A 57671-nucleotide genomic window follows, 5' to 3' on the forward strand; every position below is an offset into this window, starting at 1 on the left:
CAAGGCCCTCGAGGTCCAGGGCGCCTCCACCGCCGACGGCGGCAAGATCGTCCAGTACGCCGACTGGGGCGGCAGCAACCAGCAGTGGCAGCTCGTCCCCGTCGCCGACGTCGGCACCGGCGCGTGCGCTCTTCCGTCGACCTACCGGTGGACCTCGTCGGGTCCGCTGGCGCAGCCGGCGAACGGGCAGCTCGCGCTGAAGGACTTCAGCACCGTGAAGTACAACGGCAAGAACCTGGTCTACGCGACCACCTCCAACGGAACGTCGTGGGGCGGGACGGCGTTCACTCCCTTCACGAACTGGTCGGACATGGGGACGGCCACCCAGACCCAGATGACCGACGGCGCGGTGGCGCCCGAACTGTTCTACTTCGCGCCCAAGAACATCTGGGTGATGGTGTCCCAGTGGGGCCAGTGGCCGCTCTACTACCGCACGTCCAGCGACCCGACCAACCCGAACGGCTGGTCCGCCCGGCAGCCGCTGTTCACCGGCACCCTCCCCGAGGGCCCCGGGGACCGGCGGGACAAGCCGATCGACCCGACCATGATCGGCGATGACCAGAACATGTACCTGTTCTTCGCCGCTGACAACGGCAAGATCTACCGGGCGAGCATGCCGATCGGGAACTTCCCCGGCAACTTCGGCTCCTCGTACACGACGGTCATGAGTGACACGGAGCAGCTTCTCTTCGAGGCGCCGGAGGTCTACAAGGTCAAGGGCCAGAACCAGTACCTCATGATCGTTGAGGCGGAGGGGACGAACCGCTACTTCCGCTCGTTCACCGCCTCCAGCCTGAACGGTCCGTGGACCGTCCAGGCCGGCAGCGAGAGCAGCCCCTTCGCGGGCACTGCCAACAGCGGTTCCACCTGGGCCCAGGGCGTCAGCCACGGTGACCTGGTCCGCGACAGCGCCGACCAGACCATGACCATCGATCCCTGCAACCTGCAGTTCCTCTACCAGGGCCTCCCCACCAACACGCCGCAGAACACCCCCTACCTGAGCCTGCCGTACCGGCCGGGCCTGCTCACCCTGCAGCGCTGACCCGCCTGATCCACGGTGATCGCGATGTGGTGCGGTCCGCCGACGCGTAGACGAGCTGTCTACGGCGTAGGGGACTCCACCTGCTGACCGATACTCACCGCACCGAGGCACCCCAGCCGCACGTCGGCTGGGGTGCCTCATCCTGTGTGCAGGCGGTTTCAGGGCCCCCGACGACAACGGCCAGGGCATGGACCCCGCTACCCCATGGACCACCCCGTACATCGAACTCCCGTACCGGATAGGCCTGTTGACGCAGACCAACAGCACCTGCTGATCCGTCCTGCACCCGCCGCGCCGCCGACCGTTCTCCACGGTCGGCGGCGTCGTGGTGTCAGTCGAGGGTGCCGCGACGGATCACGTCGGCGTACCAGCGGGCGCTGCTCTTCGGCGTGCGCACCAGCGTGTCGTAGTCGACGTGGACGATGCCGAAGCGCTTCTCGTAGCCGTAGGCCCACTCGAAGTTGTCCATCAGCGACCAGAGGAAGTAGCCCCGGACGTCCGCGCCGCCGGCGATCGCCTCGGAGATCGCGGCCAGGTGGTCGCGGAGGTAGGCGGTCCGCTCGGGGTCGTGGACGCTTCCGTCGGGACCGGCCTCGTCCTCGAAGGCGGCGCCGTTCTCGGTGACCAGGAGCGGCACGCCGAACTCGTGGTGCAGGGCGAACAGCGAGTCGGACAGCCCGGTTGGGTCGATCGGCCAGCCCATGGCGGTGACGTTGTCGTTGGCGAGGTGGAAGGCGACGTCCTCGGAGCCCGGCCACGGTGAGTGCGCACTCGCGCCGTGCCCGTCCTGGCGCGGGAGGTCCTTCGCGTTGGCGGCGGAGGAGACCACGGTCGGGTTGTAGTAGTTGAGACCGAGCAGGTCGATCGGGCGGGAGATCTCGGCGAGGTCGCCGTCCTGGACCAGCTCGTCCCACTTGACCAGGTGGGCGGTGTCGGCGAGCAGGTCGTCGTCGTACCGGCCCTTGAACATCGGGCTGGTGAAGATCCGGTTGCCGACGGCCTCGATCCGGCGGGCCGCCTCCAGGTCGTCGGGGTGCGCGCTGTGCGGCCGGACGGCGTGCAGGTTGAGCGAGACGGCCAGTTGGGCGTCGGCGGGCAGGTTGGCGCGCAGGGCGCCGATCGCCAGGCCGTGGCCCAGGTTGAGGTGGTGGGCGGCCTTGAGTGCGTCGGCCGGGTCGGTACGGCCGGGGGCGTGCACGCCGGAGCCGTAGCCGAGGAAGGCGCTGCACCAGGGTTCGTTGAGGGTGGTCCAGGTGGTCACGCGGTCGCCGAGTGCTTCGGCGGCGAGTGCGGCGTAGTCGGCGAACCGGTATGCGGTGTCGCGGTGGGGCCAGCCGCCGAGGTCCTCCAGGTGCTGGGGCAGGTCCCAGTGGTAGAGGGTGGCGACCGGGGTGATGCCGTGGGCGAGCAGCTCGTCGGTCAGGGCGCGGTAGAAGTCCAGTCCGCTCTCGACGGCCGGGCCGCGCCCGGTGGGCTGGACGCGGGGCCAGGAGATGGAGAAGCGGTAGGCGGTGAGGCCGATCTCGGCCATCTGCCGGACGTCGTCGCGGAACCGGTGGAAGTGGTCGATCGCGATGTCCCCGTGGTCACCGTTGGCGACCTTGCCGGGGGTGTGGCTGAAGGTGTCCCAGATCGACGGGGTGCGCCCGTTCTCGGCGGCGGCACCCTCGATCTGGTAGGCGGCGGTGGCCGCGCCCCAGACGAAGCCCTGGGGGAAGGTGTGGTGGACGGGGCTGACGGTCATTTGGGTGTACTCCAAGAGGTGTCGTGCGGTCGGGTGCCGGCCTGACGGCCGGTCACCCCTTGAGTGCGCCCTGGGTGATGCCGCCGACGATCTGTCGGCCGAAGACGGTGAAGACCAGGAGCAGCGGCAGGGTGCCGACGAGCGCTCCGGCGGTGATGACGGACCAGTCGGTGGACCAGCCGGTGCCGAGCCCGGCGAGGGCGACCTGGACGGTGGGGTTGGTGGCGCCGTTCATCGCGATGATCGGCCACAGGAAGTCGTTCCAGGACTGGACGAAGGCGAGCATCCCGAGCACGGCCATCGCGGGCCGGGCGATCGGTACGACGACGTGCCAGACGACCCGCAGCGAGTTCGCGCCGTCGACCAGGGCCGCTTCCAGGAGTTCGGTGGGCAGGGCCTGGCTGAGGTACTGACGCATGAAGAACACGCCGAACGCGGTCACCAGGGTCGGCAGGATGAGGGCGCCGAGCTGGTTGCCGAGCCCCAGGTGCTTCATCAGGATGAACAGCGGGACGATGCTGACCTGGGCGGGCACGGCCATGGTGGCGACGACGAGGGAGAGCAGAGCGCCGCGGCCGCGGAACCGGAGCTTGGCGAACGCGAACCCGGCCAGCACCGAGAACGCCACGGTACTGACCGCGACGGTGCCCGCGACCAGGGTCGAGTTGAGCAGCGCGACGCCCATGCCGCGTGCCCCGGCGTTGTTCCAGACGTAGCCGATGTTGTCGAACAGGTTCCCGCCGGGCAGCAGGGGCGGCGGCGTGGAGATCACCCGGTGGCTGTCGGTGGAGGCCGCCACGACCGTCCAGTAGAGCGGGAACAGCGAAGCGAGGGTGACCAGGACCAGCATCGTCAGGGCGAGCGGTCCGGCGCGGTGTTGGCCGCCCGCGCCGAGGGAGCGTGGCCGGCGTCGACGCGCGGCTCTGTAGCGGGCGGTCGGCCCGATTGTGGGGGAGTCGTGGGCAGCGATGGTGGTCATGTCGTCCTTCCCGCTCATTGGGCGGAGCGCAGGCGGCGGGCGATCAGCGTGTTGGCCAGGCCGACCAGCAGGAGCAGGCCGAACATCGTCCAGGCGATGGCGGAGGCGCGGCCGAGCATGCTGTGGTGGAAGCCCGTGTCGTACATGAGGATGCCGAGGGTCTCGTACTGGTGGTCCGCACCGCCCTGGTGACCGCTCTGGCCGCCGAACAGGTAGGGCTCGCCGAAGAGTTGGGTGGCGCCGATCGAGGAGACCACGACGGTGAACAGGATGGTGGGACGCAGCTCGGGGATCGTGACGTGGAGGAACTGCCGCCAGCGGGAGGCGCCGTCGATGGCGGCGGCCTCGTACAGATCGCGCGGGATCGCCTGCATCGCGGCCAGGTAGATCAGCGCGTTGTAGCCGGTCCACCGCCAGATGACGATCACCGACACGGCGAACTGGGAGCTCCAGGGACCGGCCTCCCACCGGACCGGGCCGGCCCCGACCAGGCCCAGCAGCCAGTTGGCCATACCGCCCTCGGGGCTGAAGATCAGCGCGAAGACCAGGGTCGCGGCGGCCACCGAGGTCGCGTACGGGGCGAGCAGTGCCGTGCGGAAGAACCCCCGGGCCGGGAGATGGTAGTTGAGCAGGTGGGCGAGGCCGAGCGCGGCCAGCAGCTGCGGGACGGTGGACAGCACGCCGAGGGTGATCGTGTTGCGCAGGGCGTTCCAGAAGAAGTGGCTCGGTGGGCCGAACAGCAGGTCCCAGTAGTTCTGGAGACCCACCCAGTCGGCCTGGTCCACGTTGTAGAGGCTGACCCGGTGCAGGGACAGCCAGCCGGTGTAGAGCAACGGGAAGAGGCCGAAGGCGGCGAACACCAGGAAGAAGGGCGCGACGAACAGGTAGGGCGAGGCAGTGCGGTCCCAGCGGTGCAGGCGGCTGCGCCGGCTCGTCCTGCGAGGGTCGGGCGGGCCCGTTCGGTGGGTGCGGGTAGGGGTGGCCACAGGGGTTCCTCCGTGCCGGGCCGACGGCCGGGTGGGTCCGTCGGGTCGTTCTGGTCTTGGCAGTTGGTGGACGAGGTCGTACGGACCGCGGGCGGGTCGCCGCGCGGCCGTACGGTGCGGCGTCCGGCTACTGGACGGTGCTCGCGATCTGCTGGAGGGTGGCGGCCCAGGCTTCGTCGGCGCTCTTGTTGTTCTGCTCCATCAGCAGCACGCCGTTGCTGAACGCCCCGTGCAGGTCGCCGTGGTGCGGGCCGGTCTCGGCCGGCGTGATCGCCTTCGCGGCGGTGGAGAAGATCTGCCCGGTGGGGGCCTTCGGGCCGATGTAGGGGTTGGTGAAGTCGGTGACGCCGGGCAGCGCGTACGCCTTCTGGTTGGCGGGGATGTTGCCGACCTTCTGGAAGACCTTGGCCTGCTGCTCGGGTGCGGTGAGCCAGACGACCAGCGCCTGGGCCTGCGCGACGTGCTTGCCGGAGGCCGGTACGGCGAGGAAGGACCCGCCCCAGTTGCCGGCGGCGGGTGCCTGCGCGATGTTCCACTTTCCGGCGTTGCCGGGGCCGGAGTACTTCTCGATGTTGGCCTGCTGCCAGGACGGGCAGACCGTGGTGGCGAAGGTGGAGTTGGAGAACGCGGTCTGCCAGGGGGTGTCGAACTCCTTGAGCCCCTGGGTGACCCCGGCCTTGACCGCCTCGGCGGCCAGCTGCCAGCCCTTCAGGACACCGGCGGAGTCCTGGTACACCATCTTGCCCTTCCGGTAGTACTGCTCCGCGTTGGAGGAGACCACGCCGTTGTAGAGGCCGGAGGCGGTGTCCATGAAGAAACTGCCCTTGGGTGCCTTGGCCTGGTACTGGCGGCCGACCTCGACGTACTTCGCCCAGTCACCCGCCCACAGGGCGCTGACCGCGGCGGGGTCGGAGGGCAGGCCGGCCGCCTGGAACAGGTCCTGGCGGTAGCAGATCGCCATCGGGCCGACGTCCGTTCCGAGGCCGATGGTCTTGCCCTGGGCGGTGGTCGCCTGCTGCCACTTCCACGGCAGGTAGGCCTCCTTCTCGACGCCCTGAGCCTTCGACAGGTCGGTGAAGGCTCCGGAGAGTTGCTCGGAGGTGGCCAGCGCGATCCGGCTCAGCTCCAGCGCCTGGATGTCGTCGAGCCCGCCGCCCGACAGGCGGGTCTGCAGGGCGGTCCAGTAGTCGCCCTCCTGGGTGGTGCTGTTCTCCGTGATGGTGATGTTCGGGTGGGCCTTCGTGTACTCGTCGAAGAGCCCGGCCTCCTTGTAGCCGAAGGTGCCGAAGTCGCCCACGCTGAGCGTGATCTTCGCGTTCGGGTCGTCGGAGCCCGTTCCGGCGGAGGAACATCCCGTGACCAGGAGCGCGGCGGTGACGGCGGCGGACACGAGGGCGGCGGTTCTGCGGGTACGGCGGTGCGGGGACATGGATTCTCCAGGAAGGGTGGGTGGGGAGGTGCGAGGTACTGCGCGGGGCGCACATCGTGGGAGCGCTCCCAGAAGCAGCGGAGCGAAACCCTGCTCCCCGGGGTGGGGAGCTGTCAAGAGGTGATCTTGTCCGTTCGCCGGTACGCGCGCCCGGCTGCGGGCATAGCGGAGCACCGCACCGCGAACGAGGCTGTGTGGTAGCTGAACTGACGGCAGATCAGGCGGATTCGCGCCGGACCAGCGTGGTGGGCAGGATCAGCGGACTCGGCTTCTCGCCTGCGATCAGCGCCAGCAGCATGCGGGTCATCTCCCGGCCGAGATCCCGTATCGGCTGATGGACCGTGGTGAGGGGAGGCTCGGCGATCTCGGAGGCCGTCAGGCCGTCGAAGCCGACCACGGCGACGTCCGTGGGAATGGTTCGGCCCGCGCGGTGGAGTACCCGCAGTGCGCCCGCCGCCATGTTGTCGTTGGCGGCGAACACCGCATCCAGATCCGGGTGTCGGGCGAGCAGCGCCTCCATCGCGGCCATGCCGCTCCGCTCGGTGAAGTCACCGCCCTCCTCCGCGCGGAAGGGGACGCCCGCCAGGGTCAGCGCCTCGTGGTAACCGCGCCTGCGGGCCAGGCCGACGTCCGTGTCCAGCGGTCCGGTGATGGCCGCGATCCGGGTGCGGCCGAGGGAGGCCAGGTGTTCGGTCGCCTCCCGGGCGCCGCGCACGTTGTCCACGTCGACGTAGAACGGGACCTCCCCGTGCAGCGGCTTTCCGCCGAACACGGCGGGGACGCCGGCCTCCAGGGCCAGCCGGGACAGCGGATCGTCCCCGCGCAGGGACATCAGCATCACCCCGTCCACCGCCCGGGTCTGCAGCAACTGCTTCACGCGGATCTGGCCCCGGGTGGAGGTGGCCAGACACAGCATCAGGTGCAGGTCGGTCTCCTCCAGTACGGTCGAGGCGCCCGCGATGACCTGGCCGTAGAACGGGTCGGCCAGGACCGCCGGGTCCTCCCCGGCGATGATCAGGGCCACCGCTCCCGCCTGCTGGGTCGCGAGCGCGCGGGCGGTCGGGTTCGGGACGAAGCCGAGCTCCTTGATCGCGCGCAGCACGGCCTCACGTTTGCCGTGGCTCACGTTCGGGGCGTTGTTCAACACCCTCGACGCGGCGGTCCGGGACACGCCGGCGTGCTCGGCGACCTCGTCCAGGGTCGGCCTTCGGCGCGTCGGTTCGTCCGTCATCGTGCTCCACCTCGGTCTTTGGTGCCGTTGCACAGCGTACCGCGCCTCCGGTCGGAGGACTGGAAGCGCTTCCAGTTCGGAACTGTAGAGCGGGCAGCCGTTCATGGGAAGGGAATCCACATCTCTTGACATCCGCCTGGGAAGGGCCAATCATCTGGCAACTGGAAGCGCTTCCACCTCCCCCACCCCACCCACAGCGGAGGAAGCCCGATGCGCCGCACGCGCCGCAGCACGGCCCTGCTCATCGCACCAGCGCTGACCGTCCTTCTGGTCGCGGTCCAGCCCGGGACGGCGTACGCCGCCGACCCGACCAGCATGACCAACGGCTTCTACGCCGATCCGAACTCCAGTGCCCAGCAGTGGGTCAACGGCCACCGCGGGGACGGTCGCGCCGCCGCGATCCAGACGTCGATCGCCAACGTGCCGATGGCACGCTGGTTCGGCAACTGGAGCGGCACCATCGGGACGGCGACCGGCGCCTACGCCGGCGCGGCAGCGGCCGGCGGGAAGCTGCCGATCCTGGTGGCGTACAACATCCCCAACCGCGACGTCTGCGCCGGTCAGTCCGGTGGCGGAGCCGGTTCAGCCGCCGAGTACAACTCCTGGATCGCCGCCTTCGCCAGCGGCATCGGCAACCGGCCGGCCCTGGTCGTCCTCGAACCCGACGCACTCGGGCACGAGAGCTGCATGACGCCGGCTCAGGTCTCCGAGCGCAACGGACTGCTGCGCAACGCCGTCGCCCAGTTCAACGCCAAGGCCCCCAACACCTGGGTCTACCTGGACATCGGCAACCCCGGCTGGTTGAACGCCTCCACCGCGGCCAAGCTGCTGTCCGACGCCGGGGTGAGCGGAGCCCACGGGTTCTCGCTGAACGTCTCGAACTTCTACACCACCGGGCAGAACACCACGTACGGCAACAACGTCAACGCGGCGCTGAAGTCCTCGTACGGGCTCAGCAAGCCGTACGTCGTCGACACCAGCCGCAACGGCAACGGCTCCGACGGCAACTGGTGCAACCCGGCCGGACGGCGGATCGGCACGCCCACCCAGAAGGGCGGCGGCGCCGAGATGCTGCTGTGGGTCAAGGCCCCCGGCGAGTCCGACGGCAACTGCGGCACCGGAGCCGGATCGACGGCCGGACAGTTCCTGCCCGAGGTCGCCTACAAGATGATCTACGGCTACTGACCGGGGATCGACACCAACTCCGCTCGGGGCGGCTCCACCCGGCCGCCCCGAGCGGCCCAGAAGAGGAAAACCCATGAGACCGCGCATCCCACGCTCCCTGGCCCCCGCCGCGCTGGCCGCCCTGCTGACGGTCCTCGCCGTGCCGGTTCAGGCACAGGCCCAGCAGGCCACCGGCCACACCCTGCCCGCAGGCACCCGCTTCTACGTCGACCCGGAGAGCGACGCCGCCGAGCAGGCCGTCCGTTACCTGCGGGGCCACGACTTCGCGGGCGCCGCCGCCATGGCCAAGCTCGCGAGCTGGCCCGAGGCCGACTGGTTCACCGACGGCACACCCGCCGAGGTGGAGACCCGGGCGCGCACCCTGGCCCGCCGCGCGGCCCGTACCGGGACCGTCCCGGTGCTGGTCGCCTACAACGTCCCGCTGCGGGACTGCTCCCAGTACTCCAGCGGAGGCGCGCAGTCCGACGCGGAGTACCAGGCCTGGATCGCGGCGTTGGCCCGCGGCCTCGGCAAGAGCAAGGCCGTGATCGTCCTCGAGCCCGACGCCCTGGCCAACCTGCCCTCCGACTGCGGCCCGGACAGCGACCCCACCGGCGCGGTCACGGCGGGACGGATCGCCGACCTCAACTACGCGATCGACGTGCTGGAGCAGCAGCCGAACACGGTGGTCTACCTGGACGCCGGGAACAGCCACTGGCAGAGCGTCGGCAACGCCGCGCAGCGCCTGCTCCAGGCGGGCGTCGAGCGGGCCCAGGGCTTCTCGCTGAACGTGTCCAACTTCTTTGCCACCGGCCTGTCCGACCACTACGGCACCTGGGTGTCGAAGTGCCTCTGGTACGCCACCAAGGGCCCGGAGGCCGCACGCGGGCACGCCGACTGGTGCGCGAGCCAGTACTACTCGCCGGCCGCGCCGAACGACGGGCAGCCGGGGAACTCCGTCAACGCGGACGACCCCGCCACCTGGCACTGGACCGACCAGTGGTTCGAGCAGAACGCCGGCACCGCGCCGCTGAACGCACTGACCCACTTCGTCGTCGACACCAGCCGTAACGGACAGGGCAGTTGGACCCCGCCGACCGGCAAGTACCCGGGTGACCCGCAGATCTGGTGCAACCCGCCCGGGCGCGGCATCGGCAACCGCCCCACCGCCGACACCGGCACGCCGCTGGTGGACGCCTACCTGTGGGTGAAGACCGTCGGGCAGTCGGACGGGCAGTGCAACCGCAACATCCCCGGCGGCACGGTCGATCCCGAGTACGGCATCGTCGACCCACCGGCGGGCACCTGGTGGCCGGAGCAGGCCATGGCCCTGGTGCGCAACGCCAGCCCGGCCCTGACCTTCGCCCCCTTCACCCGCCCCCGGAGCTCGACGGAGCGGTAGCGAATGCCCGGCCGGCCCTCCGCCACTGCTGCCGCGCGGAGGGCTGGCTTCTCTGCGGCGTTGCTGCGGTGGGTAGTTGACGGCTGTGGTTGGCCGATACCGGCCGCGGCGGGGTCGTTGACCGCTGTGGTCGACCGACCCGAGGATGAGTGCGCGGCGCCGGAACACACTTCACGCTGATACAACGGAGAGGTCCTATGTTCCGATCCCGCTCCCTCAAGTCCCGCCTGCTGGGCGTGATTGCTGCGGTCGGCCTTGCGGTCGGCCTGTGTCTGCAGGCCGCCCCCCAGGCAGCCGCCGCCTCACTGACCCAGATCACGAACTTCGGTACGAATCCCACCGGTCTGCTCATGAACCTGTACGTGCCGAGCAGCGTCAAGGCCAACCCGCCGATCCTGCTGGCCCTGCACGGGTGTCAGGGGTCGGGGCCCTACCTGCACTCGAGTCAGGACTTCTCGTCGCTGGCCGACCGGTACGGGTTCCTTGTCATCTACCCCTCGACGAACCCCAGCGGGAGTTGCTGGGACGTCTCCTCCGACCAGGCGTTGACCCGCAACGGCGGCAGTGACCCGGTCGGGCTCATGTCGATGATCACTTACACGGAGCAGCACTACGGCGGCAACGCCAACGCCGTGTACGTGACCGGGCAGTCGTCGGGCGGGATGATGACGAACGTGATGCTCGCCGACTACCCCGATGTGTTCAAGGCGGGCGCGGCGTTCATGGGAGTGCCCTACCGCTGCTTCTACACCGGCTCGGTGCGCGGCTGGAACTCGGCCTGCGCCCAGGGCCAGGTCTCCAAGACCCCGCAGCAGTGGGGAAGTTCGGTGCGCACATCGGGGTATCCCGGCTACACCGGTCCTCGTCCGCGCGTGCAGCTGTGGCACGGAACCGCCGACACCATCCTGAACCACAACAACCTCGGTGAAGAAGTCAAGCAGTGGACCGACGTCCTCGGCGTGAGCCAGACCCCGTCGGCCACGGACACCCCTGCGGCCAACTGGACCCGTACTCGCTACAACAACGGCGGCGGCACCACCCAGGTCGAGGCGTACAGTCTCGCCGGGTTCGGGCACGAACTGCCGGTCAAGGGTTCCACGATGGCCGCCCAGGCCATCCGCTTCATGGGCCTGGACGCGGGGTCCTCGGGCAGCCCGACCGGCGCGCTGCGTGCGGTGGCTGCGGGGAAGTGCCTGACCGATGCGAACACGACGCTGGGCACCCAGCAGCAGATCTACGCCTGCAACGGCGGTGCGAACCAGACCTGGACCCGTACGTCGTCCAACCAGCTGACCGTGACCGTGGGCGGCAGCACGCTGTGCCTGGACGCCAACGCACACGGCACCACCGCCGGCACCAAGGCGATCGTCTGGTCCTGCAACGGCCAGGCCAACCAGCAGTGGCAGCTGAACTCGAACGGCACCGTCACCGGGGTGCAGTCGGGGCTCTGCCTGGACGTGGTCGGCGCGGCCACCACCGACGGCACCGCGGTCCAGCTGTGGACCTGCAGCGGCGGCAGCAATCAGCAGTGGACTCTGGGATGACACCGCGTGCGCACCGGTCGCGCTGACCCCGGATCGAACGGCGCGGTCTGCTCCTGATGGATCGTCATGCTCTGCCCGCCGCAGCGGACCGGTGCGGCGGGCAGAGCGCTGCTGGGCGTGACGCTCCGCGCGCGATGGTGGTGGTCGGCGGGGCCCTCGCACTCGTTTCCCCTGGCTGGGCGCCTTACCGGCGTGCCAGCACCACCGCCAGCTGGTCGCGGATGTCTGCCAGTACCTGCTCGGCGTCGTGTCCAGCGTTCACGCTCGCGGCCATGCTCATGAACATCAGCGCGGAGGTGATACGGGCCAGGGTCGCGGCGTTGTCGCTGTCGCGAAACCCGTTGCGTTGCAGTACCTCGGCGACGGCTTGCTCGGTCTGGCCGACGATCGCCAGCGCCTCGGCGTGCCGGGGCTCTTCGGGGTCCCCGAAGACCATCTCTCGCAGGTAGGTGCGGCCGTTGCCGGTGTGTACCCGGTTGCACTCCACAACTGGACGGATGATCGCGAGCACCGCCTCCAGGGCGTTCTCGGCTTTATCGGCGCTGGCCCGGCCCCGGGCCAGCGCTTCGGCGTACAGGGAGTTCTGGATCAGCAGCAGCAGCTCACCCTTGCTCTTCACGTACAGGAAGAGCGTTCCGGTGCCGATGTCGGCCTTCTCGGCGATCTGCTGCGTGGTGACGTCCTCGACGCTGTACTCGGCGAAGAGCTCACGGGCGGCGGCGGTGATGCGGTCCAGCTTCTGCTGCTTGTTCCGCTCCCGCCGGCCCGACGGTGCGGGCGTGGTCGACATGCGGACCTCCGGGGAATAGATTTCTGACTGCGGTCATTTACGATTACAGTCACAAGCGAACGGGTTCAGATCCATTCTGGCATGCCACTCCATCAGTGGACCGGGCACCGCGAGCCGTCTGAACCGACAGCAGAGGAAGATCCCCATGACCACCTCACCCACCCTTTGGCAGCCTTTCGCGCTGGGCCGCGTCAAGCTCCCGCACCGGCTGGCGATGGCCCCGATGACCCGCAGCCGGGCCCTGCCCGACGGGACCCCCACGGAGCTGATGGCCGAGTACTACGGGCAGCGCGCAAGCCTGGGCCTCATCATCAGCGAGGGCACCCAACCCTCCCCGGACGGCCAGGGCTACCCGGGCACCCCCGGCATCCACGCCACCGAGCATGTCGAGGGCTGGCGGCGGATTGCCGAGGCCACCCAGGCCGGCGGCGGGGCGCTCTTCGTCCAGCTGATGCACGTCGGCCGAATGTCCCACCCGGACAACACCCCGCACCACCGGCAGCCGGTGGCCCCCTCCGCGATCAGTGCCGACCAGGACATGATCACCGCGAGCGGTATGCAGAAGACCCCGGTGCCACGAGAGCTCGCCACCGACGAACTGGCGGGCGTGGTCGCCGAGTTCCGGCACGCGGCAGCGATGGCGGCCGAGGCCGGGGCGGACGGTGTGGAGATCCACGCCGCCAACGGCTACCTGCTGCACCAGTTCCTCTCCTCCAACGCCAACCACCGCTCCGACGGCTACGGCGGCTCGGTCGAGGCCCGGTCCCGCTTCGTGGTCGAGGTCGCCGCGGCCGTCGCGGGGGAGATCGGCGCCGACCGGGTCGGCATCCGCATCTCACCCGGATTCCCGCTCGGCGGCATCGACGAGGGCGACGTGGAGGCGGTGCGCGCCCAGTACCGGCACCTGGTCGGCGAACTGGCCCCGCTGGACCTCGCCTACCTGCACATCCACCACCTCGGCGACGAGGAGCTGCTGCGCTCGCTGCGCGCAGTCTGGCCTACCGCACTGCTGGTGCTCCGCTACGGCCGCACCCGCGAGGAGCTGGCCGAGTACCTGGACTCGGGCCTGGCCGACATCGCCCCGGTCGGCCGCTGGGCGTTGGCCAACCCCGACCTGGTGGAGCGTCTGCGCGTCGACGCCCCGCTCACCGAGGCCGACCCGGCCACCCTCTACGGCGGCGCCGCCGCCGGCTACACCGACTACCCGACGCTGGCTCGGGCCTGAGCCCGCCGCGCCCAACGAACAGAAGGAGCACCACCATGACCTCGCTCAAGGGATCCGTCGTCCTCGTCACCGGAGCCAACGGCGGCATCGGCACCGAGTTCGTCCGCCAGGCGCTGGCCCGCGGCGCCACGAAGGTGTACGCCACCGCCCGCAACCCCGTCACCTGGGACGACGACCGGGTCGTCGCACTGCCTCTGGACGTGACCGACCCCGCCTCCATCGCCGCAGCCGTCGAAGCCGCGCCGGACGTCACCGTCCTGATCAACAACGCGGGGACTTCGGTGTCCAGCCCCGGGATCCTCACCCAGACCGAGCAGGAGATCGCCCGGAACGTCGCGACCAACTTCCTGGGCCCGCTGAACCTGGCCCGTGCCTACGCCCCCGTTCTCTCCGGCAACGCCCCGGCGGCGCTGATCGACATCCACTCCGCGCTGAGCTGGTGGGCGGTAAGTGGGATCTACAGCGCCACCAAGGCCGCGCTCTGGTCGGTGACGAACTCCCTGCGCATCGAGCTGGCCCCGGCCGGAGTGCAGGTGGTCGGCGTGCACGTCGGTTATGTCGACACCCCCATGGCCGCCCACGCCGACGGCCCCAAGACCGACCCGGCCGACCTGGTGAGGATCGTCTTCGACGCCACCGAGGCCGGCCAGTACGAGGTGCTCGCCGACGATGCCTCGGTACAGCTGAAGGCCGCCCTGTCCGCACCGCTGGAAGCCGTGTACTCGCAGCTGGCCGGACCCGCGGCCTGACGCCGGCCCACCGGCCTGGCGGGCCGCGAGCACCCGTGTGCCAATGGCACTGGGTGACCACAGCGTGGCCCGCCATGCGGCGCCGAGCCGGGTTCCGACCAGAGCCTTCGCGAAGTCCACGCACCGCCGCGGTACACCGCGGGACCCGTACCGAAAGGGCAACGCCATGAACGACATGGAGAGCTCAACCCCGCGCCAGGAGCCCCCGACGGCCTACAAGGACACCGCCAACCGGGTCGTCTCCGCCTCCGGGATTCGCTTCGCGTACCGCGACCTCGGCCCGCACACCGGCACCCCGGTGGTGTTCCTGGTCCACCTGGCAGGCGTCCTGGACAACTGGGATCCCCGCGTCGTGGACGGCATCGCCGCCGAGCACCGCGTCATCACCTTCGACAACCGAGGCGTCGGCGCCTCCACGGGCACCCCGCCGGCCACCATCTCCGAGATGGCCCACGACGCCATCACCTTCATCAAGGCCCTCGGATTCGACCGGGTCGACCTGCACGGGTTCTCCCTGGGAGGCATGGTCGCCCAGGAGATCGCACTCGCCGAGCCGCAGCTGGTCCGCAGGATGATCCTCACCGGCACCGGCCCGGCAGGCGGCGACGGCATCAAGAACGTCACCCGCATCACCCACCTGGACACCCTGCGAGCCCTCGCCACCTTGCAGGACCCCAAGCAGTACCTGTTCTTCACCCGCACCGACAACGGCAAACGGGCCGGCAAGCAGTTCCTGGCCCGGCTCAAGGAGCGTACCGCCGACCGGGACAAGTCGATCTCCCCGAAGGCGTACCTCGCCCAGCTCAAAGCCATCCACCGATGGGGGCTGCAGGCCCCGCAGGACCTGTCGGCGATCACGCAGCCCGTACTGGTCGCGAACGGCGACGCAGACCGGATGGTCCCCACACCCAACTCCGCCGACCTGGCCCGGCGCCTGCCCGACAGCGAACTGGTGATCTACCCCGACGCCGGACACGGCGGCATCTTCCAGTACCACGAGCAGTTCGTGGCCAAGGCGCTGCAATTCCTCGGCCGTCCCTGAACCCGACAAGAAAGGACCGGCAAGCCATGAAGGCTTTCGTCGTCGAGCACTACGGCAAGGACGGCCTGCGCGCAGCGGACCTTCCCCAGCCGCGGACCGGCCCCCGGGACGTGCTGGTGAAGGTCAGCGCGGCCAGCATCAACCCGCTGGACAAGCTGGTCCGCGACGGGGAGTTCAAGCAGTTGCTGAAGTACAAGCCCCCGTTCGTTCTCGGGCACGACGTCGCTGGAACCGTCACGTCGGTCGGGTCTGCGGTGCGGGGGTTCAACGTCGGCGACGAGGTCTACGCCCGGCCCCGAGATCTGCGCATCGGCACCTTCGCCGAGTACATCGCGATGGACGAGGACGACGTCGCCCGCAAGCCGGCGACACTGACGATGGCCGAGGCCGCCGCCGTACCGCTGGTGGCCCTGGCGGCCTGGCAGATCCTGGTGGAAAGGGCCGGGATCGGGCCAGGATCGAAGGTACTGGTCCACGGCGGTGCCGGTGGCCTGGGATCCACCGTCATCCAGCTCGCCAAGCACCTCGGTGCACACGTCGCCACCACTGCACGCGGTTCTGTCGAGGACCTGGTGCGCTCCCTCGGGGCCGACGTGGTCATCGACTACACCCAGCAGGACTTCTCCACGGTGCTGTCCGGCTACGACCTCGTCATCGACGGTATCGGCGGAGACAACCTGATGAAGTCGCTGAGGGTGCTGGCCCCCGGCGGCCTGGCAATCGGGGTGGCCGGCCCCCCGGACGCCGCCTTCGCCCGGCAGCTCGGCGCACCCCGCGCCTTCGAAGCGGTGCTGTGGTTCCTGAGCCGCAAGGTTCGCCGGGCCGCCCGGAAGGCCGGCGTGCAGTACTCGTTCTTCTTCATGCGTGCCAGCGGTGAACAACTGGCCCACCTCGCCGACCTGTACGACAGCGGCGCACTCCGCCCGGTCATCGACACCGTGTTCGCATTTGACGAGACACCTCAGGCGATGGCGTACGTCGAAGCCGGCAAGACCAAAGCCGGCAAGGCCGTCCTCTCCCTCGACTGACCCGCACGCCGCACCGCGTTCGATGCGAATGACACTCTGCGGTTGCGTACTCCGTCCGGTTCCAGGTGCAGGGTGGGTGAGAGCCGGAACGCCCAGTCCCCGTTGAGGTCGGTGCTGGGCGGGTCGGAGTCCAGGGCCGCTCGCGGCGCGGCCCTGCCGTGGCCGGGTGCGTAGTCCTCGAAATGCCGTGCGGACATGCGGAATCCTCCGGCGGTCGGGGCGATGCGCGCGACCGTACCGGCGAAGCCGTCTGCGGGCGGCGCCGTTCTCCCGGGACCGGGGCCCAGCGAGGGCTCAGGTCCCGGGAGCAGGGGTCAGCCGGCGGTCAGGGCGGTCCACTTCTGGTTGGACGTGCCATGGCAGTCCCACAGGTGGAGCTGCGTGCCGTCGGTCGTGGAGAAGCCCGGGATGTCGAGGCAGCGGCCGGAGACGGGGTTGCGATAGCCGCCGTTGTAGGGCTGCCAGATCTGGTTGGAGCCGCCGTGGCAGGCCCAGATCTGGATCTTGGTGCCGTTGGCCGTGCCGAAGCCAGCGGCTTCGAGGCACTTGCCCATGGAGCGCAGGGTGCCGTCGGTGTAGGCGGACCAGTACTGGTTGATGCTGTCGCCGCAGCTCCAGATCTGGACGGCGGTCCCGTCGGCGGTGCCGAAGCCGCTGACGTCCAGGCACTTGCCGCCCAGGTCGGACTGCACGCGTGCGGGGGCGGGGGCGGGGTTCCTCAGCCACCCGGCGCTGTCCGCGGACTGGATGCCGCGGCGGAAGGCGTCGGCCATCTTCTGGTAGCCCGCGTCGTTGGGATGCAGGGCGTCGGCCAGGTCGGCCGTGGTGAGGCTGCTCATGTCCACGTACGCGACGTGCTTGCCCGCAGCCTGCGCTTCGCTCACGATCTGGGGGATGGCCTGGTTGTACGCGGCACGGTACTGCTCCTCCGAGCCGCTGGTGGACACGACCAGGGAGGCCACGAGGACGGTCGCGTCGGGGACGTCGGCGGTGATCTGGTTGACCAGCGACTTCAGCCGCGCGGGGGCGGTGGAGGGCTGGTAGCTCCCGTTGAGGTCGTTGGTACCGGCCATCAGTGTCACGACGTTGGGCCGGTAGCGGGTCAGCTGAGCGTCGGCGAGTGCGGCGATCTGGTCGATGCGGTATCCGGAGTGGCCTTCGTTGTCGGGGTCGGACATCGAACCGCCCCGCCCCGAGCCGACGAAGTCCAGCGGATGGCCGTCGGCCGCGAGCTTGTCCCACAACGGGGCTCGGTAGCCGTTGCCCGTACTGCTTCCCACGCCCCAGGTGATGGAGTCGCCCAACGGCATGACTCGCAAGGGCGTGTTGGAGGCGGCGGAGGCAGGGGTCGCACCTGTCGCCGTCACCCCGAGCGTGGCGGCGACAAGCGCGATCAGGGGCAGAATCCAGGACTTTCTCATGAAGGTGTCCTCTTCTGTGGGTGGGCGCTGAATCAACGGGGCTGACCACCGCTCGTGTCGGCAACTCGGCCGTCATGCCGTCCCGTTGGCATCGGCGGCCGTCTGACGCACTGACAGAACGGCGTGCTGGGGGACTCCTGCCCTGTTAGCGCTAACAGTATCGAGTCCAAGGGCACCCTTCGGGCGAACGTCCGGTTCGGGCCAGCGGTCCGGGCGGCGCTGACGTTCTCACAACTCCCGGACGGTGATGGTCGGATGGAGGCGACGGGTGTGGTCGAGCGGGCGGGCCGGGCCGGTGAGGCGCAGCGGTACGGTGAAGCGGGCGTCGGTGCTGGAGGCGGAGATCCGCAGTTCCAGCGCGCCCGGTTCGACGATCCGGTGGCCCTCGCGGCCGGTGAAGGAGGCCAGGTCGGCGGGGAGCACCAGCTCCACGCGGCACCCGGCGCCCGCCGCCAGCTCGATCCGCCGGTAGCCGGCCAGCCGCTGCACCGGCTGCACCACGCTCGCCACCGGGTCGTGCAGGTAGAGCTGCACGACCTCGCCGCCCGCCCGGCCACCGGCGTTCCGCAGTTCGAAGGCGAGCCGGAACTCGCCGTCGGTACCGGTCTCGGTGGTCTCCACCGTCAGGGCGGACCAGCTGAACTCGCTGTAGCCGAGCCCGTGTCCGAAGCCGTAGGCGGGCGTCGGGTCGGTGCTGGAGACTCCGCTCGCCTGGGCGAGCCGGGCGGCGAGGTACGTCGACGGCTGGGCGCCCGGGTGCGCGGGGATGCTGACCGGCAGGCGTCCGGACGGGTTGACCCGTCCGCTGAGCACACCGGCCAGGGCCTGGGTGCCGGCCTCGCCGGGGAAGAAGCACTGCACGATGGCCCCGGCTTCGGTCACCGCACGTCCCAGCGCGTACGGCCGCCCGGCCAGGAGCGTGACCACGAGCGGTGTGCCGCAGTCGAGCAGAGCGTCGAGCAACTCGCGCTGCCTGCCCGGCAGTTCGAGTGACTCGGCGTCGCAGCCCTCGCCGCTGGTGCCCCGGCCGAACAGCCCGGCCCGGTCGCCGAGGGCCAGCACCACCACGTCGGCCTGCCGTGCGACCCGGACGGCCTCGGCGATGCCGCTCGCGTCCTCGCTGTCCACGCTCACCCCGGCGACCGTCCGGATCTCGCTGCCGGTGAACTCGGCGGCCAACGCCTCACGCAGGGTGGGGAGTTCGATGCCGATCGGCACCTTCGGGTGCTGGCTGCCGACGTGCACGGGGAAGGCGTAGCAGCCGAGCACGGCGGTGGGATCGTCGGCGTTGGGGCCGATCAGCGCGATCCGGGCGGGGCGGCGCAGCGGCAGCAGGCCGTCGTTGCGCAGCAACACCACGGCCTGCTCGGCGAGTTCGGCGGCGAGTGCACGGTTCGCGGGCCGGTCGAGGTCGACCAGGCCGCGCAGGGCCTCCGGTTCGCTCAGGTCGGTGTCGGCCAGGACGTCGGGCGTCGGGTCCCATTCCGGGTCCAGCAGCCCGAGTTGGGCCTTCTGGACCAGCACCCGGTGCAGCGCCCGGTCGATCAGCCGCTCCGGGACGGCCCCGGCGGCGACGGCGTCGAGCAGGGGCTGTCCGAAGGTCCTCACGGTCGGCAGTTCGACGTCCACACCGCTGCCGAGGGCCAGTGCGGCGGCGTCGGACCAGTCCTCGGCGACGCCGTGCAGGGCCTTGAGGAAGGCGATGCCGAAGTAGTCGGCGACGACGGTGCCGGTGAAGCCCCAGGTGTCCCGGAGCAGACCGGTGAGCAGGGCCTCGTCGGCGGCGGAGGGCAGGCCGTCGGTGTCGGTGTAGGCGTGCATGACCGAGCGGGGGCGGCCCTCGCGGACGGCCATCTCGAACGGTGGCAGGATGACGTCCGCGCGTTCGCGCGGGCCCATCGAGACGGGGGCGAGGTTGCGTCCGGCGCGGGAGGCGGAGTAGCCGGCGAAGTGCTTGAGGGTGGCGACGATCCCGGCGGACTCCAGGCCCTGGACGTAGGCGGTGGCGACGGTGCCCACCAGGTACGGGTCCTCGCCGATGGTCTCCTCGACCCGTCCCCACCGAGCGTCGCGCACCACGTCGAGGACCGGCGCGAGGCCCTGGTGCACGCCGACGGCCCGCAGGTCGCGGCCGATCGTGGCGGCCATCTGCCGCACCAGCGAGGGGTTGAAGGTGGCGCCCCAGGACAGTGGCACCGGGTAGGCGGTGGCGCCCCAGGCGGCGAAGCCGGCCAGGCACTCCTCGTGGGCCAGAGCGGGGATGCCGAAGCGGTTGGCGGCGGCGATCCGGCGCTGGGTGCGCAGCAGCGAGAGCGCACCGATCGCCGGATCGACCGGCGCGGTGCCGAACGGTCTGGTCAACTGGCCGAGCCCGTGCGGGAGCAGGGCGTCGAGGTCGGGCGGGTCCTCCATCTCGTGCTGGTACGGGGCGACTTCGCCGCCCTCGTCGGAGGCGCCGACCCAGACGCCGACGAGTTGGGCGGTCTTCTCCCGCAGGGTCATCGCCGCGATCAGGGCGTCGGCCCGGGCCTCCGGGGTGAGCGTGGTGTCCCGCCAGGCGGGGACTCCCTCGGGGGCGGGGTCGTGGATGGTGCTCATTTCCCTCCAACGCCCGTCAGGCCCTGGACCAGGGCGCGGCGGGCGAACAGGTAGACGACGAAGACGGGGAGTGTGGACAGCACCACGGCGCTGAGCAGGCCGGGCACGTCGACGCCGTGCTCGGTCTGGAACTCGTACAGACCGAGGGTGACGACCTTGGTGGAGTCGGACTGGGTGAGGATCAGCGGGAACAGGAAGCCGTTCCACGCCTGGAGGGCGGCGAAGACCACGATCGAGGACAGGCCGCCCTTGGACAGTGGCAGCACCAGCTGCCGGAAGACCCGGGCCGGGGAGGCGCCGTCCATCGCCATCGCCTCGTACAGCTCGGGGCTGATGTCGCGCATCGCGCCGGTCAGCACCAGGGTGCAGACCGGGAGACAGAAGGCGGCGGTCGGCAGGATGACACCGATCAGGTGGTCGTACAGCCCGGCCTTGCTGATCAGGTAGAACATCGGGACGATCACCGCCTGGGCGGGGATCGCCAGGCCCAGCAGGAACAGCCGGAACACCCAGCCGGTCGCCCGGCCGCGGGCCCGCACGATCGCGTACGCGAGTGGCGGGACGACCAGCAGCACGATGGCGACCACGGCGGCGGTGACGGCCAGGGTGTTGAGGAAGTCCTGGCCGAAGCCGTTGGAGAGGTCGGTGAGGTAGTTCTGCACGGTCCACTCGGCGGGCAGGCTGAGCGGGCCCTCGGTGGAGTAGTCGGCGCGGGTGCGGACGGTGGCCAGCAGCAGCACGTACAGCGGCAGGCCGACCAGTCCCAGCCAGACCAGTGAACCCAACCCCGCCACGTAGTTGGGGCGTTGACGTGTCATCAGAGGCCCTCCGTCGTGCCGCGCATCCGGTCGTAGCCGGAGAGCCTGACCACGGCCAGCGAGATCAGGGTGGCGATGACCACCAGGACCAGGGCGATGGCCGATCCGGCGCCGAAGTCGAAGCTCTTGAAGGCTTTCTGGTACATGTGGAAGGCACTGACGGTGGTGTCGGTGCCGGGGCCGCCCTGGGTGAGGATCAGCACCGTGTCGAAGGTGGTGAGGCCGCCGGCCACCATCAGCACCGTCGAGGTGATGACGGTGTTGCGCAGCTGCGGCAGGGTGATGTGGAAGAACTGCCGGACGGTGCCTGCTCCGTCGATCGCCGCGGCCTGGTAGAGCACCTGGGGGATGGCGCGGGCGCCGCCCTGGTAGATCAGGGCGTGCAGCGGGGTGAACTGCCACACGCCGACGAAGGTCAGGACGGCGATCGCGCCGCTCTGGCTGCCGAGCAGGTTGCCGTCGCCGAACAGCCAGGTCAGCTGGGAGGGCACGCCGAAGTTGGGGTCCAGGACGGCCCGCCAGACCAGGGACACGGCGGTCGCCGACAGCAGCAGCGGTACGAAGTAGATCGCCGAGAGCACGGCCCGGTTGCGCTGGTGCCCGGCGGCCCAGACGCCGAGCAGGATGCTCACCGGCGTCTGGGTGGCCACACCGAGGACGGTGAGCAGCAGGGTGATCCAGACCGACTGGATCATCACCGGGTCGTGGACCAGCGCGGTCCAGTTGTCCAGGCCGTTGAAGCGCGGCTCGGAGATGCCGTCCCAGTGGGTGAAGGAGAGCACGGCGACCAGCAGCAGCGGCACGATCGCGAACAGCAGGAAGAACAGCGCGGCGGGCGCCGCCCAGACGAAGCCCGGGCGGATCACCCCCGCGCCGGACTTCGGGACGGACGTCATGAGCCGGGCAAGGCCTGCATGGCCTTGATGAAGCCGTCGGCGTCCAGCTTGCCGTCGAAGAACTGCTGAACGGCGGTCTGGAGCGGGGTGCTTGCGCTCGGCGGGTAGGCCTGGTCCCAGGAGAGCTGGAACGAGGGGGCGGCCTTGACCAGCTCGTACTGGTACTTGGAGTAGGCGGGGCTGGCCGAAGTGTCGAGGAAGTCACCGGTGTTGACGGTGGTCGGCAGGTTGCCGACGGCGAGCTGGGCCTTGACGAACTCCTCGGAGTACATCAGCTTCAGGAAGGCGGCGGCGGCCTCCGGGTGCTTGGTCTTCTTCACCACCGAGTAGAAGTTGTTGGTGTTGCCGACCACGTCGGCCGGGTCGCCCTTGCCGCCGTTCACGGTGGGGAAGCCGGTGTAGCCGAGGCCCGACTTGGCGAACTCCGGGTTGCCGTCCTGCTGGGTGGAGTAGTACCAGGAGCCCATCAGCTCGAAGGCGGCCTTGCCCTTGGCCACCAGGGCGGGGGAGCCGCCGTCGGTGAACTTGACGGAGTCGAAGTTGCTGCCGAAGGCGCCGGTGTCGACCAGCTCCCGCAGGGTGGACAGCGCCCGGCGGCTGTCCTCGCCGGCCCATGCCGACTGGTCGCCGCCGACCGCCCGTTGGAACAGGCCGGGCCCGGCGATCCGGTCGTAGAGGTACTCGAACCACATCAGGGTGGGCCACCGGTCGGCGCCGCCGAGCGCGATCGGGGTGACGCCCTTGGCCTTCAGCGCCTTGGCGGCGGCGACCAGCTCGTCCCAGGTCTTCGGTGGCGTCAGACCGGCGTCGGCCAGCACCTTCTTGTTGTGGAACAGCAGCACCGGCTGGGTTCCGCGCATCGGCACGCCGTACGGCTTGCCGTCCACCACGGCCGAGTTGAAGACCGACGGCAGGAAGTTGCTCTTCAGACCCGGGTCCTGGGCGATGAAGTCGTCCAGCGGAAGCAGCAGGTCGGCCTTGACGAACGGCTGGATGGAGCCGCCGCCCCAGTTGAAGAAGACGTCCGGGGCCTGCGGGGTGTTGATGACGGTCTGCAGCTTCTGCTGGTAGTCCGCGCCGGGGACGGTGTCGAGCACCACCTTGACCTTGGAGGTCTTGTTGAAGGTCTCGACGATCTGCTTCTCGACCTTGTTGGTGGCGTCTCCGTAGACCATGACCCGGATCGTCCCCGAGCCCGCGTCGGAGGAGGAGCCGCCCGACCCGCAGGCCGCGGTCATGCCCAGGACGAGCACGGTTGCCGCGGCGATCGCGGTGAATCTCGATCCCATGTTCTGCCAATCATGCGAATGTTGCGACGGGATTGCCGAATGTTGTGGGAACTTAGGGCCGCCGCCTCGGCCCGTCAAGGGTTCCGGCGGGATCCGGTCCGACCGGTGGACCGGCTAGCATCCGTGCCGTACGGACAGCTGCAGCAGTGAAGTTCGCCCGACAGGGCAGGGCAGGAGGACCTCGTGACCAGAGCCGCGACGCTCGCCGAGATCGCGCAGGAGGCGGGGGTCTCGGCCCCGACTGTTTCGAAAGTCCTGAACGGACGGGCCGATGTCGCCCCGGCGACCAGGGAGCGGGTGGAGGAGCTGCTGCGCCGGCACGGCTACCGGCGGCGCGGCGGCGCCCGGACCAGCCCGCTGCTCGACCTGGTCTTCCACGAGCTGGAGAGCTCCTGGGCGACGGAGGTGATCCGCGGCGTCGAGAACGTGGCGCGCGAGGAGGGTCTGAGCATCGTGCTGTCGGAGTCCGCCGGGCGGCTGACGCCTGGTCAGTCGTGGGTGGACGGGGTGCTCGCCCGCCGGCCCACCGGCGTCCTGCTGGTGCTGTCCGGCCTGGACCGCTCCCAGCAGGAACAGCTGGCCGGCCGCGGTATCCCGTTCGTGGTGATGGACCCGGCCGGTGACCCCGGCCAAGGGGTGCCCGCCGTCGGTACCACCAACTGGGACGGTGGCCTGGCCGCCACCCGGCACCTGGTCGACCTCGGCCACCGCCGGATCGGGCTGATCGGCGGCCCGGGCCGGATGATGTGCAGCCGGGCGCGGGCCGACGGCTACCGGGCGGCCCTCGACATCGCGGGCATCGCGTACGACCCGGCACTCGTCCGGGAGGGCGACTTCCACCACGAGGCCGGCCACCGGATCGGGCTGGAACTGCTGAGCCTGCCCGACCGGCCGACCGCCGTGTTCGCCGGGAACGACCTCCAGGCCCTGGGGCTCTACGAGGCGGCCCGTGAGCTGGGGTTGCGCATCCCCGAGGACCTCAGCGTGGTCGGCTTCGACGACCTTCCGCTGGCCCGCTGGGTCGGCCCGCCGCTGACCACCGTCCGCCAACCGCTGACCGAGATGGCCGAGGTCGCAGCCCGTCTGGTGATCGACCTGGCCCGAGGCACCCGGCCCGGTGCCCTGCGGGTGGATCTGCAGCACCGCCCCACCGAGGAAGCCGTCCCTAACGGTTGACGGAGCGCCGGTCCGGCCCTAGGGTCACCGCTGGAATCGGCGGAGATACCGAAAGTTTCGATCGTTCGGGATCTCCATACCCTCGGCGTTCCACGCACCACCGCACGTCCATCTCTCTTTGCCACCCCCACAGAGAAGGGACCACGCCGGTGTCAGTCCGGACGCTCAACCTCACCCGCCCCAGGCGCGCCTTCGGCGCCGCCGCCATCACCACGATCGCCGCCCTGGCCGCCGTCACGCTGGTGCCGACCGGCCAGGCCGGCGCGGCGGGACCGGCCCTGCGCTCGCTCGCCGAGGCGAAGGGCATCTACTTCGGTACCGCCATCACCCAGGGCGACCTGAACAACCCCGCCCTCACCGCCGTCGCCGGAAGTCAGTTCGGCATGCTCACCCCCGGCAACGAGATGAAGTGGGACACCGTCGAACCCTCGCCGGGCAACTTCAACTTCGCCCCGGCCGACCGGCTCGTCGCCTTCGCCCAGACCAACTCGATGAAACTGCGCGGCCACACCCTGGTCTGGCACAGCCAACTCCCCTCCTGGGTCAGCAACTTGCCGACCAGCCAGGTGAAGGCCGCGATGCAGAACCACATCACCACCGAGGCCACCCACTACAAGGGCAAGCTCTACGCCTGGGACGTGGTGAACGAGCCCTTCAACGAGGACGGCAGCTTCCGTGCCGACGCCTTCTACAACGCCATGGGCAGCGGCTTCGTCGCCGAAGCGCTGCGCACCGCCCGGGCCGCCGACCCGGGTGCCAAGCTCTACCTGAACGACTACAACATCGAGGGCCTGAACGCGAAGAGCGATGCCATGTACAACCTGGCGAAGTCGCTCAAGGCCCAGGGCGTCCCGCTGGACGGCGTCGGCTTCCAGGCCCACTTCATCCTCGGCCAGGTCCCCTCCTCCCTGAAGGCCAATCTCCAGCGGTTCACCGCGCTCGGCGTCGAGGTCGCGATCACCGAGCTGGACGACCGCATCAAGCTCCCCGCGACCGGCGCCAACCTCGCCCAGCAGGCGAGCGACTACGCCTCCGTGATCAGCACCTGCCTGGCCGTCACCGGCTGTGTGGGCATCACCCAGTGGGGCGTCGGCGACGCGGACTCCTGGATCCCGGGCACCTTCCCCGGCGAGGGCGCCGGCACCATGTACGACAACAACTACCAGCCGAAGCCTGCCTGGACCGGCTCCGTCAACGCCCTCGGCGGCAGCACCACCAGCCCCTCGCCGAGCCCGAGCCCGACACCGACGCCCACCCCGACGCCGACCCCGAGCCCCACGCCGGGCGGCGCCGCCTGCAAGGTGACGGCCACGGCCAACGCCTGGAACACCGGCCTGACCACGGACATCACCGTCACCAACACCGGCTCGACCACGGTCAACGGCTGGGACTTGGTCTTCACCCTGCCCTCCGGTCAGACCGTGACCAACAGCTGGAACGCCGCCATCACCCCGGCCGCCGGCCAGGTCACCGCCAGGAACCTCAGCTACAACGGCACTCTTGCTCCCGGCGCCGCCACGTCGTTCGGCTACCAGGCCACCCACACCGGCAATGCCCAGCTCCCCGCCCAGTTCAGCCTCAACGGCCTTGCCTGCACCAAGTCCTGACGGTCCGTCACTACCCAGTGGTCCGCACCCCACCCCGGGGTGCGGACCCTCAGTGCGTCGGGGCGAAGCCTCCCCAGACGGCAGCGCCGTCCGAGGTCTCCATCCGGTAGCTGTCGCCCGTGGTGCTGCGGACACCGGTGGCGTGGTTGTACTGGCCGGCGAACATGTGCTGTCCGGCCGGCACGGTACGGCCTGGCTTGAGGACCCAGCGGTAGAGCAGCGCACCGCCGGACTCCTGAGCGGTGACGGTGAAGTCGTCGCTCGGCAGCGTCCGCCAGTTGCCGGTGTCCCGCACCCCGCCGGTCTGGGCGACCCGCAGCTCCACGGTGAGCGAGGTGAGCGGCCGGGTGGTCCTGAGGGTGATGTTGTTCTGGGCCCAGAAGACAGTGCTGTTGGCGCCCATCGAGCCCGCCGACCACAGTGGCCCGTTCTGGACCCGGCTGCTCGCCGACGGAGTCGGGTGCGAACTGCCGGGCGTGGTGGCCGGGGCCGGACTCGCGGCCGTCGGGCGAGCCGAAGGCGCCGGGGGAGAGGTGACCGTCGGGGACGGCGTGACGGGAGTGATGACGGGAGCGATGACGGGAGCCGGCGACGGAGTCCCGACGATGGCGGCAACGGCCAGGCCGCCGGTCGCCAGGATGCCCGCGGTGGCGAGGCCGGCCAGCGCGGCCTTGCGCCAAGACCGCCCGATCGTCCGGGCTCGGTGACGGACGACGGGGTCGGCCGCGCCGCGTTCCATCCGGGCCAACATCCGTGCGCGGTCGGGCTGGTGGGCCCCGGCGGCCTCATGCAGCTGCCGGGTGATGTCCTGTTTCACCGAGTCCTCCTCCCTGCCACCAGTGCTCCGGCCGCTCGTGCACCGAGCAGCCGTTCCAGCTCGGCCATCCCCTTCGAGGTCTGGCTCTTCACCGTACCGACCGATATCCCCAACGCCACAGCGGTGTCCTTCTCCGGCAGGTCGAAGGCGTGGCGCAGCACCACGCACGCCCGCTTGCGGTAGGGCAGCCGGGCCAGCGCCGTACGGACGTCCAGCACGGCCGCCACGTTCGGCCCGTCCACCCGCTCCGGGTGGCGGGACCAGAACAGCGCGACCCGGCGCCGCTCACGAACCGCACTCCGTATTCGCTCCCGCGCCATGTTGGCCACCACGCCGCGGGCGTAGGCGAGCGGGTGGTCCGCCGTACGGAGCCGGTCCCAGCGTTGCCACAGGGCGAGCAGGGCATCCGCGGCGAGGTCGTCGGCCGCGTCCGTCTCCCCGGTCAGGAGATGGGCGAGCCGGGCCAGTTCGGCGTAGTGGCGTTCGAAGAAGTCGTGGAACTCCGCGGACGCGTCATCGAGGAGCATCTCCCTCGGTCGCCCTCTCCCTGCAGTGTGCGCGTTAACAATCGGGTTGAGCGTAACAGTGCCCGTCAGGACAGATCGCCGTAGACCACGCCCCGGCCGTAACCGCCGAGGTAGACCCGGCCGTACACGTCGGGGTCGCCCGCGATGACGCTGATGACGCTGCCGCCGAACTGGTGCTGGTCGTCGTTGATCCGGACCCAGGCCTGCCCGCCGTCGATGGAGCGGAACAGGCCGGTGACGCCCTGCACCGTTCCGCTCAGGTAGAGGGCCTGGTGAGCGGCGCCCGGGGCCGCCTTGCCGAAGCCGATGCCGTCGGCCTTCTGTACGCCGGCCGACTTGGTGAAGCCCGCCCCGCCGTCGGTGGAGCGCAGGAGGCCCTTGTCCCCGCCGGCGATCCACAGGTCACCGGCGACCCCCGGGGTCGCCTTGAGGGTTCCGCCGCCCAGGCCGGTGGCTCGGGCGGTGAAGCTCCGGCCGCCGTCGGTGCTCGCGAACAGGGTGCCGCCGCTCAGGGCGTAGAAGGTGTTCGCCGTCGAACGGTCGGCCACCACGGCAGTGTCAACGGGCAGGCCGGAAGCGGCCGTCCAGGTCGAGCCGCGGTTGGTGGAGAGGTAGGGCCGTTGGCCGGCCGGAGTCCACATCACGGTGCCGCCGTCCGCCGAGACCGCCGCCGTCCCGCCACCGGCGCCGCCGACCGGGACCCCGGTGAAGGGGGTCCAGGCGGCTCCGCCGTCGGTCGACCAGGCGCCGTGCTGGGCGCCGCCGAGGCCGACCCGGACCATGAACCCGGGCTTCGCCTGGGCGAAGTCGATCCCGGTGGTGTTGGTGAACTGCGGTCCGGAGAGCGCCTGGGCGGGCACCTTGGTCAGGTCCTCGTGCCGGAACCCGCTGACGTCGCCGAGCGCACTGATCAGCGGGAGGCCCGGGGGCTTGGCCAGCCCGAGCACCGCGGTCTCCTCCAGGCCCTTGGCCGGGACCGTCCAGTGCGTCGGGCGCCCGCTGTCCGCCTCGGTCACGTCGCGGCTGCCCCACATCCCCGATCCGGTGCCGTACAGCACGCGCCCGGAGTCGAAGGGGTCGATCGCCATCGCACCCATCCAGTGTCCGATGCCGTTCCCCACGTACGGCGCCGCGGAGCTGTCCCGCACCGAGGTCGCGCCGAGCGCCTTCCAGGAGGCGCCGCCGTCGGTCGAGCGGTACAGCTCGTCCGAGGGCCACCAGCGGTCCAGGGTGGTGACCATCACCGTGGACGGGTGCTGTGGGTCGACCGCCATTCCGGCGAAGCCGTAACTGCCGCTGGACGGCGAGACGTTCTTCCACGCCCCGGAGGACGGCGTGTACTTCCACACCGAACCGGCCGTCACCCCGTTCGGGCCGGGCGCGTTGGTGTACGTCAGGTAGAGCGAGCCGTCGCCGGACAGCACGCCGTGCTGCGGCAGCTGCCCCGTGGGCTGGCCGTGCACGGCCTGCCAGCTGGCACCGTCGTCGGTGGAGCGGTACAGCGAGGTCGACCTGTCGGCCACGCCGACGTAGATCGTCCTGCTGCCGGACGGGCCGAAGGTCACGAAGGACAGGCCGACGCCGCTGCTCGCACCGTTCTTGACGGGGAAGCTGCCGACCTGACTCCACGTCACGCCGAAGTCGGTGCTGCGCCACAGCCCGTTCTTGCGGGTGCCCAGGTAGAGCCTGCTGTGGTCGGACGGGTCCACCATCAGCCGCTCGCCCATGGAGCGGCCGTCCTCGTTGCCGCCCAGCTTGAACGGCAGGTCGGTGCGCTGGAACGTCCTGCCCTGGTCGGTGGAGCGCAGGATCGCGCCGTTGCCCGCCCAGTCGTTGGTGTAGGTGCCGCTCGCGATGTACAGGCGGTTCGGGTCGACCGGGTCGGTGGCCAGGCTCTCGATCCCCAGCAGGTTCCAGTCGCCCCCGCCGATCCAGTCGGTCAGGGAGGTCCACTGCCCGGCGGCCGTGTCCCAGCGGTACGCGCCGCCGATGTCGGTCCGGGCGTACAGCAGGTCCTTGCGGGTGGGGTTGAAGACCAGACCGGTGACGAAGCCGCCACCGACGATCTGCGCGTTGTGCCAGGTGTACCCGCCCGCGCCGCCCGACTTCACCAGCTTCCACCGCTGATTGGTGCTGCCCTTGTCGGCGTACTGGACGAGAGGCACGCCGTCGCCGCTCGAGCCGCCCCACACGTCCAGTACCAGGCCGCTGCTCCGGGAGACGAACTTGACGGCCGCACCGCCGACGTTCTCCATCCTCCACTGCTGCGCGGCGGCCCCGCGGTCGGCCTGCTGTTCGACGGCGGCGGTCGAGGCGGTGGAAGCTCCCCGCACGCCGAGGACCTTGCCGCTGTTGCGGTTCACCAGCTCGTAGTAGCCACCCTCCACGAGCTTCAGCCGCCACTGCTGACTCGCGGCACCGGTCACCCGACTCTGCTGCCGGGCCCAGGCACCGTCCGCCGTGTCCGCCCCGGGCACGTCCAACACCTTGTCGCTGCGGACGGACACCAGCTCGTAGTAGGCATCGGGGTCCACCGTCGCGGCCTCCGAATCGGCCTGGACGAACAGCAGGTAGGGACCGAGGACGGCGGGCACGCCCAGCGCCAGACCGATCATCGTCCGGCGTCGGCGGTGGCGGCCACGCCTGGGTCGCTCGCCGTCGGCCGCGCCTGCGTGCCGGCTGTGTCCGCCCGCGGTGGGGTCCGTCTCGTTCATGGGCTGCTCCTTGCTCCGGCCGTTTTGTGGATCGCCCGTCAGTTGCCGCTGCTCCGCAGAAGGTTGCCGCCCGAGCCCGAACTTTTCGGGGCGCCTCCGTCCAGACCGGGGGCGGCCGCTGGCCGAGGGAGTGCAGGGACAGCGGCAGGGAGTCGTCACCCGCGAATGGGCCCCAGGATCTGCTGCTGCAGCAGTACTTGACGGCACACCGGGGCGGATTTACGTTCATCGCCGGCGCCTTGTGCGACGACGTGAACTGACGGGGTCCGGGACGGACCCGAGTCGGTCGTCGGTCGCGTCCGCCAATCCGGCATGGACAGTCGGGATTCCGTCGGCCTGCCGATGTTAGCGCTCACATCTTTCTGGACCCACCCACCGAGAGGTCACCATGCACCAGCAGCACAGCCCGCCACCACGCCGGCGATCGGCCGTACATCTGTTCGCGGTCGTCGCGACACTGCTTGCCGCGGTCCTGACGACGCCACAGCCGGCGTCCGCCGCAGCGGTGTCGGACGTCAACGGGTTCACCACGGGCAACGGTGCGATCACGTCGGTCGACCTGGCTGGAACGTGGAGCTTCACGCCGAAGGGCCGCTCGGCGACGTCGATCAACGTGCCCGGCGGCGGCTGGTACAAGCAGGGCTTCACCGACGTGAACGAGGCGACGTACTCGCGAACCGTGACCGTGCCGAACACGGGGCAGCCGCAGTCGGTGTGGATCGAGTTCGGCGCGGTGAACCATCAGGCGACGCTGTCGGTGGACGGGCAGGTGGTCGGCACCCAGACCACCTCCTTCACGCCGTCGAACTTCGACATATCCGCCTTCGCCGCCCCCGGCACCACCCACACGATCAGCGTGAACGTGAAGGGCCGCTACGCCCTGATGAACGGGAGCCAGACCCTGGTTCCCGACGCTGCCAACTGGTCCGAGGCGATCCCCCAGGGCATCTACCGCTCGGCGGCCCTGCGCGTGTATCCGGCGGTGTACGTCAGCGACTCGTTCGTCCGCACCTCGGTGACCAACCAGACCCTCACCTACGACGTGTCCGTGACGAACACCTCCGGCAGCTCGCGGTCGGTGACGCTGACCGGCGCGCTCGCCTCGGACAGCGGTGGGTCGTTCAACTACCCGGCGCTGCCCAGCCGTACGGTCACCGTGGCCGCCCACTCGACCGCCAAGGTGACGGTCGGCCCGGTGGCGTGGAACCTCGGCTCCGCCTCGTACTGGTGGCCGAACGTGCCCTACCGCGCCGGGTACCGCGCCCAGCTGCACAAGCTGTCCGTGCACGCTTCCACCGACGACGGCCGCACCAGCGACGCCGGATACCGGTTCGGGTTCCGGGAGACCACCCAGAACGGCGAGTACTACCACCTCAACGGCGTGCGGGTGAACTTCCGTGGTGACAGCCTGCAGGGCGCGGACTACGACCGGATCGACAACGGCGGCAAGGGCGACGCCTACGACACGCTGCCCGGCTTCCTCCCGCCCTCCACGGGCAACGGCGGCTGGCCGCAGGCGGTCGACAACTACCAGCGGCTCAACTACAACGTGGTCCGCATCCACCAGGAGCCGGGCAGCCCGTACATGCTCGACGTGGCCGACGAGATGGGCCTGATGGTCATCGACGAGACCGCGATCCGCGGCACCTGCAGCTGCCAGGACTTCGTCGCCGGGCACGACAACATGGTGAACCACGCCCGGGCGCTGACCCTGCGGGACCGCAACCACCCGGCGATCATCCGCTGGAGCCAGAGCAACGAGGCGGACCTCAGCACCTTCGACTCCGAGTCGTTCGAGAAGGACCTGTACGCGGCGATGAACGGCAACGACGGCACCCGGCCGGTCAGCGTCGACACCGCCTGGAACACCAACCCGTACCCCAACATGCTGAACGGCAACTTCGCCGTCTTCTCGCACTACGTCGACGGCATCGGCGCGTACGGCGAGGCGCTCCCCTCGCTGGCCGGCCGGCCCGAGGGTGAGGGCGAGTACGTCTGGAACAAGTCCAACACCAAGCAGGGCTTCGAGTGGTTCGCCACCGCAACGGCCGCCAAGCGCGCCAAGGATGCCAGCGACCTGCGCCCCTACACCCTGCTGTCCGGCTGGGCCGGCTTCGTACCCGGGGTGCGGAGCACCGACTTCGTCCCGGAGGAGGGCGGCCACCCCGTCTACGGCGAGGACAACCTCTCCGCCCCGTGGAGCAACCCGCAGATCCAGCGGATCCAGGCCGCGTTCAACCCGGTGGCCGCGATCGACCTGCCCTACTGGTCGGCCTCCGGCGTGTCGGACCAGGACGGCACCTTCCCGCTCCCGCGGGCGGTGGACACCTACTCCTACGGCAAGACGATCACCCGGAACGTCACCGTCTTCAACGACGGCTTCAGCGACACCTCCGTCGGCTTCACCTGGACGGCGCGACTCGACCGGCCCGACGGCGTGGTCATCGCGTCCGGAAACGAACCCCTCACCCGCGCCGGCCGGCGGCACCCGCGTCCACCTGGTCCTGTCGACCACGAAGTCGGGCAGCACCACGTTCACCGACTCGGTCGAGTACCTCAATCTGGGCAACGCGCCGACCAACGTGGACGACGCTGCCACCGCGGTGACCTACAACGGCACTTGGGGTCACGCGAGCGGCGAGACCGGCCCGTACGCCGGCACGAACTCCTACAGTGACGTCACGGGCGACACGGCGACGCTGAACTTCGTCGGCACCGGCGTCACGCTGCATGCCGTGACTGCGCCGAGCCACGGCATGGTGGGCATCTCCGTCGACGGCGGGGCCGAGGCGGTGGTCGACGAGTACTCGGCGGTGCGCACCAGCGACGCCCCGGTGTGGACCAGCCCCCGACTCGCCTCCGGCACGCACACGATCCGCGTGCGCGTCACCGGTACCCAGCGGGCCGCCGCGACGCACGACTGGGCCACCGTCGACCGCTTCGAGGTCGCCGACCAACCCGTGGCGGGCACGGACTACCGCATCGTCAACCGCTACAGCGGCAAGCCGCTCGCGGTGGCCGGCGGGGCGACCACGGACGGCGCGTCGATCGTCCAGAGGACGGACGGCGGCGCCTGGACCATCGACACCGCCCCCGGGGGCGCGTACACACTGAGGTACGTCAGCAGCGGCAAGGTGCTCGACGTCAACGGCTACTCCCAGACCGTCGGGCTCCAGCTCCAGCAGTGGACCTCCAGCAGCGGTACCAACCAGCAGTGGTACCTGCGACCGACCGGCGACGGGTACTTCACCGTCGTCAGCCACGACAGCGGGCTGGTGGCGGACGTGTACAACTGGGACAGCGGCGACAACGCCAAGGTCGTGCAGTACACCTCCGGCGGCGGCGCCAACCAGCAGTGGCAGCTGGTGCCGGCGTGATCCGTTCGCAGCCGTCAGCCGGATCCTGACGGCTGCGGAGATCCTGCAAATCCTGTGCGGTGCCGGGCAGATGACGCCCTGTCACGGGACGAAGTCCCCCGACCGTGGCGGAAAGGCCCGCCACCGAGCGCGGACAGCCGGTGGTTCCGGTTGCCCGCGCTCGGGGTCATGCCTTCTTCGGTGTCAACGTGACTGCAGGAGGCGTCAGTTGAGCGTCCACCTCTGGTTGTTCTGGCCGTTGCAGCTCCACAGGATCATCCTGGTGCCGTTGGCGGCCGCGCCGCCCTCGGCGTCGAGGCACAGGCCCGACGCGTTGTTGGTGACACTGCCGTTGGAGTTGACGGTCCACTTCTGGTTCGTGCCGTTGGTGCAGTCCCACAGGACGACCTTGGTGCCGTTCGCCGCGCTGCCCCCCTCCGCGTCCAGGCACTTGTTGCCGTAGACGACGAGCTCGCCCCGCGAGGTCCGGGTGAAGGTCTCGTTCCGGCCGCCGGAACAGTCCCACAGGATGGCCTGGCTGCCGTTGGCGACAGTGTTCATCGCGAAGTCGACACAGCGGTTGGCCGTGGCGGTCACCAGGGCGACGCCGTCGGTGCCGGGGATGTCCTGGACGCGGACGGCGTCGATGTCGGGCGCGGTGCTGCCCGGGACGGTGGCGAAGCGCACCGTGTTCGCGCTTCTGGCCAGGTGGGCGAGGACGGACACGGTCCGGTAGGTCGCGGCGGAGCCGGTGGGCGGGAAGGACACCTCGTACGCGTACTGGCCGTTGACCTGGATGGTGGCCTTGCGGGCGGAGCTGCCGCCGTTGGCGTAGCTGATGTCCACCAGCTTGGTGCCCGCCGCGCCGGCGGTGACGCCGGTGAAGGTCGGTGTGGTGGCGGTCGAGGTGTCCTCGAAGGTGGCGCCGGCCGCCTCGGTGCCGGAGACGGTCAGGAGCACCGCGTCGTTCGCCGGGACGGTGGTGGTGTAGCCGGTGGCGAACGATCCGGCGTCGGCGCGCGACCAGACGTTGCGCACCGAGGTGGTGGCCGTGGTCAGGCCGAGGTCGGCCCAGCGGACGGTCATCTGGGCGGAGGATCCGGTGCGGTTGAGCAGTAGTACGGCACGCTTGCCGGTTCCGGAGAGCACTTTGGAGTACACCTGGAGGTTCCTGGTGTCCTCGGCCACCTTGACGCCCTGCAGCCCGCGCGCGTCCTGGTCGATGGCGAGGACCTCGGGCTGGGTGAGGATGTCGCGGGTGGTGGTGCTCATCGTGGCCAGGTTGTTGCCCGTCAGCAGCGGTGCCCCGGATATCGCCCACAGGCTCATGTGAAGCCGGTTCTGAGCGGCGTTCAGGCCGTTCATCCCGACCATCATCATGTCGAGGTCGTTGGTGTAACCGGTGTGCTGCGCCGCCGGGTGGATTCCCTGGTCGAAGTTGGTGAGCATCTTGGCCGTGTCCGCGGTCTGGCCGTAGAAGATGATGTCGTTGCTGGTACGCCACAGGTCGCCGGTACCCGTTGCCCAGTTCCAGGTCAGGCCGGTTCCCCACTCGCAGACCGACAGGACGAGCCTGCGGCCGGTGACGGCGCTCGCGGCCTCGTGGGCGGCGTCGATCGCCTTGTACGTCGCCTCCTGGTTCAGCCCTTCCACCCGACCGCCACAGAAGTCGATCTTGACGTAGTCGAAGCCCCAGCGCTGGAAGGTCTCCAGGTCCTGCTGGTAGTGGCCCTCCATGCCGGTGTTGGGGGCGGCGGGCCGGGTGGTCGGGTAGTAGAAGCCACAGCCCTGCTTGCCCGCGTCGGTGTAGATGCCGGCCTTGAGGCCCTTGCCGTGGAGGTAGTCGGCGACGGCCTTCATGCCTCCTGGCCACAGACTCTCGCTCACAGCGATGTTGCCGCTCGCGTCGCGAGCGCCCTGCCACCAGCCGTCGTCGAGGTTGATGTAGTTGTACCCGGCGGCAGCCATGCCCGAGGAGACCATGGCGTCGGCCTGCTGCTTGATGACGTTGAAATCGATACTGCTGGCGAAGGTGTTCCAGGAGGCCCAGCCGAGCGGCGGCGGGGTGACACCGATCTGGGTGGTGCTGACGGCCGCCGGCTCCGAGTGCAGCGGCACCGGCGACGGCCTGCCGCCGATGGCGGCCAGCCCGGCCAGGGCGAGTACGAGCGTGAGGAACTGCGCGGCGATCCGACGGGTCCAGCTCGGTTTTGCGGTGTGCGACATACGGCTCCCTGGTGGCGAACTTCTCAACGAAAAAATGACGGACGGTCAGCGCACGCATGACCGGGGGACCGGGTGGGTTCCGACGACCCGGCCGGGAGCGCCCCGAGGCACCCCCGGCCGGGCGAGGACCGGCGCGCGACCCTCGGCGCGCGCCGATCACTATCTAGTGCCGCCCCCGGCACTAGTTCGGAGGCCGGTCAGGTGCGGGTCCAGCGCTGGTTGTCGCCGCCGTTGCAGGTCCAGATGGCGAGCTTGCTGCCGTTCGCCGTGGCCTTGGCGGTGACGTCCAGGCACTTGCCCGCGCCGACCGCGGCGATGGTGCCGTCGGCGTTGAGCCGCCACTGCTGGTTGGACTGCCCGCTGCAGTCCCAGATGATCACGCTCGTGCCGTCCGTGGTGCCCCGGCCGTTCACGTCCAGGCACTTGTTCCCGTACACCCGCAGCTCACCGGCGGCCGTCACGGTCCACTGCTGGTTGGACTGCCCGCTGCAGTCCCAGATCTGCGCCTGCGCACCGTTGGTCTGCGAGGCACCCGTGACGTCCAGGCACCGGCCCGAAGCGACACCCTTGATCGCACTGCCGCCGGCCGGGGTGGTGGCGTTCAGAGTGTCCAGGACGGCGTAGTAGGCAGGCTTCTTCCCGTAGTTGCCGTCGAGGAGGAGGGGCGTGTCGGAGGCGCGCCAGGAGTACTTGTCGGTGACGCCCCAGGTGGTCGTGCCGGTGCAGCGGGCGACCGCCATGCAGGCTCGGGTGACGGCGCGGTAGGCGTCGGCCTGGGCGGTTCCCGAGCCGGAGATGTCGAGTTCGGTGATCTGCACGTCGACGCCGAGGGCGGCGAACTGGGCAAGGTTCTGCTGGTAGTTGCCCGGCACCTGGCCGAAGTGCGACTGGAGACCGACGCAGTCGATCGGGACGCCGCGCGCCTTGAAGTCGCGGACCATGTTGTAGACGCCCTGGGTCTTGGCCGCGGTGGCGTCGTCGATGTTGTAGTCGTTGTAGCAGAGCTTGGCGCCGGGGTCCGCCGCCCGGGCGGCGCGGAACGCCTCCTCGATGAAGCCGTTGCCGAGCTTCTGCTGGAAGACCGAGGTGCGCAGGCTGCCGACGGGGCCGCCGTCGGTGAACGCCTCGTTGACCACGTCCCAGGCGTAGATCTTGCCCTTGTAACGGCCCGCCACGTTGGCGATGTGGTTGTTCATCGCCGACCGGACGTCGGTGGCGTTGCTCAGGTTCTGTACCCAGGAGGGGAGTTGGGAGTGCCACACCAGCGTGTGGCCACGCACCTTCATGCCCTTGCTGACGGCGTGGTTGACGATCTGGTCGGCGCCGCCGTAGGTGAAGGAGTTGCGGGACGGCTCGGTGGCGTCCCACTTCATCTCGTTCTCCGGGGTCACGGCGTTGAACTCCTGGTCCAGGGCCGCGACATAGGCCGCCTCGCCGAGCCGGCCCGCCGCCACGGCGGCGCCGTAGTACCGGCCGCTCTGGGCGGCGGCACCGCCCAGGGTGCCGGCGGCCGCAGCCGCGACGGGGACGGTGGTCGCGGTGACGGCGACTGTGAGGCCCAGGACGCCGGTGGCGAGTAGGGCACCGATCTTGCGGGAGGGAACGTTTGGTACGCGCATGGCTGCGCCTCCGTTGTTCGGATCACGGGGTGGGGGCCACGAAGGGAACCTTCGTGGGGTCGAGATCACGATCCGCCGCCAGATCGCCGTGGGGCGCGGGGTGGCCTGCCGCCGTCACCACCGGGCACGGCAGGGGCGCCTCCGGACCATAGAGTGGAGAGCAGTTGAGGGCACGTCAAGGTGTTCCCGCGTGGCCACAAGCGGCCACCACGGCGGTCGTTGAACTTTTTACCGAGGCGGCCCAGGTCAGAGCCGCGCGGCCCGGCGGGTGGACTTTCCTCTCGGTGACGGCTCCCTTGACGAGCGTTCGGGCGCCGTGCTTTTCTCCGGACGTCACCACCAACCTCCCCAAGCCGCAGGGGAGTTGTCAGACATCAGATTGTTAGCGCTCACATCTCACGCACCTGTTCCGGGCCTTCGCCTCTGTGGTGCCGGTCCGGATTCACGTTCCCCCACCCGCAGGGGCGCCCCCATGCCGTTGCACGGGCGCCCCTGCCTGAATGTGATCAGAGGAGACAACATGACGGGTACCGGCAGGGCCTCACGGTCTTGCCCCGACGGCACGAACCGTCGGCGGGCCCCAGGGTCGGGGCCCGCCGACGGTCGGCAGGGTGGTGCGGGCTTTCTACCTGTCGTCGCGATCGGCCGGTGGCGACGGCGCGACTCGACGCCGGGTCAGATGAAGCGCCACAGGTGGTCGTTGGTGCCGTTGTCGTCCCAGAGGACGGCCTGGGCGCCGTTGGCGGTGGAGGCGCCGGAGACGCCGAGGACGCGGCCGCTGTTGGCGCACTGGATCCTGAAGGTGTCGCCGCCGCCGTGGCGCAGGCGCCACCGGTGGTCGGCGGTGCCGTTGTCCGCCCACTGGACGATCCGGGCGCCGTTGGCGGTGCCGCCGTTCTCCACGGCGAGGACCTTGCCGCTGTTGGAGTTGCGCAGGCGCAGGTAGCCGCCGGTGTCGAGGACGGCCGTCCAGAGGTGGTCGGCGGTGCCGTTGTCGTCCCACTGGACGGCGAGGCCCCCGTCGGCGGTGGACATGGACTGCACGCCGAGCACCCGCCCGCTGGCGACGTTCTGGATGCGCCTGGCACCGTCGGGGGCGAACTGCCACTGGCCGGAGAGGGCGCCGCTGTCGGGCACCTGTACGGCTGCGGCGCCCTGGGCGGTGGAGCCGCCCGCGATGCCGAGCAGCTTGGCGGTGTGGACGTTCTGGAGCTTGTGGTAGCCGTTGCCGGCGTCGACGACGGTCCACCGGTGGTCGGCGGTGCCGCTGTCGGCCCACTGGAGGATCGGGGCGTTGTCGGCGTCGGACATGTCCTTCACGCCGAGCACCTTGCCGCTGTTGAGGTTGCGCAGCCGCAGTGCGGTGCCGTCGACGATGAGCGCCCAGTTGTGGTCGGCGGTGCCGGTGTCGGCCCACTGCAGGGCGAGGCCGCCGTCGGCGGTGGACATGTTCTGGATGCCGAGGACGAGTCCGCTGGCTGCGTTGACGAGACGGAAGCCCGTGGTGTCGGTCCGCCAGTAGACGTTGTAGTTGAAGCCCTGGGCGTCGTGGAAGGGGCCGAGGTTGACGGTCGCTCCGTTGGCAGTGGCCGTGAAAGCGAGTGCGGTGCTGCTGGTCCGGGTGACCGAGGAGGGGACCAGGGCCGGGAGGGCGGACAGCGCGGTGCTGCCGTAGTTGCCGGCCAGCACGGCGGGGCCGTAGGTGATCGCCGCGACACCGGGGTTGTCGTTGGCGGCCTGGAGGGCCACCCGCATGGGGAGCTTCACGGTGACGGTGTCGCCGGAGGTCCAGGACCGGGTGAGGGTGGCGTAGGTGCCCGGGGTGGCCACGACGCTCTGGGCGACGCCGTTGACGCTGACGGTGGCGCCCGAGGTCCAGGCGGGGATGCGGACGCGGATCGACCAGGTCCCGCCGACGCTGCCGGTGAACTTGAGCGTCGTGGTGTCCTCGGCCGGGTACGCGGTGGTCTGGGTGACCGTGATGCCTCGCTGGGTCCAGTCCAGGACCGAGGGGAGGAACAGGTTCACCGTGAGGGTGGTGCCGTCGTGGAAGTAGATCGAGTCCATCAGCTTGGTGTTGGACTCGACGCCCGTCCCCTGGCAGCACCAGAAGGTGCCGTAGTCGGTGCTCCAGGTGCCGCCGCCCCAGGCCGGGCCCTTGCCGCGGCGGCCGCCCGGGTTGAGGGAACTGAAGTAGGTGATGTGTCCGTGCGGATCGGCCGGGTTCTGGGCGCCGATGACGTGGTTGAGCAGCGCCTTCTCGTAGAAGTCGAAGTATGAGGCCCGGTCGGGGTTCAGCTGCCACAGTTCCCGGGTCAGCTTGAGCATGTTGTAGGAGTTGCAGAGCTCGCAGGTGTCGTCGTTGAGGTAGCCGGAGATCGCGTTCGCGGCTCGGAAGTGCTCCGCCTGGCTGTTGCCGCCGATGGCGTAAGTATGCGCGCCAGTGGTGATCGCCCAGGCGTTGGTGGCGATGTCGCGGTAGCGGGTCGTCCCGGTGGCCTTGTACTCGCGGACGGCTCCGATCCACTTGGGCACCTGCGTGTTGGCATGTATACCGTTGAGTTGGTCCAGGTTCGCGGCGAGGGGGTCGAAGACCGCGGCGTGGTCGAACCGCTGAGCGGTGGTCAGCCAGCGTGCGTCGCCGGTCTGTTGGTAGAGATCGGCCAGCACTTCGTTCATGCCGCCGAACTCGGTGCCCATCAAGGACTGCATCGTGCTGTAGCTGAGCGCGGCGGTGCGTCGGTCGACCCAGCCGGCGAGCGCGAGGAGCACGTCGCGGGCCTGCGTGCTGCCCATGAGGCGCCACACGTCGAGCAGACCGGCCATGGTCTTGTGGATGCAGTAGTACGGGACGTTGCCGTTGCTCAGCTTGCCCGCTTCGAGGTTGGCGAAGTCGGCCTCGGGGAAGCCCGAGAGGTAGCCGGCCGAGAAGCCCGCGGTGGCGTTGTTGGCCTGGCACTTGGCGAGTTCGGCCACCATCTGGTTGGCCTTGTCGCGGCAGGTGGTGTCGCCGAGTGCGGTGGCGGCCTGGGCCCACGCCGTGAGGAAGTGGCCCTGCACGTGGGTGCGGAAGGGGAACGCCGGGTCGTCCCAACCTCCGGTCGGGGCTGCGGCGTTGGTGGAGAGCCGGTGGTTGGCGCGGAAGTTGTACAGCAGGCGGTCGACGTCGACGAAGCGGAGGTAGGCCAGGGTGCGGTTCTGGTTGTCGAGCCATCGGCTGCTGGTGAGCCGGACCTGACCCAGGTCGAACGGGAACGTCGACACTCCGACATCGGACCTGACCGGGGATGTCTCCGCCGCGGCGGAGACGGAGCCGAGGACGGGGCCGGCTGCGGCGGCTGCGGCCGCCACGCCGGTCGCCTTGATCATGGTGCGGCGGCTGAAGGGGTGAGCCGGCATGGCGAACTCCATGGTCCGTGAGAGAAGAAGTCGGGGATGGGGATCAGTGGGCAGCGCAGCAGGCACTGCCCGGCGGTGCGGGCGATCGCGTCACGTTCGCTGCGTCCCCGGCCATCATGTCCTGCGGGGGACGGGGTCGGTGGTGACAGGCGCCGGGGGTACGGCGGCCAAGGGATCCGCGCACGAGGGGTGTTGGGCTCTGCGTGGGCGTGCGTCGCCGGCTGCGGCGCCCGTCTGTTGCACGAGTGTTAACGCTCACAATTGACGTGTCAATAGTTTCGACAGCGTTACGCCCTCCGTTGCAGGGACAGCGTTCGGGAGCGCGGCTGAAGGGTTCAGGGTTTGTCGGGGCTGATCGCCTTGGCCACTTCGCTCAGATCGTTGTTCAACTGGTGATCGCGCCCGGGCAGCCGATGCACCTGCGCCTGTGGAATCACGCGGGCATAGAGGTCGGCATGTGACGGTGGTGCCGTGTCGTCCTCAAGTCCGTGGAAGACGTGCACCCGCGCGCCGTGCGGCAGTCTCGCGCCGAGGTCGCCGGGCAGCTCGAACTCGTCGCCTGGCCAACCACCCTGACCGACGAACGGGGCGGCAATCAGCACGATCGCCGCAAGCCTGCGCTCCGGCAACTGCTCGGCCAGTGCATGGACGAGGATCGTCCCGCCCACCGAATGGCCTGCCACGACCGCGCCGTCCTCCAGGTCCGCCAGCTCGGACCGGATCGCCGGGCCCCACCGGGCGTAACTCGGGTCGCCCTCGTCGGGCATCCGCGGGTAGCGGACCTCGTGCTCGTCCCCGAGGGCTCGCCTCAGGCTGTCGACCAGCTTGTCGTCCCATTCGTCGTGCGCGCCCGTGCCGCCGCCCTGGATGAACAAGATCTGCCGAGTCCCTGCCATGGCGATCGTCCTTCGCACCCTCGTAACGGCCGACCTGATACCCGCCGCCGGCCAGTGCCAACCCTGGCGGGCGGGGGCCGATCCGGGCTCGCAGGATGGAGGCATGGCCATCATCCCACCGTCACGCACCCGCTCCGCGGCTGTCGCAGCTCTCCTGGCAGCTGCCCTGAGTATCGTGCCGGGCGGCCCCGCCCATGCCTTCACCGGTGACAACCACGAGGACATCACCCGGGCCGCACTGCCCTGGGAGCCCATCACGCTGACCGCGATGGCCGATGCCCGCGACGGGGCGATCAACGCCGATGACCGCCGCCCCTATTTCGACCTGGGACCCCTGCACTGCGACAACGCCGACTACCTCGACCCCCGCTACGCCGCCGACTACCCGCGTACCCGGGACGAGGCCACCACGGAGCTTCTCGCCTGCATCCGTACCTCCGTGGCCCGCTTCCGCAATGCGGTCCGGGCCGCCGACGGCCTCGTCGGTGCCGACGGCACGGTGCGCGCCGACCAGAGCGACCTTTCCTCCCCCTGCACGTGGGACGAGAAGCCCGGGCCGGCCAAATGCGCCGTCCTGGAACAGCTCGGCCGCGGCTGGCACCCGATCGAGGACTTCTACTCGCACTCCAACTGGAGCGACCGGCCCGCCTTCGGACCGATCGGCCTCGGCAACCCGCCCGGCCTGGGGCGGGCGTACGGACCTCGTGCCGTTCCTCGACATCCGCCACTACAGCGCCATGAAGGACGCCGACTGGACCCGCGACGCGCGGGAGCGGATCCCTGCGGACCTCACCACCGGCTGCTACCCCGACATCGACTCCACCGGCGTCAAACCCGCCGACTGCGACGGCCGCGTCGCCCACAACGGCACCCTGAACAAGGACACGGCCGCCTCCCCGCGCGCGAGGACGGGCGACAACTTCCGCCGCGCGACGGCCGGGGCCGGCGCCGAGCTCACCCGTCAGTGGAACGACTTCAAGGCCGAGCTGCTCACGACGTACCCCGATCACCGGCGCGGCGCACAGATGATCTGCGCGCTCGCCCACGACGACCCGGCCGCCGCCTGCCCCTGACCTGCCGGGGAGCTCAGGCGGTGAGCTCGTACAGACTCCTGCCCACGGTCCACAGGCCGAGGACGAGGCAGGTGACGACGATCGCCTGTTCCTTGTGACGTTCCAGCCATGCGCGCAGGTCCGCCAGGGCCTGCTGTGCCCTCTGCGGCGCGAACACCATGTACAGCTCCATGGTCAGCAGGCTGGAAGTGGCCAGGACGCAGAAGGCCAGGAGCGCCAGGAACGATTGAGCGTGGGCGAGGTCGGCCGTCACCACCGTGGTGGCGGCGACGCCGACCATTCCCCAGGGCTGGAGGAGCACGGCGAGCGAGGCCGCGGACCAGACCGTGATGTTGTCCATCCTGGAGCTCTTCGGGCTCTTGGATGCCACCGGCTTCTCATCCGCCGCGCTGTTGTGGGCAGCGGTTCTACGTCGCTGACGCCGCTTGCGCTCGCTGTACACGATCAGTCCGAGCCCGAGCGCCAGCTTGACCACGAGGACGGAGGTGGAGGTAGGGGAGCGCGGAGGGGGCGGCTGCCCGTCGGTGAGGAGCAGCACGATGGCGATCACCGCTACCAGGCACGTGAGCCAGGCGAGGATGAACGCCAGCCCCTTCCGCAGCCCGAGGGGGGCCGACACGACCACGACGAATGCTGCGATCGGCAACGGGTACAGCGTGATGACCAGGCCGATGAAGAGCAGGTCGAGCACCATTGCAACGCACCTCACAACCGCTCGGCGGTTTCCGCTGCCACGCTTCCTGGCTCCGGCTTATGCGAGAACCTTGGCCTTGGCCTGCTCGAACTCGGCAGCCGTGATGTCGCCCTTGTTCTTGAGCTCGGCGAGCCGGGCTAGCTCCTCCGCCGGACTGCCGCCTCCGGCGGTCTGCTGCACGTAGGAGCGGAACTCCCGCTCGTTGCGCTGGACCCGGGCCAGCTCGCGTTCACCCATCCCACGCCCGCGGGCGATCAGGTACACGAACACCCCGAGGAAGGGCAGGAGGATGACGAAGATGGTCCACCCCGCCTTGCCCCAGCCGCCCAGGTCATCGTCGCGGAAGATGTCGCCGATGATCCGGAAGAGCAACATGAACCAGAGCACCCATAGGAAGAGCATCAGCATGGTCCAGAACATGTTCAGGAGCGGGTAATCCACCGCCAGGTTCATCATCGACTCGTTCATGACGCGCCTCCGTGTTCGTCTGTGGGCACTGGCATCGATCGCGGCGCCGGGAATCCCGCAGCAGTTCCCAGGCCCGCGTCACGCGGTTGGGCTGATCAGGTGTGCAGTCGACTGTTGGAACCGTCGTGGTCCCCGGCGGCCAGGTATCGGAAGGAGTGGGTGCGATCATGCCCATCCTCGGTTGAGCGGCCGCGGGTCGCACCCCGACCTACCGTCGGCTTCACCCACCTGCCACGTTCGCAAATCGAGCGACCGGTGACTCAGTGTTCCGGCATGGGCCAGAGGAATCCGTCAGGGTGGCCTGCGATCGTCCCGCTCTCCGGCGCGTCGCCTGACACTGCGCCAGGTGCCGCCGGACGGGCTCGGGCTCGGGCTCGGGCTGGTGCTGGGTGAGGCGCTGGGTGTGGTGGTGGGTGGGGTCGCTCCNGTCCGTCGTTCCGGAGTCCAGTGGTGCAGCCGGCGGTTCCGGCCGGGTTCAGCAGGTGCCGTTGTCGGCCCAGACGCCCCACTGGCCGCTGAGGGTCGGGTCCTCGTTCAGGGTCCACCACTTGTTGGTCCAGTAGTGGCCCTTCCAGGAGACCTTGGTGCCCGCGGTGGCGTAGGTGGTGGTCGCGCTCCAGCTCGGCGCGGCCGAGCAGGTGCCGCCGGACGGGCTCGGGCTCGGGCTCGGGCTGGTGCTGGGTGAGGCGCTGGGTGTGGTGGTGGGTGGGGTCGCTCCGGCGAACTTCACCGTGAACTTGGTGAAGTCCCAGTCGTTCTGCACGACGCTGGAGCAGGCGCCGGACAGGCCAGGGTCCACGGTGCCGGCGCACTGGCGGTCGCGGTTGACGGACCAGTAGGTGTAGCGGGCCAGTTTGTGGGCGGTCGCGAAGTCCAGCACGGTCTGGAAGTCGGCCTGCCGGAAGTACTCGGCGGCGTCGGTGCGGCCGTTCATCAGCGAGACGCCCTCGTGGGCGTACGCGGTGGTCTCGTTCCAGCCGAAGGTGCTCTGCAGGATGCCGTTGAACTTCACCAGTGCGTCGGTCTGCGCCGCCGCACCGTTGAAGCCGCCGTCGAACGGCATGATCGAGTAGTTGTCGGGAGTGAAGCCCTGGGACTTCGCCTCCAGCAGCATCTGGGTGCCGAACCAGCCGGTGCCGGCACCGGTGCCCGCGGTGGTGATGGAGATGTACATGCCCGGGTTGTTCTGCTGCAGGATCCGGGCCGCGCCGATCTCGTTGTGGATCGCGGCGGTGTTCTCGTACTCCGGCTCCTCGAGGTCGAAGTCGATCGCCTTGAGGCCGTACTTGGTCACGACCTTCTGGTACGCGGCGGCGGTCGCCTCCGGGGTGCCACAGGTCTGGCCGAGCTTGGTGCCGCCGTAGCCGCCCACCGACACCGAGACGTCGCCGCCCTTGTTGCGGATGGTCTGGATCACGGACGGCATGGTGGTGTCGGAGTCGATCGAGGACGTCCCGCCCCAGGCCGGACTGCAGCTGCTGCCCTGGGCCAGGATGAACGCCAGCTGGAACGCCTTCTGGCCGGTCGCGTCCATCACGGCGGCGGCGTTCGGCGGGCTGTTGTCCTCGGGCATCAGGTACGGCGCGGAGGCGTACCAGTTGGAGCCGATCCCGGCGGCGGCGTTGGCCGTACCAGTCGCGGTAACGGCGGTGATCCCGCCGGCCAGCAAGCCGAACACGGACAGGGCGACCGCGACGGCCCGGCGCGGACGGCGGCGGAGCGCGGGGGAGTCGGGCGGGCCGGATGCAGGGGTGTGTGGGGGAAGTGCGCGTTCCATCGGGAACCTCTCCAGGAGGCGGCGAGGACGGCGGCCCGGATGCGCGGAACTGACGTGGGGGTGCGCGGCCGGGTCAACGGTCGGCTACCAAGCCGAAGTTGACGTAACTGCCACTGGTATAGACCTATGCCGGGACGCCGTCAACCCTTGGTGCGCGGGCGCAGCCGGGCGGTACGCGAGTCGATAAAGGGCAGGTCAATTGGGGGTCAAGGGGCGGCCGTACGCCTCGAATTGACGGCCCGTCGGCCTTTCCGGGTGGCCCCGAAGGGCCCGGCAGACCTGTGCCTGGATCAGTGGGTGGCGTTGGTGGCGGCGTTGACGAGTTGGAGGACGGCTTCGCCCAGGGGAGTAGCGGCGATCAGGATGCCGAGAGTGGCGGCACTGAGCACGGTCACCGTCTCGTCGTTGCGGGAGCGGGCCTCGGTACGCCGCCGAAGGCGGAGGAAGATGATGACCGCCAGCAGTGCGGTCGCGCTGATCGTGTAGTGCATTCCCCACCCCAGGTCACCGTGCGAAGACTCTGGGTGAGCATGGCAGGGAGCCGGCCCGGTGCGGGGCCGCTTCGACAAACCAGCCCCGCCAGGGTGGGTGGTTCGGCCGCCGACCATCGTGATCCGGTCAACCCGGCCACAACGGCAGGAGCAAGCTCGCCGTTCCAGGGCCGTTGAACCAGGCCTGAACCTACGATCACGGGCACACGTGCATCGAGGGGGACACCGTGGCGCGCAGACCTGCACGACGCCGCCGCACCGCGGCCCGCCGGGCCCGGCAAGCCCGTGACGACAAGACGCTGCTGGGTGGTCTCGCCCTCGGCGGCAGCATCCTGGTAGTCCTCGCGGTGACCTGGCTCGCCCACCACCTGCTGCTCCTGCTCACGCTGCTGGCCCTCGCCCTGGCCGTCACCGGCGCGGTGATCCGACGGCGGCAGTTGGCAGACCGCCGGGCCTTCGAGGCGCACGCCGCCCAGCTTCGGCACATCGGCCCGTTTCTCACCATGAGCCCCAAGGACTTCGAGCACGCACTCGCGGTGCTGTGCCGCCGGGACGGCTGCACGAAGGTCACCGTCGTCGGCGGGGCCGGCGACCTGGCCGCCGATGTCCTCGCCACCACCCCGAACGGCAGACGGATCCTCATCCAGGCCAAGCGCTACGGACCGCGCACCTTCGTGGGCTCGCAGGACGTGCAGAAGGTGAACGGCACCTACCGTGACGTCCACCGCTGCGACCTTGCCGTCGTCGTCACCACCAGTACCTTCACCAAGGCCGCCGCCGCCTTCTGCCAACAGGTCGGCATCCGCGCCGTCGACCAGCGCGCCCTCGCCCTCTGGGCGGAAGGTGCCGGCAAGCCACCCTGGAACTGACACCTGACCGGTACGCGTGATCCTGCGGCTCGCGACACCCTGGCCTCTGGTGATGCGTCAGCTCCCGGCCCACCGTCACGGTCCGGGGCCACGGCGGGAGATGACTGATCTCCCAGCAGAAGACGGCGGGTTCCTGGTGGCAGACGGCGCAGGACATGGGGCGAGTGCTGGGCGAGGACCACACCGGCGCGCTTATCGCTCGCCACAACCTCGCTACGCCTACCGGGTGGCGGGGGACCTGGGCAGGGCCATCCCGCTGTTCGAGCAGACCTTGGATGACACGGTGCGGATTCTCGGGGAGAGCCACCCCCTTGCGCAGGTCGTGGCAGCGAACCTGGCCGCAGCAGTGGAAGCGCGCGGGGGCGGTGGGTCGCTCACGCAGAGCTGACTCTCCGCCCGGGCGCCAGGTGGCCTGTCGGCCCGGATCTGTCATGCATTCAGCACGGGCGTGCTCAGCCGCGGGCGGTGAGCGCAGGTCGACCAGGCGCGGTTCGGTGGCCTGCTCGGCGGGCACCGACCAGAGTGGGCAAACCGGGATGGTGGTGCGGTCGTAGTCGCTGCTGACCAGGGCCTTGCAGAGGTGGTGGTAGGCCGCGCACCCGCTACCGCAGGGGTACGGGCAGTTGGCCTTTCACCCATGCCGGTTCGGGGCCGTCCCACCGCCGTTGCGGGATCCCAGAGGTGGAGCGCTACTCGTCTTCGTCGTCGTAGGGCGGGATGGTCCATCGCATTACTGTCTCGCCGGCCTCGTCGGCTTCGAGAGTGACGGGATACACCTGGCCGGCGTCCCGTTCGCCTCGGTGCCTCATCGAGTGGTCGCCTTGGTCCCATTCGATGCCGAGTACCTGGTGGCCGCCAACCTCGATCGCTCCGACGCGGAGCGGATGGGACCACCCGGCCCGCCGAAAACGGTGGAAGTCGGTGTGCTTGTCGATCGAGACCATGAGGCCCTTGCCGTGGAGGTGGTCGCACCAAGCGGTTAGTTCGGCTGCGCGGGCAGCCGCCTCGGCCACCGGGAGGTCGAGCCAGCCGTGCGGCCCGACCTCGTCGTACTGCGGGATTCGCTCGCCGCCGAAGAGCGCGTGCGCGTCGTCCGCGTGCAGGCCCCAGTAGAAGACATCGGCGAGCCCGTCGGCCGACTCGGCGTCCATTCCCGTCCACGCGTCCAGTCCCACGGCGTCGCCGACGACCATGCCGCACCGGTCAACGGGCAGATCCCCGAGCCTCACCGGCAGCGACCGGTCCAAGGTGTCGGGCCAGGGCAGACCGAGCTCGATCTCCAACATCGCGATCGCCGACTCATCGTCGAACGGGGACGGCGAGGTGCTTGCCCTCACCCTCAACGGCCGATTGTCGGCGGCAGGCACCGCGACCGCCTCACAGAGCCAGTCCCGGAGATGGCCACCTCCAGAGGCCGCGGCTGCCCTGGCACGGTCTGACAGCGGTTGCCCCAACTCCCGCCAGTAGTCAATCCATCCGGCCTTGCCCAGCACCAGCACACCGGAGGGCACAGTGACCGTTCCAAGGTCGACAAACGTCGCAGCCATGCGCCGATTGTGCCTGCCCCCTACGACACGGTGAGGTCGCCGAGCTGTCGAACTTCCCGGTGCCCCGCTGTGCGAAGTCGACCTGAAGCAAGGGCGTGTGGGTGGGGCGGCGGCGGAGCCAAGACGGGGACGGCTAGTCTCGGCGTCATGTCGGCCAAGAACGGTTTCACCTGCACGTGCTGCGGTGAGCATCACGCAGAGATCCCCCTCAACTTCTCCAGCCCCGCTCCCGCGTACTGGCTGCCCGAGATGGGTGGCGACTCCAAGAGCGTGCTGTCCCCGGACCAGTGCGTGATCCAGGACGAGTCATTCTTCGTCCAAGGACTCATCGAGATACCGGTCATCGGCTCGGACGACGTCTTCTCATGGGGCGTGTGGGTGTCACTGAGCCGGCCGAACTTCGACCGGGCGAGCGACCTGTGGGAGACGGCCGGCCGTGAGACCGAGCCGCCCTACTTCGGTTGGCTGTCGACGGAACTGTTCCTGTACTCACCCTCGACGATCAACCTCAAGACGATGCTCCACACGCGCCCGGTGGGTGAGCGCCCGTTCATCGAACTGGAGCCGACCGACCATCCGCTCGCGGTCGAGCAACGGACGGGCATCACGATGGAACGAGTGCAGCAGATCGCCGAAGCAGTTCTGCACCCCGAGAACTGACGCCGCGACAGGTTTGCGGAACGGCCGCCGGGGCTGTCAGATCTCAGGATTACCATCCGGCCGCATGGACCCTGAACTGCTCTTCTCAGTCGGCACCTTCCTCCAGCCAGGTCGGATGATCACCTCGGATGAGGGCGACGGAGATCGGCAGCCCCGCTGGCTGAGCGACGGACCGGCTGCCGCGGGACTGTGGGCGCGCATGCGCGCCGAACACGCCCGCACAGGCCTGTGGCCTCTGCTGCTCGACTCCAGGGATCCTCTCGACAGCGAGTCCAGCCCTTGGGGGACGGGAGAACTCTTCCCGGAACGGATGTCCTCGCCCGACATCCACGACCCGGCCGAACTCCTCGCTAAATGGTGGAAGGACTACACCACTCTTGACGAAGACGACGACATGCTTTCGACGGAAGAACGCCAGGCGGTAACCGCACCCTTCGGCCGGCTCTGGCCCGGACTTGCGCCCGCTCCCCGGTCACCTCTGGACCCGGACGCGATGGCCGCCGAGTACGCGGAACACTTCGCTTCCCGTCGGCCGCAGTCACGGCTGGGACTCGTCGCGGCCGAAACGGGCTCCGAGGCGCTCACCGCCGCGGGTTGGGACGGGCCGCTCAACTACGACAACGACACCGCCAAGTTCTCCGCCGTCGTGCGCGGTTGGGAGCAGCGCTTCGGCGCCCGCGTGGTCGCCATCGGCCCAGCAACCCTCCACCTGAGCGTCGCCGCGCCTCCGACAACGGCAGAGGAAGCTCTGCTGGTGGCGGCCGAGCACTTCGCCTTCTGCCCGGACAACATCTGGCAGAGCAACCACCCGCACCTCCTGGCCACGTACGCCGAGAGGCTGATCGGTACCCACTACTGGGAGTTCTGGTGGGACTGACCCACGCGAGCCCGGACATGGTTCGCAGGTAGCGATCCTCTGCGGGCTGGTCCGACTGTCCCCGGCTATCAGTCGTACACCACAGTGAATGAGGGCTTTGGGGTCACGAGGCCGACATGCCGACATTGACCGTGCGGGTATTTACCAACTCACTTCGCTACCAAGTCATTTGACCGCCTTCCTTGCAAGGGTGGAAGTTCACCTGCGTCCGCGAGCATGGGCGGCCATGAGCAACCTCAGTCGCCGCATCTTCCTCCTAGGCGGGCTCACCACCGCGGGCGCCGCTACGCTCCAACTCGGGGCGATGGCCCAGCCGTCGGCCGCCGCCTCCACTCCCTTCCCCTTCACGCTCGGCGTCGCCTCCGGAGAACCGGACGACAGCAGCGTGGTGCTCTGGACGCGTCTGGCTCCCGCGCCGACCAACGCGGACGGTCAGGGCGGCATGCCGAACGCCGACATCACCGTCGACTGGCAGGTGTCGACCGACCCGAACTTCACCACCCTCGTCAACTCCGGTACGGTCAACGCCCGCTACGCCCAGGCCCACTCGGTGCACGTGCTGGTCGGTGGACTCGCCCCGGACGCTGAGTACTACTACCGGTTCCGGGCCCAGGGATTCCTCTCCCCGGTGGGCCGGACCCGCACCGCGCCGGCCCCGACCACGGTCGGGCGTGACTTCACGATGGCCTTCGCCTCGTGCGCCCACTACGAGTCGGGCTACTACACCGCCTACCGCCGGATGGCGGACGACCGTCCCGACCTGATCCTGCACCTGGGCGACTACATCTACGAGGGTGGCGCCGGCTCCGGCGGGGTGCGCCAGCACCTCGGCAGCGAGATCGTGTCGCTGGCCGACTACCGCCGCCGCTATGCGCTCTACCGCACCGACCCGGACCTGCAGGCCGCGCACGCGATCGCGCCGTGGTTGGTGGTGCCGGACGACCACGAGGTGGAGAACAACTACGCCAACATGGTCCGCGCCGACAGCAGCCCCGTGCTGACGGCGGCTCAGTGGACCGCGCGACGCACCGCCGCGTACCAGGCCTACTTCGAGAACATGCCGCTGCGGGCCGCCGCGGCGCCCGCCGGCAACAGCATCCAGCTCTACCGCCGGGTCCGCTGGGGCACCCTCGCCACCTTCCACATGCTCGACACCCGCCAGTTCCGCGACGACCAGGCCTGCGGCGACGGGACGAAGGTCTGCGCGGACGCCGATCTGGCGGGTCGTTCGATCACCGGCGCGGCCCAGGAGACATGGCTGCTCGACGGACTCGGCCAGCACCTGAGCACCTGGGACCTCATCGGCCAGCAGGTCTTCTTCGCCCGCAACGTGAACTCGTCCGGCGCGATGAACATGGATGCCTGGGACGGGTACCGGGCCAGCCGGGCGCGGATCCAGCAGGGCATCATCGACCGGGCCGTACGCAACCCGGTCGTCCTCACCGGTGACGTGCACGCGTCGTGGGGCAACGACCTCAAGGCCGACTACGCCAATCCGTCGTCGGCGACGATCGGCTCCGAGCTCGTCTGCACCTCGATCACCAGCGGCGGCAACGGAAGCACCACCACGACGATCCCCAACGGATCGCTCAACCCGCATCTGCGCTTTTACTCCAATCAGCGCGGATACGTCCGTACGCACATCACGCCGTCGCACCTCACAGCCGACTTCCGGTCGGTGGCGACGGTGACCGAGCACGGCGCGGCGGCGACCACCGCCCGGACCTTTGTCATCCACGACGGACAGCCGGGGTTGGCCGATGCGTAAGCTCTCCGTACTCGGCGCAGCCGTCGCCGGCTTCACCGTGGTCCTCGCCATGGCCGCCCCGGCCTCGGCGGCGGGGCCCTCGTCCTGGGCGACCGCGAACAGCGACTCCACCGGTGACCAGGACTCCGCCTCGGTCGCGGCCAACCGCCTCGGCGACGTCGCGGTGGTCTGGGAGGACGACCGCGACTCGACCAACCCGGGTGACAACGCGCACAGCGACGTGTGGGTGCGAATGTTCCGCAACGGCGTCTCGGCCTACGAGACGAAGCTCTCGGCCGGCGGGACGACAGGCGTGGCCTGGCGGCATCTCCAGCCCGACGTGGGACTCGACGACCGGGGCAACGCCGTCGTCGTGTGGGCGGAGGACCCGGACGGCAACGGGCTCTACAACATCACCTACCGGGTGCTCTCCCCGGCCGGTGCGGTCCTCGGCTCCGGCCAGGCCAACGCGAGCGCCGACGGCCAGCAGATCCATCCGCGCGTCGCGGTCGATCCGGACGGCGCGCCGGGCAGCACCACCGCGGTCGCCTTCTCCGTGGTGTGGGAGGACATCCAGGGCACCGCGGCGGCGACGGTGAAGGCAGCCGGGTTCACCGGGACCACGACGAAGGCCTACGAGGTGACGGTCAACGCGGCCGGCGGCGCGCACCACAACCCCGACGTCGCGACCTCTGCCTCGGGCGAGGCCGTCGTCGTCTGGGACGAGGACACCGACAACAACGGCTACTACCAGATCGGTCTGGTGAAGCTGGCCAAGGCGAACGGGGCCGTCGCACTCACCCGCCGCAGCGCCAACAGCCTCGGCGGCGGGCAGCAGCAGCGTCCGGCCGTGGCCGCCGACTTCAACGGCGACTTCGCGGTGGCATGGGAGTCCGATCACACCGGCACCCGTGGCGTCTGGGCCCGGTCGTTCGCCGCGACCGGCACTGCCGGCTCGGCCGAGGTCGAGGTCTCCGGCGGAACCGGAGCCGGAACCGGAGCCGGCAACCCCACCGTCGGCATCGACGACCAGCGCGACGCCGTGGTCGGCTGGAGCGTCACCGGCACCGATCCAGCGGTCTGGGCCCGGGGCCTCAACCCCGATGGCACCTTCGCCGGACGGCTGCCGGCCCAGTCCGTCAGCCAGGTCACGAGCGGTCGGCAGGAGCAGGTCGCGGTGGCTTCCTCGCCGTTCGGCACACTCGCGATGTCGTACACCGATGACAACGACGGCAACACCTTCGACCAGGTCTTGCTGAGCCTGGGGGCGACCAACTCGGACTGGTGACATCCTTTTGATCCGTGGACGCCCGCCGGGCTGCCCCGGGTGGGGTGATCCGACAGGAGGTTCCGGAATCGCGCGAGAACGCGGTTCTCCGGCACCTCTGTCGGATCACCTCCACAGGGGGAGACCCGGCATCGAGCGTCCGGGTCCGTGGGCCGAGATCCTGGATCTGCTCTGGGCCGAATCAGTGGGTGGCCCCCTGATCGTCGTCCCGGTCCCGGCCCTGCAGCACTGGGGCGGGTGCACCGACGAGGGTGTGATCATCGGCGATGGCGATCAGCCGGACGACCACGACGGGGCCTGCCAGGTTGAGGACCGGTCACCACGTTGTCCTCGACCGTGGCGGTCTTCTTGGGTGAAGCTGGTGGTGGCGGTGGTCGCCACGCCGTTGATATCTGCGGCCTTGACGTTCACTTTGTAGGCCGAGCCGACTGAGAGGCCGTCCGCGGCTGGGATCCAGCTGAGGCCGTCGGAGGCGGTGGAGCTGACGCCGATGAGCGCGGGGGCTTGCCGAGGCCGTTGGCGTACGCCTGGTGCTCGGCGGCACCTCGCAGCCATCCTCATCTGGGCCCGCAGCAGCCAGAGAGACGGTCCCTAGTGCTGTGACCGCATACGTCCACCGGGTTGGCGGTGGCACGGTCCGAACCGGTTGGATGTGGGCGGACATTCGACGTTCGGGGAGGCGCGGTGGCGGAACCGGTCAAGGTCCGGAGACTGACGGACCAGGAGGGCCAGCAGTTACAGCGGATCGTGCGCCGAGGCAGCACGAATACCGTGCGGTACCGACGGGCGATGATGCTGCTGGCCTCGGCCGGCGGCAACCGGGTGCCGGTCATCGCCCAGCTGGTGGCGGCCGACGAGGACACCGTGCGGGACGTGATCCACCGGTTCAACGAGATCGGCCTGGCCTGTCTGGACCCTCGATGGGCGGGAGGCCGTCCCCGCCAACTCAGTCCTGACGACGAGGACTTCGTCGTCCTGGCGGCCACCACCCGCCCGGCTAAGCTCGGGCAGCCCTTCACCCGCTGGTCCATCCGCAAACTGCTCGCCTACCTGCGCAAGGTGCACGGCCGGGTGATCCGCCTGAGCCGCGAGGCCCTGCGCTGCCTGCTCGCCCGACGCGGCGTCACCTTCCAACGGACCAAGACGTGGAAGGAGTCCACCGATCCCGAGCGGGATGCCAAGCTCGACCGGATCGAGCACGTCCTGGAACGCTTCCCCGACCGGACGTTCGCGTTCGACGAGTTCGGGCCGCTGGGCATCCGCCCCACCGCAGGATCCTGCTGGGCCAAGGAGGGCCAGCCCGACCGGCTGCCGGCGACCTACCACCGCACCCACGGCGTGACCTACTTCCACGGGTGCTACTCGATCGGCGACGACACCCTGTGGGGCGTCAACCGCCGCCGCAAGGGCACCACGAACAGCCTGGCCGCGCTCAAGTCGATCCGCGCCGCCCGCCCGGACGGCGCCCCGGTCTACGTCATCCTCGACAACCTCTCCGCCCACAACGGCAAGAAGATCCGCCGCTGGGCCCAGAACAACAACGTGCACCTCTACTTCACCCCGACCAACGCCTCCTGGGCGAACCCGATCGAGGCGCACTTCGGGCCGCTGCGGCAGTTCACCCTGGCGAACTCGAACCACCCGAACCACACGGTCCAGACCCGCGCGCTGCACGCCTACCTGCGCTGGCGCAACGCCAACGCCCGCCACCCCGACGTCCTGGAAGCCCAACGCCGCGAACGCGCCCGCATCCGCAGCGAGAAGGGCATCCGCTGGGGTGGACGCCCGGCTCTCGCCGCGTGATCAAGCAACCTGCTTCTGCGGCACGTCCGTTCGCTCCTCGCCCCGCTCGGACTGACGGCTTCAGAACACGGTCCGAGCCCGCCTCGAGGCCGTGCCGTGGGAGGATCCGCAGGGAGCCATGACTTGCTCGGGGGGATGCGATGGACTCGAAGAACGCGGCGTGCCGGACGGCCGCGGCGGTGCTGGTGTCGTTGGTGTTGGCCGGGTCTGGATTGGTGGAGAGAGATCCCGGGACGGCCGCGTCACCAGCCCGACCGGGCGCTCCGGCCGAGAGCTCCCGCACTGCGGCGCCGGTACCGTCCGCGACGGCTCTGGTCAGGCACCCTGTCGTGCTGCGCGAGCACGCGGGCCCGGCCGACCAGTGGATCGTAGACGAGCTGGATGACCCGCCGGAGCGGTGCCCCCGGGCGGACCTGTCGAACATGCTGGTACTGGACTCGGACGGCCGTGACCGGGCCTACGCGCTGTGGCTGGTGGACGATGTGGACGTCTGCGTGGTGGCCATCACCCGGGACGAGCGAGGTTCCCGCGGGCAGACGGTCCTCTACGGCCCGATCGACGAACTCGCCGACCGGGCGCCCATCCTGATCGGCCTGGTCCAGCACAGCCCGGCCATGCTCGCGGTCTTCCCCGGGATCGACAGCGGGATCGTGCTGAAGGGCGACGAGCCCCGCACCTTCCACCCGGCGAGCTCGCGAACCGTGGTGCTCGGCCCCGGCCGGGTCGTCACCTTTGCGGTGAGCCGCTTCGCCGTGCCCTATCAGGGCGCGCCGCTCGGCCTCGACCTCGCACTGTGCCCGGTGCGGGACGGCGAGTGCCGCCCGATGTATCCCTGAACTGACGGCAAGCCCTGCGGCCCACAGGAGTCGTAGGCCGCAGGGGTCACGCCACTGGATGTCCACCCACATCCGACTGGTCCAGGCGTGCCATCGCCAACCCGGCGAACCTCTGCGGTCACAGCACTAGCCGGCGTCCTGACGGGGCGTCACGGCTGCGGTCGGGGTGACCCGGCAGGCGAACACTACCTGGGCGCAGATCACGAGCAGGACCGGGAAGCCGCCGAGCAGCAGGACGAACACCGGACCGAGGTTGGAGAGCACGATCAGCGCGGTCCGTGCGCCCTGGTGCCGGGCCGAGGCCCAGGGCGCGACCATCAGCAGGGCCAGCAGCATCGGCACCCCGAGCAGGAGCGCCGCCAGCAGGACCACCTCGAAGTACTCCTCCAGGGGTGAGCCCGGCGTGCCCGTGTAGCTGGTCCCCAGCGTTGGCAGTGGGGCCAGCAACGCGACCGGAGCCAGAACGTACAGCGCGTAGCGCAGTGCCGACCGCGCGGCCCATCGAGAGGCGGCCCGGCCCTGCTCGGCCCACCGTCTGGCGCTCATCACGAACGGGAGCAACAGCAGCGGCAGCAGGCCGAAGGTCGTCATTCCGGCGTCGCCGAGCGGCAGTTCCTGCTCGATCTCGAAGAGCGCCAGGTAGCTGACTGGCAGGAGGGCCAGCAGCGCGACCGTGAACGCCCACGCCGTCTGGTCGCACTGCCTGCGGTACACGTGCATGATGCCTGCTTCCCCCGGAGCCATTGCTGAACGCGTTCAAAATATCCTGCGGCAGTACTCCTGGGCAAGACGGGCCTTGACGGAGTGTCAGGCCGGGGCCCCACGACCCCAAGGCGAACCTGTTGTGATCGAGGCCAACGCCGTTCAGGTGCTGGCGTTCCTCATCCACTTCATGGACGCGGAACTGCTGCCCCGGCTCGCCCCACCGGTGGACGGGCAGATCGCCAGGGACCTGGTCTACATCCGCGAGGGGCTCGACGAGATCCGCGGCTACGTGAGCGCGCGTGCCCCATCATCCGCATGCTGGCCGAGACCTGATGGCACTTCGGGCCTCGCCGACGGTGGCTGCCCGGTCGGGGTCGCCCGGGATGCTCGGCGGGCTCTCGGGGCTCAGGCGGCGGCCCTTGGGACGAGGGTGTTCTCGTTGCGGCGGCCGGCCTCGAAGTCCTCGATGTTGTGGACGGTGGCTTCGATGATCTGGCCGACTGCGGTGTGGGTGAAGTAGGCCTGATGGGACGTCACCAGGACCTGGGGGAAGGTGACCAGGCGGGCGAGGGTGTCGTCGTTGATGCCTTCGAGCGAGCGGTCGTAGAAGAAGATGCCGGTCTCCTCCTCGTAGACGTCCAGGCCGACGCCGGAGAGCTTGCCGTGGCGGAGGGTCTCGACCAGGGCGGCGGTGTCGACCAGACCGCCGCGGCTGGAGTTGATCAGGATGGCGTCGTCCTTCATCAGGGCGAGGGCGGCGCCGTCGATCACGTGGTGGGTGTCGGGCAGCAGCGGGACGTGCAGGCTGATCAGGTCGCTCTCGGCGAGCAGTTCGGGGCGGTCGACGTACGTCATGCCGAGGTCGAGGCAGGCGGGGTTCTGGGCGATGTCCCAGCCGAGCAGCCGGGTGCCGAAGCCGTGCGCGATTCGGGCGAAGCACTCGCCGATCTTGCCGGTGCCGATCACGCCGACCGTCATGCCGTGGATGTCGCGGCCGAGCAGGCCGTCGAGCCGGAAGTCGAACTCACGGGAGCGGGTGGCGGCCCGGGTGAGCCGGCGGTTGACGGCCAGTGCCAGGGTCCAGGCGTGTTCGGCGACCGCGTACGGGCTGTAGTAGGAGAC

Annotated in this window: 46 protein-coding genes (1 of these 46 running past the window's edge); 21 read left to right on the forward strand and 25 right to left on the reverse strand. The window is 69.9% G+C overall.

Going from position 1 to position 57671, the window contains the following annotated elements; all coding sequences use genetic code 11:
• Window positions 1–1042: non-reducing end alpha-L-arabinofuranosidase family hydrolase (locus ASC99_RS23485; RefSeq protein ID WP_057235268.1), on the forward strand; the 1042-nt coding region annotated here is incomplete at its 5' end.
• 331 nt (window positions 1043–1373) lie between these two features.
• On the opposite strand, the gene ASC99_RS23490 is transcribed toward ASC99_RS23485, so the two are convergent.
• From ASC99_RS23490 to ASC99_RS23510, 5 genes are all read right to left on the reverse strand, one after another.
• Window positions 1374–2786, reverse strand: a complete 1413-nt coding sequence (locus tag ASC99_RS23490) for a GH1 family beta-glucosidase (RefSeq protein WP_057235270.1) — start codon at window positions 2784–2786, stop codon at window positions 1374–1376.
• Between the two features lie 52 nt (window positions 2787–2838).
• Complete coding sequence (locus ASC99_RS23495; protein ID WP_082598568.1) at window positions 2839–3765, reverse strand: carbohydrate ABC transporter permease; 927 nt, start codon at window positions 3763–3765, stop codon at window positions 2839–2841.
• 14 nt (window positions 3766–3779) lie between these two features.
• Window positions 3780–4751 carry a carbohydrate ABC transporter permease gene (locus ASC99_RS23500; protein ID WP_057235275.1) on the reverse strand — a complete coding sequence of 324 codons (972 nt, stop codon included), beginning with the start codon at window positions 4749–4751 and terminating at the stop codon, window positions 3780–3782.
• Between the two features lie 127 nt (window positions 4752–4878).
• Window positions 4879–6180, reverse strand: coding sequence for an ABC transporter substrate-binding protein (locus tag ASC99_RS23505; protein ID WP_057235277.1), 1302 nt, complete (start codon window positions 6178–6180; stop codon window positions 4879–4881).
• Window positions 6181–6397: 217 nt separating this feature from the next.
• The gene (locus ASC99_RS23510) at window positions 6398–7411 is read right to left on the reverse strand and encodes a LacI family DNA-binding transcriptional regulator (RefSeq protein ID WP_057235279.1); all 1014 of its coding nucleotides are present in this window, start codon (window positions 7409–7411) and stop codon (window positions 6398–6400) included.
• A gap of 210 nt (window positions 7412–7621) precedes the next feature.
• Here ASC99_RS23510 and ASC99_RS23515 point away from each other — a divergent pair, with 210 nt between their 5' ends.
• The 3 genes from ASC99_RS23515 (at window position 7622) to ASC99_RS23525 (ending at window position 11521) form a co-directional block, all read left to right on the forward strand.
• Window positions 7622–8596 (forward strand): glycoside hydrolase family 6 protein, encoded by a 975-nt coding sequence (locus ASC99_RS23515; protein ID WP_057235281.1) that lies wholly within the window; start codon window positions 7622–7624, stop codon window positions 8594–8596.
• A 73-nt stretch (window positions 8597–8669) separates the two neighbouring features.
• Complete coding sequence (locus ASC99_RS23520) at window positions 8670–9977, forward strand: glycoside hydrolase family 6 protein (protein WP_057235283.1); 1308 nt, start codon at window positions 8670–8672, stop codon at window positions 9975–9977.
• 197 nt (window positions 9978–10174) lie between these two features.
• Window positions 10175–11521 (forward strand): PHB depolymerase family esterase, encoded by a 1347-nt coding sequence (locus tag ASC99_RS23525; RefSeq protein ID WP_057235285.1) that lies wholly within the window; start codon window positions 10175–10177, stop codon window positions 11519–11521.
• Window positions 11522–11705: 184 nt separating this feature from the next.
• Here ASC99_RS23525 and ASC99_RS23530 read toward each other — a convergent pair whose 3' ends face one another.
• A complete protein-coding gene (locus tag ASC99_RS23530) occupies window positions 11706–12311 on the reverse strand; it encodes a TetR/AcrR family transcriptional regulator (RefSeq protein WP_057235287.1) in 606 nt (201 codons plus the stop codon).
• Between the two features lie 145 nt (window positions 12312–12456).
• Between ASC99_RS23530 and ASC99_RS23535 the strand changes: the two genes are divergently transcribed.
• From ASC99_RS23535 to ASC99_RS23550, 4 genes are all read left to right on the forward strand, one after another.
• On the forward strand, window positions 12457–13536 hold the full coding sequence (locus ASC99_RS23535) for an alkene reductase (protein WP_057235289.1): 1080 nt from the start codon (window positions 12457–12459) through the stop codon (window positions 13534–13536).
• Window positions 13537–13571: 35 nt separating this feature from the next.
• On the forward strand, window positions 13572–14285 hold the full coding sequence (locus tag ASC99_RS23540; RefSeq protein WP_057235291.1) for an SDR family oxidoreductase: 714 nt from the start codon (window positions 13572–13574) through the stop codon (window positions 14283–14285).
• A gap of 175 nt (window positions 14286–14460) precedes the next feature.
• Entirely contained in the window at window positions 14461–15327 is an 867-nt protein-coding gene (locus ASC99_RS23545) for an alpha/beta fold hydrolase (RefSeq protein ID WP_057235400.1), read from the forward strand.
• 26 nt (window positions 15328–15353) lie between these two features.
• Window positions 15354–16355, forward strand: a complete 1002-nt coding sequence (locus ASC99_RS23550; protein WP_057235293.1) for an NADP-dependent oxidoreductase — start codon at window positions 15354–15356, stop codon at window positions 16353–16355.
• A gap of 314 nt (window positions 16356–16669) precedes the next feature.
• Here ASC99_RS23550 and ASC99_RS23555 read toward each other — a convergent pair whose 3' ends face one another.
• The 5 genes from ASC99_RS23555 to ASC99_RS23575 all read right to left on the reverse strand — a co-directional run bounded on the left by ASC99_RS23555 (window position 16670) and on the right by ASC99_RS23575 (window position 23377).
• Window positions 16670–17776, reverse strand: coding sequence for a ricin-type beta-trefoil lectin domain protein (locus tag ASC99_RS23555; RefSeq protein ID WP_057235295.1), 1107 nt, complete (start codon window positions 17774–17776; stop codon window positions 16670–16672).
• 228 nt (window positions 17777–18004) lie between these two features.
• Entirely contained in the window at window positions 18005–20374 is a 2370-nt protein-coding gene (locus tag ASC99_RS23560; RefSeq protein WP_057235296.1) for a glycoside hydrolase family 3 N-terminal domain-containing protein, read from the reverse strand.
• Complete coding sequence (locus tag ASC99_RS23565; RefSeq protein WP_057235298.1) at window positions 20371–21192, reverse strand: carbohydrate ABC transporter permease; 822 nt, start codon at window positions 21190–21192, stop codon at window positions 20371–20373. The genes ASC99_RS23560 and ASC99_RS23565 overlap by 4 nt, the downstream gene beginning before the upstream one ends.
• Complete coding sequence (locus ASC99_RS23570) at window positions 21192–22088, reverse strand: carbohydrate ABC transporter permease (protein ID WP_057235300.1); 897 nt, start codon at window positions 22086–22088, stop codon at window positions 21192–21194. The genes ASC99_RS23565 and ASC99_RS23570 overlap by 1 nt, the downstream gene beginning before the upstream one ends.
• A complete protein-coding gene (locus ASC99_RS23575; RefSeq protein WP_057235302.1) occupies window positions 22085–23377 on the reverse strand; it encodes an ABC transporter substrate-binding protein in 1293 nt (430 codons plus the stop codon). Before ASC99_RS23575 ends, ASC99_RS23570 begins: the two co-directional genes overlap by 4 nt.
• A 183-nt stretch (window positions 23378–23560) precedes the next feature.
• On the opposite strand from ASC99_RS23575, the gene ASC99_RS23580 reads away from it, so the two are divergent.
• Together ASC99_RS23580 and ASC99_RS23585 are read left to right on the forward strand one after the other, a co-directional pair.
• A complete protein-coding gene (locus ASC99_RS23580) occupies window positions 23561–24553 on the forward strand; it encodes a LacI family DNA-binding transcriptional regulator (RefSeq protein WP_057235304.1) in 993 nt (330 codons plus the stop codon).
• A gap of 149 nt (window positions 24554–24702) precedes the next feature.
• A complete protein-coding gene (locus tag ASC99_RS23585) occupies window positions 24703–26160 on the forward strand; it encodes an endo-1,4-beta-xylanase (RefSeq protein ID WP_063857162.1) in 1458 nt (485 codons plus the stop codon).
• 49 nt (window positions 26161–26209) lie between these two features.
• Here ASC99_RS23585 and ASC99_RS23590 read toward each other — a convergent pair whose 3' ends face one another.
• The 3 genes from ASC99_RS23590 to ASC99_RS23600 all read right to left on the reverse strand — a co-directional run bounded on the left by ASC99_RS23590 (window position 26210) and on the right by ASC99_RS23600 (window position 30119).
• Entirely contained in the window at window positions 26210–26977 is a 768-nt protein-coding gene (locus tag ASC99_RS23590; RefSeq protein WP_057235306.1) for a hypothetical protein, read from the reverse strand.
• On the reverse strand, window positions 26974–27504 hold the full coding sequence (locus ASC99_RS23595; RefSeq protein WP_057235308.1) for a SigE family RNA polymerase sigma factor: 531 nt from the start codon (window positions 27502–27504) through the stop codon (window positions 26974–26976). Before ASC99_RS23595 ends, ASC99_RS23590 begins: the two co-directional genes overlap by 4 nt.
• A 65-nt stretch (window positions 27505–27569) precedes the next feature.
• The gene (locus ASC99_RS23600) at window positions 27570–30119 is read right to left on the reverse strand and encodes an RICIN domain-containing protein (protein WP_057235405.1); all 2550 of its coding nucleotides are present in this window, start codon (window positions 30117–30119) and stop codon (window positions 27570–27572) included.
• Between the two features lie 604 nt (window positions 30120–30723).
• Here ASC99_RS23600 and ASC99_RS23605 point away from each other — a divergent pair.
• Together ASC99_RS23605 and ASC99_RS40980 are read left to right on the forward strand one after the other, a co-directional pair.
• Window positions 30724–32895, forward strand: a complete 2172-nt coding sequence (locus tag ASC99_RS23605; RefSeq protein WP_235583105.1) for a glycoside hydrolase family 2 TIM barrel-domain containing protein — start codon at window positions 30724–30726, stop codon at window positions 32893–32895.
• 58 nt (window positions 32896–32953) lie between these two features.
• Entirely contained in the window at window positions 32954–33595 is a 642-nt protein-coding gene (locus tag ASC99_RS40980) for an RICIN domain-containing protein (RefSeq protein ID WP_235583106.1), read from the forward strand.
• 204 nt (window positions 33596–33799) lie between these two features.
• Here ASC99_RS40980 and ASC99_RS23610 read toward each other — a convergent pair whose 3' ends face one another.
• The 4 genes from ASC99_RS23610 to ASC99_RS23625 form a co-directional block, all read right to left on the reverse strand.
• Window positions 33800–35800 carry a lectin gene (locus ASC99_RS23610; protein WP_057235310.1) on the reverse strand — a complete coding sequence of 667 codons (2001 nt, stop codon included), beginning with the start codon at window positions 35798–35800 and terminating at the stop codon, window positions 33800–33802.
• Between the two features lie 197 nt (window positions 35801–35997).
• Window positions 35998–37419, reverse strand: a complete 1422-nt coding sequence (locus ASC99_RS23615; protein ID WP_057235312.1) for a lectin — start codon at window positions 37417–37419, stop codon at window positions 35998–36000.
• A 675-nt stretch (window positions 37420–38094) separates the two neighbouring features.
• Entirely contained in the window at window positions 38095–40818 is a 2724-nt protein-coding gene (locus ASC99_RS23620; protein WP_057235314.1) for a beta-L-arabinofuranosidase domain-containing protein, read from the reverse strand.
• Window positions 40819–41153: 335 nt separating this feature from the next.
• On the reverse strand, window positions 41154–41714 hold the full coding sequence (locus tag ASC99_RS23625) for an alpha/beta fold hydrolase (protein ID WP_057235316.1): 561 nt from the start codon (window positions 41712–41714) through the stop codon (window positions 41154–41156).
• Between the two features lie 704 nt (window positions 41715–42418).
• Between ASC99_RS23625 and ASC99_RS23630 the strand changes: the two genes are divergently transcribed.
• The gene (locus tag ASC99_RS23630) at window positions 42419–42787 is read left to right on the forward strand and encodes a hypothetical protein (RefSeq protein WP_057235318.1); all 369 of its coding nucleotides are present in this window, start codon (window positions 42419–42421) and stop codon (window positions 42785–42787) included.
• Between the two features lie 13 nt (window positions 42788–42800).
• On the opposite strand, the gene ASC99_RS23635 is transcribed toward ASC99_RS23630, so the two are convergent.
• From ASC99_RS23635 to ASC99_RS23650, 4 genes are all read right to left on the reverse strand, one after another.
• Complete coding sequence (locus ASC99_RS23635; RefSeq protein ID WP_057235320.1) at window positions 42801–43481, reverse strand: GAP family protein; 681 nt, start codon at window positions 43479–43481, stop codon at window positions 42801–42803.
• Between the two features lie 57 nt (window positions 43482–43538).
• Complete coding sequence (locus ASC99_RS23640) at window positions 43539–43949, reverse strand: SHOCT domain-containing protein (RefSeq protein WP_057235322.1); 411 nt, start codon at window positions 43947–43949, stop codon at window positions 43539–43541.
• Window positions 43950–44424: 475 nt separating this feature from the next.
• Window positions 44425–45726 carry a chitinase gene (locus ASC99_RS23645; protein ID WP_082598570.1) on the reverse strand — a complete coding sequence of 434 codons (1302 nt, stop codon included), beginning with the start codon at window positions 45724–45726 and terminating at the stop codon, window positions 44425–44427.
• 290 nt (window positions 45727–46016) lie between these two features.
• On the reverse strand, window positions 46017–46217 hold the full coding sequence (locus ASC99_RS23650) for a hypothetical protein (protein ID WP_057235324.1): 201 nt from the start codon (window positions 46215–46217) through the stop codon (window positions 46017–46019).
• 227 nt (window positions 46218–46444) lie between these two features.
• Here ASC99_RS23650 and ASC99_RS40985 point away from each other — a divergent pair, with 227 nt between their 5' ends.
• Window positions 46445–47086: a restriction endonuclease gene (locus ASC99_RS40985; protein WP_057235326.1), complete on the forward strand. Its 642-nt coding sequence runs from the start codon at window positions 46445–46447 to the stop codon at window positions 47084–47086.
• 689 nt (window positions 47087–47775) lie between these two features.
• On the opposite strand, the gene ASC99_RS37630 is transcribed toward ASC99_RS40985, so the two are convergent.
• Window positions 47776–48633: a hypothetical protein gene (locus ASC99_RS37630; RefSeq protein WP_082598571.1), complete on the reverse strand. Its 858-nt coding sequence runs from the start codon at window positions 48631–48633 to the stop codon at window positions 47776–47778.
• Between the two features lie 147 nt (window positions 48634–48780).
• On the opposite strand from ASC99_RS37630, the gene ASC99_RS23665 reads away from it, so the two are divergent.
• From ASC99_RS23665 to ASC99_RS23690, 7 genes are all read left to right on the forward strand, one after another.
• Window positions 48781–49293: a DUF2199 domain-containing protein gene (locus ASC99_RS23665; RefSeq protein ID WP_057235328.1), complete on the forward strand. Its 513-nt coding sequence runs from the start codon at window positions 48781–48783 to the stop codon at window positions 49291–49293.
• A 64-nt stretch (window positions 49294–49357) separates the two neighbouring features.
• Window positions 49358–50170, forward strand: coding sequence for a DUF4253 domain-containing protein (locus tag ASC99_RS23670; protein ID WP_057235330.1), 813 nt, complete (start codon window positions 49358–49360; stop codon window positions 50168–50170).
• Between the two features lie 226 nt (window positions 50171–50396).
• Window positions 50397–51938 carry an alkaline phosphatase gene (locus ASC99_RS23675; protein ID WP_057235331.1) on the forward strand — a complete coding sequence of 514 codons (1542 nt, stop codon included), beginning with the start codon at window positions 50397–50399 and terminating at the stop codon, window positions 51936–51938.
• Window positions 51931–53205, forward strand: coding sequence for a hypothetical protein (locus tag ASC99_RS23680; protein ID WP_057235333.1), 1275 nt, complete (start codon window positions 51931–51933; stop codon window positions 53203–53205). The genes ASC99_RS23675 and ASC99_RS23680 overlap by 8 nt, the downstream gene beginning before the upstream one ends.
• Window positions 53206–53389: 184 nt before the next feature.
• Complete coding sequence (locus ASC99_RS37635; RefSeq protein WP_082598572.1) at window positions 53390–53623, forward strand: Imm21 family immunity protein; 234 nt, start codon at window positions 53390–53392, stop codon at window positions 53621–53623.
• Window positions 53624–53889: 266 nt separating this feature from the next.
• Window positions 53890–55008 (forward strand): IS630 family transposase, encoded by a 1119-nt coding sequence (locus ASC99_RS23685; RefSeq protein ID WP_057235335.1) that lies wholly within the window; start codon window positions 53890–53892, stop codon window positions 55006–55008.
• A 329-nt stretch (window positions 55009–55337) separates the two neighbouring features.
• The gene (locus ASC99_RS23690) at window positions 55338–55844 is read left to right on the forward strand and encodes a hypothetical protein (RefSeq protein ID WP_057235337.1); all 507 of its coding nucleotides are present in this window, start codon (window positions 55338–55340) and stop codon (window positions 55842–55844) included.
• Between the two features lie 126 nt (window positions 55845–55970).
• On the opposite strand, the gene ASC99_RS23695 is transcribed toward ASC99_RS23690, so the two are convergent.
• Together ASC99_RS23695 and ASC99_RS23700 are read right to left on the reverse strand one after the other, a co-directional pair.
• Entirely contained in the window at window positions 55971–56564 is a 594-nt protein-coding gene (locus ASC99_RS23695; protein WP_057235339.1) for a hypothetical protein, read from the reverse strand.
• Between the two features lie 390 nt (window positions 56565–56954).
• Window positions 56955–57671: the 3' portion of a 2-hydroxyacid dehydrogenase gene (locus ASC99_RS23700; protein ID WP_057235341.1), read on the reverse strand. It continues 285 nt past the right edge of the window; 717 of the gene's 1002 nt are visible here — the last part of the coding sequence; its start codon lies beyond the right edge, outside the window; it ends in the stop codon at window positions 56955–56957.

Origin of the sequence: Kitasatospora sp. Root107 (assembly GCF_001424875.1) — a bacterium.
Taxonomy (GTDB): domain Bacteria; phylum Actinomycetota; class Actinomycetes; order Streptomycetales; family Streptomycetaceae; genus Kitasatospora.

What these genes read in the sequence shown, in the direction of transcription:
- ASC99_RS23490 (WP_057235270.1), bottom strand. Translation starts at nt 2,786, where the DNA reads ATGACCGTCAGCCCCGTCCACCACACCTTCCCCCAGGGCTTCGTCTGG.
- ASC99_RS23495 (WP_082598568.1), bottom strand. Translation starts at nt 3,765, where the DNA reads ATGACCACCATCGCTGCCCACGACTCCCCCACAATCGGGCCGACCGCC.
- ASC99_RS23505 (WP_057235277.1), bottom strand. Translation starts at nt 6,180, where the DNA reads ATGTCCCCGCACCGCCGTACCCGCAGAACCGCCGCCCTCGTGTCCGCC.
- ASC99_RS23510 (WP_057235279.1), bottom strand. Translation starts at nt 7,411, where the DNA reads ATGACGGACGAACCGACGCGCCGAAGGCCGACCCTGGACGAGGTCGCC.
- ASC99_RS23515 (WP_057235281.1), top strand. Translation starts at nt 7,622, where the DNA reads ATGCGCCGCACGCGCCGCAGCACGGCCCTGCTCATCGCACCAGCGCTG.
- ASC99_RS23520 (WP_057235283.1), top strand. Translation starts at nt 8,670, where the DNA reads ATGAGACCGCGCATCCCACGCTCCCTGGCCCCCGCCGCGCTGGCCGCC.
- ASC99_RS23525 (WP_057235285.1), top strand. Translation starts at nt 10,175, where the DNA reads ATGTTCCGATCCCGCTCCCTCAAGTCCCGCCTGCTGGGCGTGATTGCT.
- ASC99_RS23530 (WP_057235287.1), bottom strand. Translation starts at nt 12,311, where the DNA reads ATGTCGACCACGCCCGCACCGTCGGGCCGGCGGGAGCGGAACAAGCAG.
- ASC99_RS23535 (WP_057235289.1), top strand. Translation starts at nt 12,457, where the DNA reads ATGACCACCTCACCCACCCTTTGGCAGCCTTTCGCGCTGGGCCGCGTC.
- ASC99_RS23540 (WP_057235291.1), top strand. Translation starts at nt 13,572, where the DNA reads ATGACCTCGCTCAAGGGATCCGTCGTCCTCGTCACCGGAGCCAACGGC.
- ASC99_RS23545 (WP_057235400.1), top strand. Translation starts at nt 14,461, where the DNA reads ATGGAGAGCTCAACCCCGCGCCAGGAGCCCCCGACGGCCTACAAGGAC.
- ASC99_RS23550 (WP_057235293.1), top strand. Translation starts at nt 15,354, where the DNA reads ATGAAGGCTTTCGTCGTCGAGCACTACGGCAAGGACGGCCTGCGCGCA.
- ASC99_RS23555 (WP_057235295.1), bottom strand. Translation starts at nt 17,776, where the DNA reads ATGAGAAAGTCCTGGATTCTGCCCCTGATCGCGCTTGTCGCCGCCACG.
- ASC99_RS23560 (WP_057235296.1), bottom strand. Translation starts at nt 20,374, where the DNA reads ATGAGCACCATCCACGACCCCGCCCCCGAGGGAGTCCCCGCCTGGCGG.
- ASC99_RS23565 (WP_057235298.1), bottom strand. Translation starts at nt 21,192, where the DNA reads ATGACACGTCAACGCCCCAACTACGTGGCGGGGTTGGGTTCACTGGTC.
- ASC99_RS23570 (WP_057235300.1), bottom strand. Translation starts at nt 22,088, where the DNA reads ATGACGTCCGTCCCGAAGTCCGGCGCGGGGGTGATCCGCCCGGGCTTC.
- ASC99_RS23575 (WP_057235302.1), bottom strand. Translation starts at nt 23,377, where the DNA reads ATGGGATCGAGATTCACCGCGATCGCCGCGGCAACCGTGCTCGTCCTG.
- ASC99_RS23595 (WP_057235308.1), bottom strand. Translation starts at nt 27,504, where the DNA reads ATGCTCCTCGATGACGCGTCCGCGGAGTTCCACGACTTCTTCGAACGC.
- ASC99_RS23600 (WP_057235405.1), bottom strand. Translation starts at nt 30,119, where the DNA reads ATGATCGGTCTGGCGCTGGGCGTGCCCGCCGTCCTCGGTCCCTACCTG.
- ASC99_RS23610 (WP_057235310.1), bottom strand. Translation starts at nt 35,800, where the DNA reads ATGTCGCACACCGCAAAACCGAGCTGGACCCGTCGGATCGCCGCGCAG.
- ASC99_RS23615 (WP_057235312.1), bottom strand. Translation starts at nt 37,419, where the DNA reads ATGCGCGTACCAAACGTTCCCTCCCGCAAGATCGGTGCCCTACTCGCC.
- ASC99_RS23620 (WP_057235314.1), bottom strand. Translation starts at nt 40,818, where the DNA reads ATGCCGGCTCACCCCTTCAGCCGCCGCACCATGATCAAGGCGACCGGC.
- ASC99_RS23625 (WP_057235316.1), bottom strand. Translation starts at nt 41,714, where the DNA reads ATGGCAGGGACTCGGCAGATCTTGTTCATCCAGGGCGGCGGCACGGGC.
- ASC99_RS23635 (WP_057235320.1), bottom strand. Translation starts at nt 43,481, where the DNA reads ATGGTGCTCGACCTGCTCTTCATCGGCCTGGTCATCACGCTGTACCCG.
- ASC99_RS23640 (WP_057235322.1), bottom strand. Translation starts at nt 43,949, where the DNA reads ATGAACGAGTCGATGATGAACCTGGCGGTGGATTACCCGCTCCTGAAC.
- ASC99_RS23645 (WP_082598570.1), bottom strand. Translation starts at nt 45,726, where the DNA reads ATGGAACGCGCACTTCCCCCACACACCCCTGCATCCGGCCCGCCCGAC.
- ASC99_RS23650 (WP_057235324.1), bottom strand. Translation starts at nt 46,217, where the DNA reads ATGCACTACACGATCAGCGCGACCGCACTGCTGGCGGTCATCATCTTC.
- ASC99_RS37630 (WP_082598571.1), bottom strand. Translation starts at nt 48,633, where the DNA reads ATGGCTGCGACGTTTGTCGACCTTGGAACGGTCACTGTGCCCTCCGGT.
- ASC99_RS23665 (WP_057235328.1), top strand. Translation starts at nt 48,781, where the DNA reads ATGTCGGCCAAGAACGGTTTCACCTGCACGTGCTGCGGTGAGCATCAC.
- ASC99_RS23670 (WP_057235330.1), top strand. Translation starts at nt 49,358, where the DNA reads ATGGACCCTGAACTGCTCTTCTCAGTCGGCACCTTCCTCCAGCCAGGT.
- ASC99_RS23675 (WP_057235331.1), top strand. Translation starts at nt 50,397, where the DNA reads ATGAGCAACCTCAGTCGCCGCATCTTCCTCCTAGGCGGGCTCACCACC.
- ASC99_RS23680 (WP_057235333.1), top strand. Translation starts at nt 51,931, where the DNA reads ATGCGTAAGCTCTCCGTACTCGGCGCAGCCGTCGCCGGCTTCACCGTG.
- ASC99_RS23695 (WP_057235339.1), bottom strand. Translation starts at nt 56,564, where the DNA reads ATGCACGTGTACCGCAGGCAGTGCGACCAGACGGCGTGGGCGTTCACG.